Genomic DNA, 57,671 nt, shown 5'->3' with positions numbered 1-57,671 from the left:
TACAATAAAAGGTACTTAACGTCGTCTTCGGATAAGTAAAATTCAAACGGTCGTTGGTTTTCAAAGCACGTTCTAAGCAGCTATGGCGGGTGGCTGTAACTTGTTTTTGCCCAAAAGCTTCTCAGGTTGAAGTTTTACCCTTATGTGTAGCCAGCTCACTTTTAACCTTTCACATCCTACTTACTGACTTTGCCACTAAAAAATGTATTCATCTACTTATTGGTGTTTTAAAAAACTTCCCATGTAGAGGGTATAAAACCCAGTCTTTAACCGTCTAAACGGCTGTTTTTATAGTGATTATGTAGTTTTGATTTATGCAGCATTGTTTACATTGTTGCTGAAATGTACAGTAGTGGTGAAAGTGAAAATTTGGATTAATTTAAATATTAGAAAAGGGTTATTAACTTATGTCATGTAGTGATCTTAGTAGTATTCGTTTTGGTTCCGACAGTCGAAATGCGATTGAAGAAATAAGAGAATTGCAAGATATGGCCAAAGCACTTTCTGTTTTTATGGGCGCATCAGCAATGCTTGATATCTTCGGCGGTAACGGTGTAATAGGAGCGTCATACAAAATATACACAACTGATTTTGAATTGCTAGACCAAGCTATGAGAGTATCTAATCCTCTGCTTGTACGTCGGGTAGAAGACATTTCAGCAAGAATGTATATGAAACCATCGTTAACGTATCAAGAAAAAATGTTTTGGAGGTGTATGTATAATGCGATGCGCTAAGCTAACAGCTTGTTTAATGTTGACTGCTATGTCTTCTGGGACGTTTGCTGACGATCGACTAGATAAATATTACGCGAAAGTCCAAGAGTGCATAGATTTTGAAAAAGCCAAGCCTGATTTAACCACGCATTTGGTATCTCTCAAAGATATGGAATATCTACCTCTAATTCGTAGCTTGAGAATAGAATCTTGTTCAAAACCAGAAGAGCTGAACTACATTGGCAGCATAAATGAATCTGCCCCCAAAACAACGCTCTCTGTTTATAACGAAATGGATTCTTCGAAGCTGACAGAAGAAGAATTGATTTTTATAAAAGAACTCGATAAACGGCTTCAAAACTACAATCTCGAGACTGATTTATTACTCATATACGAAAAGTTGAAAGTAGATCAAAAATAGTGAAGTAATTAGAAGCATAATACAAGAGGTGGTTTTAACCACCTTTTCTTCATATGATATTAGGGAAGGAAATATAAACGCTAGATAAGAGGTAGATGGAAGTCCTATAAACAAGCTACCAATTCTAGTATTTGTTGGAAGATCCACAAAAAAGAATAAACCTATAGCGTACAAAAAGAAAATTACACTAATCAATATATTATCTATTTCTATTTCTATTTGTTTCCAGAACAAAAAAACTATTAAAAATGGTGAAAAAATGAGTTCCATTTATCTATCCCCCTTTTTATAAAATATTATTGTATCACTATTTAATTGCTAATTTAGCAAAACCGTTCCAGCACGATCTCAATTACCTCATCCCTTTTCTGAGGTTAACAGCTCCCGATTACATTCCACTGGTTTACTGTTTTTCGATTCGCTTTTTATGGTTAAAATGCCTTATGGTACAAACAAGAAAATTATCGATGCTTGCGGGCTTTGCCGCAGACATCCCCCATTTAAACGAAAAGACTGACTATGAATTTTGATATCAATGCACTGAAACACCACCAACTGGTCGAAGATGGTCAACTCGAAGGGTGTTACCTTCATCAGCCAGCACAGGGCAGCCAGCAAGACGATGACGCTGTTTTAGCAGAGCGCCAAGCGCTAGAAAAATTGGGGTATAAGGTAGTTCAGGTACAAGCCAAAGGTGGGGCAACAACCTTTGCTGAAGCGATGCAAAAGTTTGCGAAGAAAACCGGTCACCAGACCAAAGGGTAAGCGAATAGGTGTAAAGGGGCTTTCTATAACGGCTGATAGCCTTTGGATTTTAAAGCGAACACGTACATAAAGCTTTTTAACAACAGCCGCTTAACTCAAATTAAAACTTACCCCGTAAGCCACTAAACAGGGTTATTAGTACATCAGCTAAATCTCTGCTATAACTTTATTTATGTATGATGCAATAATCAACGAGAGCCATTGATATGTCTTGTTTTTGCCTTAATAAGACCAGGCCTATAACCGTGCCATTATTCACCTCATAAAACAGCCTAAAACCCGATTTTTTGAACTCTCTGATACTAGTGACTCCCAACCCTACAAGCTCAGAACATCTAGAGTACATGTTAGGGTTATGGCTCACATTTTCTTCAAAGGCATCTAAAAGACTCTCAATCCCTTCAATGACTGATTTTTCATCATTCCATTGAGTTAGGTGATCAATCGAATCATTTAGCGAATTTTCAAATGTTTCCGTGTATTGAATTTCTACTTTATGAGTCATATTTACCTTTGTTACTTACGGGCAGCTAATCGACTTCTTAAATCTCTAGACGAAGTTACACGATCTTGAACAACATCATTTTTTGCAAAGCTAACCAGTTTCATTAGCGCAATGGCATCTTGACGTTTTTTATGGTCTTCATACGACTCAACTACATACGTAGGTTTTCCATTTTGCGTGATCGTTAGTGGTTCACTTAAAGGCAAGTTAGCCGCATTTTTTTTTAAGAAACTGACGGTTTCTACATTTGCTGTGTCCATAATCACTCACCCTGTTTGTATTTGTTGCTTTAGTTAGTTGAATGTCATCACTCATTCAATAGCTATATTGTACTACCCGATCACTACTAGTTCAAATTTAGACTTTATTTAAACTGCTCTGCACAACCAAGACTGGACGCTTACCAAAACGAGTTTCGTATTTCATGCAATGCTTAATCAAAGTTGGCTTTTTGTAAGATCTCAATGAACGTCTTGATCTTGAGGTCTTCCGCTCCCTGTTTCGCGTAGAGGCCAACGTTTCCTAGCTTAGAGTCATCAATCAGTAAGGTTTCGAAGCCTTTGTCTTTCATCCAGTCACACATTTTATGACTGTATGGCATGACAGCATCAGACATTCTTAGCATATCTAAGCTCGCAAAAAGAGAGTCAACGTCATAGACATCTCGCCCAACCACCTCGGTATCGCGCCCACCAGGCTGTGAATTTACGTGGTCAGACAGTACAGAGTTATGTCTAGAGTGATCGGGGGTCACTTGGAGTATTGGAAACGCCAACATCTCACGCCTTAACAAGATCGGGTCTAAGTGCTTCTTCGCTAGCAATGGATGTTTAGCTCGAACAAACACCGCTTCTTTGTCTTGAAAGAGTGGGTAAAACGTTACTTTGCATCGCTCATGCAGCCCATAGATTTCATGGCCAACAAACAAGTCGATATCGCCTTGAACCAAGTGGTGCATCAAAGACAAGTTGTTACCGAACTCTAAATGTAGCGAGCCCATTTGTTCTTGTTGCTTGTATTCCTCAACCGCCTTGCACACAAATTGTTCCCACCAAGCTTCCCCAGTGCCGAGCTTCAATTTACCGGATTGGCGCTGCTGCATGTCGGTAAAGCGGTGCATTAACGACAGATGCTTTTCTTGCTGCTCTTGTGCAAACTCCCGAAACAACAACCCGTACTCGGTAAGCTCAACGCCTTTTGACTTGCGAATAAAAATAGCCACACCAACATCACTCTCTAATTTCTTGATCGCAGCGGTCAAGGAGGGCTGGCTAATATTCAGCTTTTCCGCGGCACCTTTAATGCTGCCTGTATGCGCAACCATCAGAAAATATCGGTATAGCTTGTTCATAGGATTCTCTTAGTTTGCATTCGATCACAAAATGCGAGGTTAGAAATTCAACAAATTAAACCACTGAACACAGCGCGCAGCGGATAGAGCTCATGATATAGGATTTTTCTATAGAGAGCATTAGTAATGCTATTTCCCACTGAAAGGTGAAATCACTATAGTAAAGTCAATTAACTTATTAAGTGGACATTGAGATGGAACAGAAATGGTGGCATGACGCAGTGGTCTACCAAATTTACCCGCGTAGCTTTTTAGACTCGAATAATGACGGTATCGGTGACCTAAATGGAATCATCAGCAAACTCGACTACCTCAAAGAACTGGGCATTAATGTCATTTGGCTCTCTCCTGTTTATCAATCTCCAATGGACGATAACGGCTACGACATCTCCGACTACCAAGCGATAGCTGAAGAGTTTGGCACGATGGAAGAGATGAAACGCCTGATGGATGAAGCGAAGAAACGTGACATTAAGATTGTTATGGATTTAGTGGTAAATCATACGTCAGATGAGCACCGTTGGTTCGAGCAAGCACGCTCTTCAAAAGACAATCCGTATCGAGACTATTACATTTGGCGCGATGCAAAACCAGATGGCAGTGCACCAGATGACCAAGGTTCTATCTTTGGCGGAAGCGCTTGGCAGTGGGATGAACTCACACAACAATATTACTTCCATCTATTCTCGAAACGTCAGCCCGATTTGAACTGGGAAAACCTGAAGGTTCAAGAAGAAGTTCATACTATGATGAACTGGTGGATTGACCTTGGCATCGGCGGCTTCCGCTTAGATGTGATTGATCTTATTGGTAAAGAGATCGATAAAGGCATCACTGGGAACGGACCAAGGCTGCACAAGCTATTACAACAAATGAATCAGGCGACCTTTGGTAACAAGGATTTGTTAACCGTAGGAGAAACTTGGGGCGCAACACCAGAAATAGCCAAGCTATACAGCGGACAAGATAGAAATGAACTTTCTATGGTATTCCAATTTGAACACATTACCCTGACATGGGAGAAAGGTGACAAATGGAACCCTATTCCGCTTGATCTTCGAGAGTTCAAAAATGTGCTGACCAAGTGGCAGCTTGAGCTGGCTGATGGTGGCTGGAATTCCCTATTCTGGAATAACCACGATTTACCGCGTTTGGTTTCAAAATACGGTGATGACAAACATTTCCGAGTTGAGTCAGCAAAAATGCTGGCGACGTGTTTGCACTTCTTAAAAGGCACACCTTACATTTATCAGGGTGAAGAGATTGGCATGACCAATGTCGCTTTTGACAATCTAGACCAATATAAAGATATTGAAACGCACAATTTCTATAAAGTAAAAACGGAATCGGGTGTCACTCATGAACACATGATGGACGCCATTCACGAGAACAGCCGTGACAACGCTAGAACACCCATGCACTGGAACAAGCAACCTAATGCAGGCTTCTCTGGCGGAACACCTTGGATTGAGCTGAATCCAAACTACCCAGAGATCAACGTCGAAAGTGCGTTGGCTGATCCAAGTTCCATATTTTATCACTACAAGACATTGATAGAGTTACGAAAAGCTCACCCTGCGATTGTCTACGGTTCATTCATTCCTGTTTTTGAAGAACACGACAAAGTTTTCGCCTACGTACGTGAGTTGGATGGTGAGCAGCTATTTGTCGTATGTAACTTCTCTGGAGAAGCATTAACGCTTGACGTCCCTGAGCAATATCGCACTCAAACAGCAACTTGCCTAATCCAAAACTATGGTGAGGTTTCGAGCCTCGACGCGCAACTCAACTTAGCCCCTTATGAAGCATTCGCTTTAAAGCTGTAAAGCTATGAGGCATTCGCTGTAAAGCTGTAGCTATGGCGCTATGAAGCTATAGCACCATAAGAGCTAATCCCCGAACAAAGGCAAGGTAACCCCTTGCCTTTTTCGTTGTTCTTTAGCGCGTAAACTTAACTGTCAAAGCCGCATATTTAGCCGACACATCCGTATATTGGACCCGACATCGCATAAGCCAATATACGCAACACTCTTCTTAGCAAGCGATAACCAAATCACCATCAATTTGTTTGAGCCCGTCTTCACATTTCTTTTCACGTTCAACATCACAAAAGCTGCTCGCTGCCACCAAAATACTAGGCCCACCATAATGATATAGATTTTTACTATATCTCCCACCTGTTTACCTATTTCTCAAGAAGAGAGGAAATCGCTAAAATCACTCTCAGATAATAAGAACTGATAGAAGTGATTATCGTTATGGATAACCTTCTGAATATGGAATGAAACTATGAAACCTCTATTGAAAACACTGTCTATTTGTACCCTTGCTGCTCTTTTCAATGCACCGGCTTTTGCTATGGAAGAAGGTGAAATAACAATCTGGATCAACGGCGATAAAAGTTATGCCGGTCTTGCTGAAATCGGTAAACAATTCGAAGAAGATACCGGTGTAAAAATTAACGTTCAGTACCCAGACTCACTGGAAGCTAAATTCCAACAACACGCAGCAACTGGCGGTGGCCCTGACATCATTTTCTGGGCACATGACCGTTTTGGTGGCTACGCAGAATCAGGGCTACTTCACGAACTTAACCCAAGTAAAGAATTCAAAGAAAAGCTTGTCGACTTCAGTTGGGATGCGGTGACGGTCAACGGTAAAGTTGTAGGCTACCCTTTAGCAATCGAAGCACCTTCTCTAATCTACAACAAAGACCTACTTCCAAACCCACCAAAAACATGGGAAGAGCTTGCGGACATTCAGAAAGAAATGGCTAAGCAAAACAAAAAAGCCATCATGTGGGATGTGAAAAATGCGTACTTCACATGGCCGATGATCTCTGCCGGTGGTGCCTTCGCGTTTGAAAAAACAGCAACAGGCTATGACGCTAAAAGCACAGGTGTTAACAATGCAGCGGGTGTTCGCGGCCTTCAATTCTTAGTTGATATGGTAAACCAAGGGGTAGTTAACCCGAATATGGATTACTCAGTAGCAGAAGCAGAGTTCACCAATGGCAATGTGGCAATGACCATTAATGGCCCTTGGTCTTGGGGTAACTTAGACAAGCTTGGTGTTAATTATGGCGTTGCTGAACTACCGACATTAAATGGCGGTAAAGGTAACCCATTTGTTGGAATCCTAAGTGCGGGTATCAATGCTGCGAGTCCAAATACTGATCTTGCTGTCGAGTTCTTAGAAAACTACCTATTCCAAGACAACGCTCTGAAAACCATGAATGATGACAAGCCTCTTGGCGCGGTGACACTAAAATCATTCCAAAAAATTCTTGAGAGCGATGATCGCATCAAATCAACCATGACGAATGCTGAAAACGGCGAAATCATGCCAAACATCCCGCAAATGACGGCTTACTGGTTCGCTGAAGGTGCAGCTATCGATAACGCGATGCAGGGTAAGCAAACCGTTAGAGAAGCGCTAGACACAGCAGCAAAACAAATCACCAAATAACCTTTCCTCATATTAATATCCTATTATCCTTTGGCACAGCGCATGCTGTGCCTTTTTGTTTTGGAAATCAAATCGCTATGCAAATCCCTACTCTTTACCTAAAAGGTACGTTCAATGGTTGGGGGTTAGACACCCCATTGTTCAAAGAGCAAGACGGCTCCTATCGAGCAAACCTATGCTTATCTACCGACCTTTATCGCTTCAAAATTTCGGATTCAGATGGCACCAAGCAATGGACGCTTTCAGGGCATGAAAGTGAAGCCACACTCTGCGAATTAGAACAAGCGATGCCTCTTATCAACACACAAGGTATTGGCAATGATCTGCTGCTCTCTCCCGCTGTCGCTGGTCAATACTCCTTGAAGGTGCAATTTAGCTCTTCGACGCCAACGATCACCGTAACCAAGGGGGAATACAATAATCTATCAACACCTCAACGCGAGCCTGTTAACACACATCTGATAGAGGTAGCGGACTCGCAGCCTAGCTGGCAACACCCTGAATTTGCAATGTCACATGACCAACTATTCCAGCAGCTCACCATCTCAGAGACACAGTCATTCCCGTTTGTGTTCGGGGATAATGTCGATGGTTACTATCATGGAGAAACCTATAGCTATGTAAACGGTGGGAAATATCGTCACCACCAAGGTTGGATACTGGGCACCTTCGCCAGCTATATCGACGGCAAGTTCAATAACAAGTTAGAGGCTGAGCGTGCTAGCCTGACGCCTTATGGTATTGAACATCATTATGAGAATAGTCGAGAGTCGCTGCGCCTGATTCAAGGTTCCAGACTCGTATCGCTTACGGTATCGTCCAACAAACCGAGCGCTTTGAGCCTAATTCCAGAACTCAACATACCGACGAGTCACTCTCAAGTTCATACTTCAGACTCAAATATCGTCATAGAACTCAGCCCCCAAGTTTGCCCAGACGGCTGCCCAAGGTTTGTCGCTATCGCGAGTAACCATGCTGTACATGCGCGAGAGATCTCGCTAGACGCTCACCCTGAACTTCGCGACCTAGTTCAGCTCTCAGAGAGCAACGCAAAACTCATGCTCACGACGTCAGATAACCAAACTGAACTTGTCGTCTACCTCGGCTTTGCTGAAACCCTCAAAGCCGCTAGTTCATTGGTTAATCAAGCGGTCAAAAATAACGAACACGTTCTTCACCAACAGCGGATTTATGAGTTCTTAACCAATAATTATTTGTGGACCAACGACCTTGAATACAACCAAGCCGTCATGTGGTCGCGCCTTGCAAGCCGAACCTTTGTGAGTCATGAGTTCGGCACGGGCATTTGGGCTGGATTACCTTGGTTCAAGGACTGTTGGGGCCGCGACACCTTTATCGCGCTGTCTGGTACAAGCCTGGTAAATGGTTTATTCAATGAAGCAAAAGAGATCATTGAAAACTTTGCGTCCATGCAGATGCTCGACGAAAATTCCACAAATTACGGCCGAATCCCGAATCGAGTGACGAGTAAAACGAACATCATTTATAACACCACCGATGGCACTCCTTGGATGATTCGTGAAGCCCTTGAGTACATCAACTACTCTGGCGATGTGGCGTTCGCTAAGGCCATTTACCCTACTCTCAAGCGTTTCATCACGGGTGTCGAAAAACACTACTTGAATGAAGATAGCTTGAATAAAGATGGCTTGAACGAAGATTATTCGAATAAAGATAGCCTGATGGCACATCGCCACCCTGATACGTGGATGGATGCAAAAATTGATGGGATGACACCTTGGTCTCCTCGCGGGCCTAAAGCCAATGACATCCAAGCTTTGTGGTTTGAAAGCTTAAACTGCGCTATTCAACTCGCTATTCTGGTGGGCGACTCTGAATCAGAAAAGAGCTGGACAATCCAAGCCGGAAAAGTGAAAGAAAGTTTCGCCACCAAGTTTTGGGATGATAAAAACCATCGCCTAGCCGATCATTTATCACAAGATGATGTGCCTGATTATAGCGTACGCCCAAATCAGTTGATGACGATTTCAATTCCTCAGAAAAGCCAGCTTAATCAAAATGAAAGAGAGCAATACATCGTCAAGAACGCGGTAGAAACGCTATTGTTCCCATGGGGGATCTGCTCCTTACAACAAGAGCATGTCGATTTTCATCCTTATCACGACAATCAAGCCATGTACCACAAGGACGCGGCTTATCACAACGGGACGATCTGGGGGTGGAATGCGGGCTTTACCATTACGGCGCTCAATAAGTTTAAGCAGCAAGATCTCAGTTACCAACTATCCAAAAACTTGGCAAAACAGATCCTTACACAAGGCTGTAGAGGGACAATGAGTGAGAATTTAGACGCTTTCCAAGATAGTGACCGCGACCTTGTAGAATCAGGGACGTTCGCTCAAGCCTGGTCTGTTTCAGAATACGCTCGTAACGCGCAACAGGACTATTGGGGATATTGCCCACGCTTATTGGACAATCAGATACTCCTAACACCAAACTTCCCAAGCTGTTGGAGCGAATTAGTGGCTTCGTTGCCTTTTGGTCAAGGAAACCAGCTACGACTGTCATTTGAATCCAAAAATGGGATTTCTCATTACAAGATTCAGTCAAATCTAGAAGATACGGTAAGTCCCGAAATCACATTGGTGCTTACGCTAGACATAAACCATGAGTCTGTTGCCGTAATCTCGACACCATTAACACAATCGTTGGAGATCATGATCGACAGTCACCAACAACAGGTCACGGTCAACGACAAACAAGCGCAGTTTGAGATTCAACCAAAGCCAAATAACGCCATCTTACGCGATTTACAATTTGCCAAGCCCGACTTTGCAAGGCAACACAACAGTTTGATGAGCAAGGACTACTTGTTGAACAAGCGCAATAAGCAAAAATTGTCAGCAGCCAAGGACTAGCTTTGCTGATACTAAGCCTATCGCTTTATAGACGTATAAAGTGATACGGCTATAAAGCGATAAAAAAGCAGGCCTAATACACCGTTTACGAAGACAAAACGGAGTTAGGCCTTCTTTTATTGTCTAAAAATAAAGTCGATAAAATCCGGGAATCGCAACGACCAAGCCAGTTCATTGTGTTGATGACCTTGTCCTTCTTGATAAAACAGCGTCACGTTCGGCTTTTGAGTGAGTAACGTGTTCATTGCCCTTGAACCACTCAGATAAACGTCAGCAAAATCTACGCTTGCCTCTTCACGCGCTTCATTCGTTCCCATATCCATATATATTTTCGTTGGAGACAGAAAGTTAAACTCTTTCATATACTCAAAGTATGAGGGTTTATTGAACCAAAACGCCGGAGAGAAAACCCCAAGCACGCCAAAGGTATTCTGGTACAGTGAGCCACCATATAAGCTAATTAGCCCGCCCATTGAACTGCCAGCAAGGTACGTAAACTCTCGATGCGGCTTTGTTCTGTATGTTTGGTCTATATAAGGCTTCAATGTATGACAGATAAACGCCATATATTCGTCCCCTTCGCCACCAAATTTAAGCAGTTCATCACCAACACCCAGCTCTTTTATCTCTTGGTTAGCGCGCCAAGGCGAATACTCATTATAACGCTCCATGCCATTAAGCTCATGACTGCTGTCGATGGCGACAACAATTAACCCTGATAACTTACCGAGCCTTTGCATCTCATCGAGTGTCGTTTGTGCATCCCAACACATCCCATACGTCGCTGTAGACTTCTCAAAGACATTCTGCCCATCATGCATGTATAAGACAGGATAAGCGTGTTCTGCTTGGTGATACCCCGCAGGAAGGTAAATGCGGAGCGTTCGAGTTCGATTCAACTGTGGAATAAAGAACTCATCGATAATTATCAATTCAGATTGCATAACGACCTCTAAACTTGAAGTGTCTATAAATTCAGATACAAAAAACGCCCCTTTAAAGGAGCGTTCTATCTTTATCTCTATCTTTATCTAAGCGACTAAGATACTGGGCTGCTAAGCCATTAAGCCTACTAATCTATTAAGTTATTAAGCTAACAAGCTAACAAGCTAACAAGCTAACAAAGCTATTTTGCGTTGACGGCTCGCACAAAAGCTTCTTGTGCACCTTCAACATTCAGCGCCTTCGCTTCATCTAACAAACCTAAAGCTTTCGGTATATCACCTGACTTCACCGCATTTTGTATAGCAGACAAATAGAAGTCTTTTGTCTCTTGCTGCACACGTATCTGTGTGTCTGCTTTCTTCGGTACAACAGCTGTTGCAGTCGCTGCCATAGCGGCAGGGGCAGCAACGACTGGCGCTACGGCAGGTTTAGCACGGTAAGGGCGAAGTTTTAAAGTTTTAATTTCTAACTCTAAACGACCACCTAATTGATTGGTGTATACCGGATCGGTGACCATAGGCATCACCTCACCAAATTCTTTTGCTCGCAACTTTGCTGGGTGATCAACTTTCACCTTATTGCCAAGCTCATCAGCAGGCGTGTAGATAATAATATAAGGTGTCTTACTCGCATCAATACGCAAGCGCTCGATGTAACTCGTGCGAGTAAAAGCGTCGGATGCCTGAACCTTAAAGTCTTCAAACTTCAATGTTTGCACTGGCTTAAAGTTTTCATCTAGAAGCATGGCTTCTGGAGCAAAAACTGAATCATCGATCATCAAGCTCGATAGCTTAACGACCATCTCCCCTGAGCGCTCGCTGAACTTGAACGCTGCAAAGTGGCTATTACCTGTTGTAAATGTACCGACAGGTGAGCCCAAGTCGATATCAAACTTTAAATCTTCATTGTCATTCAATTGTGCGTATGGGTACTGCGAAAAATCGCTGCAGCATACTTCTGCATTAGTGGGTGCATCGAGTTTAGTTTGAACCTGAGCATCGGAAGCACAACCGCTTAGCAAGGCACCTAGTACCACGGCTAACATAGAGCTTTTATTTGTCATTGTAATCTCTCTCACTATTGGTTGTTGTTGGGGGAAACGGAAAAAGGCAGCCAATGGCTGCCTTATACTTTAAACGGTTTAGAACCAAATTTCAGTGTGTACACCGAATACAAATTCGTCTTTACCGTTATCGATACCAATTTGTTTAGCACTTGCTTCATCATCAGCTTTAATGTAGCTAATGTAAGGCTTAACTTGTGGACGACCGAAGAAGTCAGAGTTCGCTGTAAATGCAGTTGCAATTTCTAGGTTAAGAATATCGCTCTCTACAGCATCACCAGTGCGATTCCAGTAACCTTCATCACCTTCTTCATGTGCATAAGAAGCCGTAGCTTCTAAGCGAATGTTGTCGTTCAGTTTGTAAGAAGGACGAGCAGCAACCATGTAACGAGTCAAACCGTCAGCACCAAACAATTGGTCAAGAGCTGTAAAGTACACGGCTTCCGTACCTAACTGCCATTTTTCAGAGATGTTAAGCACACCGTAAGAAGTTAAGAATAGAGACTCAGCTTTATCATTGCCGCCAGACCAACCACCGAAGTTAACACCACGGTTTTGCATTACACCAGAACCATAAGCAATGACATTTTGAGTCCAACCGTCTAGGCCATAGTAGCTTGTGTTTAGTGTCACAGAAGCACCGAAACCATCTTGATCTTCACCATTATTAATGTGTTTCTGACCATATTTAAAGTCAAAGTCTAGGCTGCCGATACCCGCATCTACGCCGTAGTAGTACAAATCGATAGAAGAGAGAGTTTCTCTTTCTTTTGCACCGTTTTTATTAACTTTACATTTATTAGGATCTGTCGATGTAGTACCATCTTTTTGCTTACAGTCTATCGCGTAAGAATCTGCAGCACCCGCATCAGGATCAGCCATTACATAAGCGATACCAGCAGTATGTCCTGCAAGCTTAGTTTGAATACCTGCACCAATACCAGATGATTGTTTCCAGAACTCACCAGATAAAAGACCTGCTGCACGGTTTAGGTAACGTTGACCACCCCAAATAGAAGTGTCTTCACCTAAAATGCCGCCGAGCTCAACAAAAGCTTCTTTTACTTCAAACTGAGAATCATCATTCTTCTTTTGTCCGCCTTCAGAAGAATAAGCGTATGAGTTACCGTTACCATATTCAGTACGAAGAACGTAGTCGGCCCACACACCATTTTGGTACTCAGAGTGCTTCTTAATTACAAATTCAACTTGGTTAGTACTCTTACCGTGAGTACCCGCTGTTTTGTAATCTGGCTTACCGAATTCAGTGTCTACTGTTTTACCGTCGACAACACGAACGTTAGAAGACATGTAACCGTGAACTTCCCAGCCGTCAGTGATAACGTCAGTAGGGTTTTTCACCTCTACTTCCATTGCAGAGTCACCACTTGTTACATCAAGTGCAACGTCATTTTCTGCGAACGCTGAACCAGCGACAAGTGCAGAAGCCACTGCAGCAGCAATCAAACTTACTTTTTTCATTCTTAACTCCATTAAGGACGATTTATTTTAGGTTTTATATTTTTGCTCTCTTGCGACAACCAAAGGCAGTAATGGCGGGCGTAAGATAGAGAGGTTTAGGGTTTCCCCTGATTCGTTTCAACGGAGCCAATATTAAGAGGGGATGACAAGTTTGACTTCCTCCACCCCGAACTAAATTAAGGGGGATGAGAAGGGAGTAGAATTTATACGGAATGGTGTTTTAAGGGGTTGGATCACTTAATTTAGGAGGAGTAGACAGCACACAGATCTAATTATTCAACATAAGTGAGATCTACTTCAAATATATAATTTGAACTTCATCGATGAATTATTTTTCAACAAAATTTATTCTCTGAAGTTGCTTGACCTTACTGGGACAAAGCCTTTTACTAATAGTTCACTGATGTTGATAAACGAACAAGAAATCAAGCAATGACTAGAACGCTCGCTCGCCCTTATCCACTAGGCGCTACGCTAGGTAACACTGGCTGCAACTTCTCAATTTATTCTCCTGACTGTAAATCCCTCTCTCTCGCTCTTTTTGACGAGAACGATGAGTTCACCACTTATAAATTGGAAAATGAATACGCTGATATCAGATATGTATTTATTGAAAGTATTAGAGCAGGACAAAAATACGGTTTCATTGCAGAAACAGACAACGGACCTATCCTACTTTCAGACCCGTACGCTAAAGCAATAAGCGAACCGCTCGATTATGCAACGCCCTATACCAATGAAAAGAGCTTTTCGATGGCGAAATGTATCGTTGTCGATGACTCGTTCGATTGGCAAGGTGTGGAAAAGCCGCGTATTAGCCGCGAAGAGACCGTTCTTTTTGAAACCCATGTAAAAGGCCTATCTCAACTTCATCCTGAAGTAGCGACCAACACTAAAGGCCGCTACTTGGGGTTAGTTAGCCCGGAAATGCTGGCATTCTACAAACAGCAAAATATCAATTCTCTACAACTTTTACCTATTGCTGCGTGTATGCATGAACCCCACCTATTGGATATGGGGAAAGTAAACTATTGGGGTTACAACCCATATCTGTTTATGGTGCCAGACCCACGCTATGCAGAAAAAGACGCAGTTACTGAGCTCAAAACCGCGATTCGTGAACTGCACCGCAATGGTATCGAGGTCATCCTTGACGTCGTATACAACCACACAGCTGAAGGTGGTGAAGGGGGTACAACCTTCAACCTAAAAGCACTGGATAGCCACTACTACATTAAGCATGGCTGTCATTACGCGAACTTCACCGGTTGTGGCAATACGGTCGACCTCACCCACCAACCAGCACTGAACTTAGTAATGGATACACTGCGCTACTGGGTTAGTGAGTTCCAAGTCGACGGCTTCCGTTTTGATTTGGCAGCAACACTGGGGCGCGAAGGCGATAACTACAATCCTGAGGCTGCTTTCTTCAAAACCGTTGCCCAAGACCCGGTACTGAAAGAAACCAAGTTAATTGCAGAACCATGGGACATCGGGCCAAATGGCTACCAAGTTGGTAATTTTCCTTTGGGGTGGAATGAGTGTAACGACAAGCTGCGAGATATCACTCGTAGCTTCTGGCGTGGTGATCAAGGCTACTTGAAAGAGTTTGCGACTCGCTTAATGGGCTCTCGTGACATCTACAGTGCTGCGCACTGGCCGTACAAATTAACCGTCAACTACATCACTTATCATGACGGTTTCACCATGCAAGATCTTGTTTCTTATAAACATAAGCACAATGAAGAAAATGGTGAGAGCAACCGCGATGGACACGGTGATAATCGCTCTGAAAACTATGGAGTTGAAGGCAACACAGAAAACCTGTTAGTTATCGCAACCCGTGAAAAGCAAAAGCGTAACTTCATGGCAAGCCTGCTGTTTGCATTCGGTATTCCGCATATTTTGACGGCCGATGTGTTATCTCATACTCAAAAGGGTAACAACAACGCGTACTGCCAAGACGGCGTCACCAGCTGGCTTAACTGGGAAAGCTCGGAGCGTAAAACCTACTTCAAGGCTTGGTTATCTGAGATGATCTCCGCACGTCAGCAATACATGGTGCCGTTTATCAAAGCATTCAGTGGTGAAAAACGTAACTCTAACCGTATATTCTGGAGCCGTGTTGATGGCACAATCATGGAACATGATGATTGGAACCGTTTAAGCTCTGTAGCCTTACATTTAGGCATCGGCAAAGATGGCGACGAGTTGATTTATCTGATCAACCAAACCAACGCACCTGCTCGATTTTCTTTACCGAGCGACCGTAAGCAAGACTGGGTAACCATCTGTGATACCAACTTGCGAAACGTGAAACCGGGTCACGCCGAAGGTGAAATGCTGTTATCTCCCGTTTCAATGGCAATTTTACACTATTCGCCAAACAAGACTGATTCGGTTGAGGGTAAAGCTAAACCTGCTTAATAAAACGCCAGAAATCAAAGAAGCCGGTTCATTTTTATGACTGGCTTTTTTATTAGCTGAACGTCACAAACTCAATTTTTTATATGGAACATTTTGCATTGATGTGATTACGAAAACTGTTTAGTATGGCCGTACTATAAAAATGAATCTATAACGTCTTTGGATATCATGGCTTTACCTAAAACATTAATTCGGCTTTTTAAACCATACATTATTTTATTAACTGGAGGGATGCTCTATCTTGCTGCAGCTCAACTTGAAAAAGTAGAAACGACGGCAAAAAAACAATCACTATCAAATATTCGTATCGCTAGTTCCATCATCAATTCCAACATCGAAGCCACATTCGGCAAACTCTATTTTTTGGAAACCAGTTTAAGCTTATCTACATCAAGCGCAGTCGGTGAACAAAAGTTCAGGGATATCAGTGACAATATTCTTAAAAGAACACCTAACTTCTCCGATATTGTTCAATACCAGCCTCAATCCCAACAATATATCTCAACTCGTGGTCTGCCTCTTTCTCATGAGCAGATAGATGCCATCCAATGGAATCCGGTAGATAGTGTTGTAGAAGGTTTTTACATCTCTTCTATCTATCAAAAACCCGATGGTCGTTGGGTTTTCGCAATCAAACACACGGCGAAAAAGTTGAACAAAGAAATATGGATTGAGTTTGACCTTTTGCATACCACGCAAGGCCTGAGAGACTTAAAGACATTAGACCGTGGCTATATGTTTGTGGTTGATCGAGCAACCGAACGATTGGTTTTCCATCCTGATCCGAAACGCATTGGTTCCAAATCCATCAGCTATCATGCAGGAATAAGCCATCAGCTCTCACAAGGTGAGACCGTCGGACAACACGAATACTACTATCAAGATAATTTCAAAATAACGGTATTTGATGCTGACAACAGCTTAAACTGGGTATTCGTCTCGGGCACTGATCGTCACGACATACTCACCAGCTCACACCAATTTACGCTAACTGGCGTGGTACTCGGGTCACTGCTTCTATTATGGATTGGCGCGCACTACCTGGCTCATCGCTTGAACATATCGTTGTCTCAACTGAATAAAGTTGATGATCTCGCCAGCTTTAAACGAGAGTTAAAAGCTATATTCAATAGCTTTACCTATCAAAAAGGCATTCAATTCTGCCTTTATCAAGCAGAGAGCCATTCATTCAGTACCATCGATTATCATGGAAACAAATCAACGGTACATTCTGACAAAGCCCTTGCTGAGCGATTTGCTCCCGAGACCATGGTTTATCGAAGCAGTAAATACGCGGATCCATTGGCTCGTAAACTCAAAATACTCCAACGCCACTACTGTATCCCTTTGCACTTTCGTAACCAGCTAATCGCGATAATTTACGTCAATGCTCCCCTGCCGGTCAGCCAAAGTATTTTACGTATGATCAAAGATTACACGGAAGTCTCGTTGTCTAACTTACTGCTCCACCATCAATTGAGCAGTAAAGATCCCATGACTCAACTAGACAACAAAAGTAGCTTTAACATCGCGATCGACAATTACGCGTGCGAACCCGATACCTATGTCGCTCTACTCGATATCGATAACTTTGACCACGTAAATCGAGCTTACGGTGAAGCGATTGGCGACAAGATGATAAAGCTTGCCGCAGAAACGATGCGTTCTTCCTTTCCTAAGCCAAAAGGGCTTTGCCTTGCTCGAGTTGGGGACAAGGAGTTCGCCGTTTTATTCAAAGCGAATGATGCGAAGGATGCCAAGCACCAATTGGAACAATGTCGAGTCAGCATCGCCGAGAAAACCATAGTCACTCCGGATATCACATTGTCACTCAGTATCAGCGTCGGGTTTTCGCAAATAGACGGAGAAACAGACTCTGCTTTAGCCCTTGCCGAACAAGCAAAGCTTATCGCACTACAACTTGGAAAGAATCGAGTTGAAGGTCACATTAGAAGCGTAGCCAAAGCGTCGTAGACATTAGCTAACACGCTCGAATCACACTGATTGGTACGATACCGATAACCAAAAAGCACCTAGGATTAATCCCCTAGGTGCTTTTGTTTTTATGGAAAGTCATTACAATGCGCCTTCACTCGACAATATTCCCCTTTCTAACGACACGAACCTTATGAAGCTAAGTAACCGACTGCAAACTCTCCACTCCCTTGTCAGCAATGACTACCAACACATTTGGGACTGTTGTTGTGATCATGGCTTCTTGGGTGTTCAATTGTTGTCGGATAACAAAGCACCGCAGATTCATTTTGTCGATATTGTTCCTTCTCTGATGAATGAACTGGAAGGCAAGCTAACGCGTTACTTTCCCCAAGATAATTCAGACCAACAAGCGGTTATCAGCCAATGGCAAGTCTACTGCATGGATGTCGCAGCGATTCCATTGGAAAAGCACACTGGCAAACATCTGGTCATTATTGCGGGTGTGGGAGGCGATCTAACACAAAAGCTCGTCGACGATATTCATTGCAAGCATCCAGACAAAGCGATCGATTTTTTGCTTTGCCCGGTTCATCAGCTGTTCGAGCTAAGAAGCCATTTAAAAGCGCTCAAATTCGGTCTTATTGATGAAGTGCTGATTGAAGAGAACCGCCGTTACTACGAAATCTTATTGGTCAGCAATAACTCAGGCGAAGCTGAACAGAGCCGATCGGTTAGTGAAATATCAAACGTGGGTGACAAGATCTGGTTACCGAGTTGTGATGAACAAATGAAGGTATCTCAGCAGTACAAAGCCAAAACACTGCAGCACTACTTACGTATTCATCAAGGCCAAGAGAAGCAAGGTAAGCCTAGTGAAGTGAAGCACATCATTTATGCGTACCAAGCCATTTAACAGTAGTAAGCACTAACAATATCGCTTACCTGTGGTAAACCTAAATCAATAAAAAAGCCGATAGTTCAATGAGCTATCGGCTTTTTTTAATGTTGTCGCTTAGGTTTGAGCTTACTGTTCTTGTTTCTTATGAGCCGCATCTGGCTCATCAGTCGTTTCAACCTCAGAGGGGGTATCAACCCCATAAACCGTATCAAGATAAGCATCTTTCTCTTTCCACGTACTATTCAACCAACTGTGGAAACGACGTTTAAACGCTTTATCTTCAAAATAATTACCATTCACGTTCTCATCCATTGGGTGCAGTTTAATACGCACCACCACCTTGGTCATTTTACCCTTCAGCATGTCTTCAAATGGAGAAGCCTGATTTTCTGGGTAAGCTAAAGTCACATCCACAATACCATCCAAGATTGGGCCCATTGCCGATAGAGCAAACGCCACACCACCGGTTTTTGGCTTGAGTAGATGTCGATACGGTGTTTTCGCCGTCGCCAGTTTCTCGTGGTTTGCACGAGTCCCTTCCACAAAATTCACCAGGGTTGTCGGTGCCCATTTGAACTTAGTACATGCCTTATTAATTGCATCGAAATCATCATTGCGACGCTCAGGGTTACGAATCAAAAACTCACGTGAGTGTCTTCGCATGAATGGCATATCCAAGCCCCAACAGGCCAAGCCCACAAAAGGTACGTACAGCAATTCATGCTTAAGGAAGAACTTGGTCATTGGCATCTTGTCTTTCAAGATCGAAGACAAGATCACGATATCCGCCCAGCTCAGGTGATTCGACATCATCAAGTACCACTGTTTAGTTGAGATGTCTTCCCCGCCCTCAACTTGCCACTCGATATCGTTATTCACATTCAACATCCAAAGATTGAGCGAAGCCCAACACCAAAATGTGAAATTCGCTAAACGAGTACATGACTTTTGAACAATAGAGATTGGAAGAATCAGTTTGATGAGGCCAAAGAAGCTCACGGTAAACGCAGTCATTGCGGTATTGATGGTCACGAACAACACGTTCAAGGCCATACGAAGATTATCAAGCATAAAACACGGCTATATTGAGATCGAAAGCCGCCATTATACTCATCTATAAAATATTCTCTTTAGTTATTAGACCAACAACTCGGGGATCGAACCACTCTCGCGCCATGAATAAATTCTCAGATCTCCCTTCCCCTCCGAACAAGGCACCACACACCGGAAAATTCAACATTCAACATTCAACATTCAACATTCAACACCCGAAAGTAAGATCCATTCGATATTGATGAACTTATAAGCAAACTACTTCGTACTGCGATTTTCAGTGTTCAATAAGTGAAGATAAAAGACCAAATAACCATAGTAATTACAATGACTAATGGTGATAGACAAGAGAAATAAACTCTAGCACACTGAACAAAGCTGTTAATTTTAACCCCTTATCAAATAAACATAATTGGGGTATTCATTTTTTAGGTAAGAGAGGAAGCCATGCTCAACATTGCTTTTTTTAGCTCAAAATCATACGACGAAAAATCATTCAACTTAGCGAAAGGCGAACTCAACGCCGAGTTCCATTTTCACGATTTTCGACTCACGACAACAACAGCAAAAATGGCGCACGACAACGAAGTCGTTTGTGCGTTTGTAAACGATGACCTATCGCGAGATGTGCTAGAGATTCTAGCAAAAGGCGGCACCAAACTGATTGCGATGCGTTGTGCAGGCTTTGATAAAGTCGACCTAGACGCAGCCAAAGAGTTTGGCCTGCAAGTGGTTCGCGTTCCTGCTTATTCACCAGAATCAGTAGCAGAGCACACTGTCGGCATGATGATGTGTTTGAACCGTAAACTACACAAGGCATACCAACGTACTCGTGATGCGAACTTCTCCCTAGAAGGCTTGGTAGGCTTTAACTTCCACGGTAAAACCGTTGGCGTGATTGGTTCAGGTAAGATTGGATTAGCAACGATGCGCATTCTGAAAGGTTTGGGCATGAACATCTTATGCTACGACCCATATCCAAACCCATTAGCCGTTGAACTGGGTGCTAAATACGTGGAATTGGATGAGCTTTATCAAGAGTCTGACGTAATTTCTCTGCACTGCCCAATGAGTAAAGAGAACTACCATCTGTTGGATGCGACTGCATTTGAGAAAATGAAAGATGGCGTGATGATCGTCAATACCAGCCGCGGTGAGTTGCTTGATTCGACAGCCGCAATTGAAGCGTTGAAACAGAGCAAGATTGGCGCGCTTGGCCTTGATGTTTACGACAACGAGAAAGAGCTGTTCTTCCAAGATAAATCTAACGATGTGATTGTCGATGACGTATTCCGTCGTCTATCCGCTTGCCACAATGTGCTGTTCACAGGTCACCAAGCTTTCTTGACCAAAGATGCACTGTTCAACATTGCCAATACAACCCTAACCAGCGTTGACGCTTTCTTTACAGGTAACACCAGCGGCAACGAACTCGTCGAATAACAAGCTAGGTTAATAACGGTTCGGGATTACTTTAATTGCAGACTGTTTTCTAAAATATAAAGCCACGCGAGTTCTGGATGAACAGCGTGGCTTTTTGGTTTATGCCTGTATCGTAAACAAAACTAGATGCAGAAGTGGCAATCCTCGATACCTAACCCGTATGCACCTTTTTTGATAGCCAGATGCTCTTCCCCTGCCTTCACACCCATCTCATAACCTGCATCCAAGATGCTTTGATCCATAGTCAGTCGCTTAACCGCGAACGTTTCCGGTGGCGCTATCACCTTGATGGTCGCATCTTTTGGTGGATTACGAATAAACTCCAAAGATTGGTTGTAGTTTTCAGCTCGCACCGCCATCGACTCTGCAATATTAGGGAATTTCTTTAGTAGCTTTTTCAGCATCCACTGATACTTCTGGGGTTTCATTCGGTAGCTTAATGGGTGAGATAGAATCACCGTAATGTCTCGCGCACCCCGACGGTATGCTTCGCGAACCGGAATCGAATCCGCAACACCACCATCGGTATAACAGCCACCCGAAAAGCACGGTATTTCACGGTAAGCGATAGGTAAAGCTGTTGTCGCTTCCACCACGTTGGAAAGATTTTCTGGCTTGATATGATAGTAGTCCGCACTGCCAGTATCGACGTTAGTCACAGCAGCAATCAGTGGGATACTTGAAAACATCTCACCGCAATCGAGTGGATAGCGTTGATTTGATTCATTCCATAACCACTTCACGTCTACCAAATTGCCGCCTTTGGCAAAGCGAGCAGGGTTAAAGAAGGTTTTGTCGGTCGCCATCGTGGTAATCACGTTGTAGCTGCGTTTTGGTGCTTGAGATAAGTAACCAACCAAATTGGACACACCCGCAGATACACCGATGGCAAAGTCATAAGGACGGAAGTCGTCTTGCATAAAGGCGTCTAACACTCCGGCAGCGAAGATGCCTCTCATTGCTCCACCTTCAACGATTAATGCGCTGTTACTCATCTCAAACTCTTCTACTTTATAAACTGATAGTCGTAGAATAATTCGATCACTCTTACAAAGATAATGGGCTGAGTTTATTAATTTGATAGGCAAAAGCTATCATTAAATATCAACTAAGATTCAATAGCTTATTAAGCCATAGGATCAAAAAAGGCCGTGAGTGCATCACTCAACGGCCTATTGATTAACCAATTATATTATCGATTACGAATTAAACTCGCTTACATCGATTTCAAGTAGCTTACCAATGCCTTCTCCGTAAGCAGGGTCGGCTTTGTAACAGTGTCTTAGGTGACGCAGTTGAATCTCTTTAGGCACACCGCCTAGGTTACGAGCTGTGTTATCAAACAGAATCGCTTGTTTTTCTGGTGTCATCAGACGGAATAGGTCACCCGGTTGCGAGAAACAATCTTCATCTTCGCGGTGATCCCAATGCGCTGCAGCACCATCTAGGTTCAATGCTGGCTCTGCAAAGTCTGGCTGCTCTGCCCATTGGCCTTCGTTGTTTGGCTCATAGCCAAGTGTGCTACCAAAGTTACCATCAACACGCATCGCACCATCACGGTGGTAGCTGTGGACAGGACAACGAGGTGCGTTCACTGGGATATGCTGATGGTTAACACCTAAACGGTAGCGCTGTGCATCACCGTAAGCAAACAGACGGCCTTGTAACATTTTGTCTGGTGAGAAGCTGATACCCGGAACCACGTTTGCCGGGTTGAATGCAGACTGCTCTACTTCAGCGAAGAAGTTTTGTGGGTTACGGTTCAGCTCGAATTCACCCACTTCAATCAATGGATAATCTGCGTGTGGCCAGATCTTAGTAAGATCGAACGGGTTGTATGGCACTTTCGCCACGTCCGCTTCTGGCATAACTTGTACTTTCAACGTCCATTTCGGGAAGTCTTGGTTGTCGATGCTGTCTAGCAGATCACGTTGGTGACTTTCGCGATCATCGCCGATCACTTGTGCCGCTTCTGCATCCGACAAGTTCTTAATACCTTGCTGAGATTTGAAGTGAAACTTAACCCAGAAACGTTCGTTGTCTGCGTTAATAAAGCTGAATGTGTGGCTACCAAAACCGTGCATATGACGGTAAGTTGCTGGGATACCACGATCACTCATCACGATGGTGATTTGGTGAAGCGCTTCAGGTAGCGAGGTCCAGAAATCCCAGTTGTTCTTCGCGCTGCGCATGTTGGTGCGCGGGTCGCGTTTCACCGCATGGTTTAGATCTGGGAATTTAAGAGGGTCACGTAAGAAGAACACGGGCGTGTTGTTACCTACCATGTCCCAGTTACCTTCTTCGGTATAAAACTTCAATGCAAAACCACGAATATCACGCTCTGCATCAGCCGCGCCACGCTCGCCCGCTACTGTCGTAAAACGTGCAAACAAGTCGGTTTTCTTACCCACTTCAGAGAACAGTTTTGCCTTGGTGTATTTTGTGATGTCGTGTGTAACGGTAAACGTCCCGTAAGCACCCGAACCTTTCGCGTGCATACGACGCTCTGGAATGACTTCACGGTCAAAATGCGCCATTTTCTCTAAAAACCAAACATCTTGAAGCAGTTGAGGACCGCGTTTGCCCGCAGTTTGAACATTCTGGTTATGAGCGACAGGACAACCCGCAGCTGTGGTCAGTTTTTTACTCATGGTCTATTCCTTAGGGTTAAAGATGTCACATCGTTGCCACATCTTAGATTTAAGAGGGTTCACTATTTAAAAACCACTAAATTACTATGGATAAAGAATAGACCTGAGTTGAAGTAAAATATAATCGTTTATATTTATCGTTGCTATCTATAAAACCTATCGACCCATGATGTTAAGTAACCAATTGTCAAAGCTAACTTTATTTCAAGATCGCATGACCTAGTTTCAGAGTCGCAGCGATATTTCTCGCCGTTCTGGTAAGGTTTAATTCGGCTTCTAGCAGAACTTGGTTAAATGACTGAGGAGAACGAACCGTACCAAACAAGCTGTTCATTTCATCATAAAGTGCTTCTACTTCTGCTCCCAGTGAGCCAGCAATGCCTATGGTCGGAATGCCTTGTAAGCTCGCACGTTTAGCAATGCCATAAGGCGTTTTCCCTTGCAGAGTTTGGTTGTCCATTTGCCCTTCACCTGTAATCACCAAGTCGGCACCTTTCAATAGATCATCAGCTTGCAAAACATCGAGAACCATCTCAATGCCGGGTTTAATTTGGATATTGAATACCAAACCAAGCCCCATCGGCGTGCCACCAGCCGCGCCATAACCCGTGCGCTTGTGAACCGGCTCATCGCCACCGACATAACCTTGCGTTTCTGCAACTTGAGCAAAATTCTCAAGCGCCTTATCAAGCATTAATACTTGTTCTGGGTTTGCCCCTTTTTGTGGGCCGAATATATGGCTGGCACCGTTTTCACCAAACAGCGGATTATCGACATCACAGGCCAAAATCAAATCGACATCAGCGCAGCGAAAATCTACGCCAGTAAGATCAATAGATGCTAAATCCGCTAATGCAGCGCCACCTCGGCTGAGTTCTTGCACATTATCATCTTGCCCTTTGCTATCTAACAAGCGCCCACCCAAAGCTTGAACAATACCCGCGCCACCATCGTTGGTCGCACTGCCACCTAATCCAAGAATGATCGTTTGAGCACCCTGCTCTATCGCTTCTAAAATCAACTGCCCTGTACCGAAAGACGAAGCTACCAAAGGATCACGCTGCTCTGGCGTCAGCAAGTCCAAACCAGATGCGGCAGCAATTTCAATCAATGCCGTTTTGTTGGGGTTGCGATCGGATGGTTCAAGCATCGCCCATTCAGCATTAACCAATGCGCCCAATGGCCCTTCCACTTGATGTGTTCGCTTTTGTCCTGCTAAACCTTGTAGCAATACATCTACTGTGCCTTCGCCACCATCAGCCAAAGGTAAAGTCACATAGTCAGCGTCGGGGAAGATTTCACGAAATCCCTTTTCAATACACGCCGCCACCGATACAGCAGATAGTGATTCTTTAAACGAGTCTGGTGCAATAACAATTTTCATACTGAGAGATCCAAAAGAATATTAGTTTTGATGAGTGCCCGACCCCAAAATGCCCCTATTGAAGATCAGCAAGCTAATCACTTAATAGAGGCAGTATATAAAGGAATTAGGAGACACATCTCGTTGCAGAGATTAAACCACCCAGTTTGTGAGAGAGATCGACTACTTACATATTGGAATCATAGTTTGAGAACATCGACCGAAACTTTAGACTTGGTAGAGTAGAGTTAAATAAATCGATAATGATATAGTCCACGAAAATCAAATACCTTGGACATGACCATGCATTCTAGCGACATCATCAAATTGGCAAATTTAGGCGTTAATATCGAAATTTCAAAAGACTCTTCGTTGCATCCTTCTGATGCGTTAGAAGTGGTAAAGATTGTTGCTGAAATCGGTAGCCAAATCGTCATCAAGAAAAAATACCACACGGACTACCTGATTCAAATGGCTGAAGTGGGTCGTGATCATGTGACGATCGCTGTTTAAACGCAGCCACTATTTCGAAATCGACAGAACTTCAGCTTCAAAAGTGTAGAGCGACATTTTCTCTTTTCGTTAGGAGCATGGAGAACGCAAAGAGAAACTGGTTAATCGTTACTAGGTATGAACTAACGGTCGAATTATTTAGGCACACCCGGATACGCGGTGAAATACGGTGAATTAACTTCGCGATTCAGCACTTCGAACTTACTCAAAGAATTCAAGTAATCGGTGTCCATGATCTCCACAGCGAGCATTACGCCCGATCTTTCAGCCAACTGCGCCGAAAGCTTCATTCCTTCAATGAACCTCTGGTGAGTGACTTTATCAGCAGGCTCGTAGTAAACGTCATAACCAGCGAGTTGAATGGTGCGAATACCCAATTTGTCAGCCAACGAGATCGCTTTCTCCATATGGATAACCGCTTGCTTACGAATCGCCGGATCTGCTGAACCAAATGGGAACTTGCGATGCGCGCTTAAACACATGGATTGCAGAGGTACACCATGCTTTTCACACTGGCGACGTAGGGCATACACTTCCTCGTCATTCCAATCTAAACGGCTGCGGCGCTCGTCTGATTCATCGACCGATATCTCAAGAAAATCAAAGCCGAGCTCTTTGGTTGTTGCCAGCTTGTCTTCCCAGCTAAGTTCGTTAGGTAGGGCCTTTTCATAAAGCCCTACACGGTGGCGTAACAAGTTTTGATACATAACGCCTCCTAGTTCCAGTAGCGATCGATCTGAGCCTTTAGCGCTTCTGCTGTCTCTTTACCTTTGTCGCCTGCAAGTGCACGGCCTGCGATAAAGGTTTTCGCTTTAATGCCTTCAAATAGGTAAAGGTCTTCAGGCACGATGCCACCCGTGATAGAAAGCTCGATGCCCATTTCAGACAAGGCACGCATCTTCACAAGATCTTCTTCTGTCCAGCCTACACCGGCTAATTCAGCGTCACGAGAACGGTGGTAAATCGCTTGTGAAATACCTAGGTCGACCCAAGATTGAGCGTCGTCCATTGTCAAGTTACCGTAGATTTCGATTTGGATTTCACCGTTAAATTCATCAGCGACTTTCTTACATGCACCAATGGTTGCGATGTGTGCAGCAGCAGAAACGGTAATCCAATCAGCGCCCGCTTCAAATGCCATACGAGCCAAAATAGCACCGCCATCGGTGGTTTTCATGTCGCATACAAGGATATGGTCTGGGTGATTCTTACGAAGCGTAGAAACCGCCGTCATGCCTTCTGCGAAAGCCAAAATAGTGCCCACTTCAATCACATCAACGAAGCTTTCAACGTTGTTTGCCACTTCAATGGCTGCAGGAAGATTTGTTTGGTCTAGGGCGATCTGAATCATTGGTTTAGTCATGTTGTTATCCTTTAATTTGTTCACGTATTAGACGGGCTAAGCCATCATGGTTGTTATCTGTTGAGCACACGCATTGAACGTGTGACTTGACGATGTCATCAGCATTGAGCATCGCTACGCCTAATCCGGCGTACTTGAGCATGGATATATCGTTATGGTTATCACCGACGGCAATTACGTCATCTGCTTGATAACCGAGCTCTGCAATGTATTCAGCAAGGCGTAGGCCCTTACTGTTACCTTTCGCAGCAAAGTCGATTCGGTTTGACCAAGAACGTTCACCGTTGAAGTTCTCTTCTATCCATGGGTGTTGCATTAAACGGTCTACTGAGTCTTGGCTACCTTCCACCACAAACTTCCAAACGTGTTCGGCTTGCTGAGCCGTTTCAATGAATGATTCCACTTGGTAAATTTGAGGGCGATGTTGCTCTGGTGCCGTTTCTGCCCAACTTTCCAATGCCAACATGTAGGCAAATGGGTTGTAGTGTGAGTACGTCATGGCATGCGTGATGTACATGACCATTTTGAGCTGAAACTCTTCTGCCATATCGATGAAGGTCAGTGCTTTGTCTTTATCTATCGCGTTTTGAGTCAGTACCGTTTCAGTTTGATAGTCGTAAACATAAGTGCCGTTACAGCAGATGATTGGCGTATCTAACCCCAATTCGTAGTAATAAGGTCGTGCTGCTGTGTGGTGTCGACCAGTCACAATCACGACATGACAACTTTGTTTGGCTTCTTGGATCGCCTTTTTCAGTTCTGGATGAATCGTGTGATCATCCTTTAACACGGTTCCATCGAGATCTAACGCCAGCACTTTATACATAGAGTCCTCTCACTTATTCCCTGAAGTCGGGCCTATTCAATATTGAAACTACTTAGAGTCGAAGCTCGTTAAACGGCTTACTTAAACGAACAACCGATTTACTGTTGGCCGTAATAAGCATTTTCACCGTGCTTACGTAAGTAGTGTTTGTCGGATAGTTCTGGCTGAATTTTGATACCGCTATTCAAGGTGCGGGTTGCCAAGGCCATTGCAGAAACTTCTTCTAATACCACCGCGTTGTGAACCGCATCGTTGGCATCTTTGCCCCAAGAGAAAGGTGCATGTCCTGCAACAATCACGCTGGGAACGGCCATTGGATCGATTCGACGCTGCTTGAACTCTTCAATGATCACCAAGCCGGTATTTTTCTCGTACTCTTCAGCAATTTCAGAGTGAGACAATCGACGTGTACATGGGATGTCACCGTAGAAATAGTCAGCATGAGTAGTACCCAAGGCTGGAATATCGATACCAGCTTGTGCCCAAATTGTGGCACTGCGTGAATGAGTGTGAACAATGCCACTCACTTCCGGGAAAGCTTTATAAAGCTCTAAATGAGTTGCGGTATCACTTGAAGGATTAAGTTTCCCTTCAACAATGTTGCCTTCTAGATCGACGACCACCATATCTTCAGCTGTCATATCGCAGTATTCGACACCTGATGGCTTAATCGCTATCACGCCATTAGTACGGTCAAACTCAGAGACATTGCCCCAAGTGAATGTCACCAAACCATACTTCGGAAGCTGCAAATTGGCTTCTAAGACGCGTTGTTTCAATTGGCTATATATAGACATAGTTGTCTCCTTACGCTGCTTCCGCTTGCAGTAACGCAGCATCAATTAAACGCGCCACTTCTTCTGGGCTTTTGCATGCGCGAAGTTTTGAGAAATCTTCATCGAACTCAATCAAGTTCGCCACTTGCATGGTACCGTCGATGTGTTCTTCTGAATCTTTACCCGCTAGCGTGATCAGTACATCAACTGGCTCATCAACACCTTCAAACGTAATGGGCGTTTCAAGCACGGTTAACGCAAACCCGGTACGAATCACACCATCTTCAGGGCGGCAATGAGGCAGAGCGAACGCATCGTGAATACAGATATAAGGGCCTTCTTCACCAATCGCTTTGGTAATCGCGTCGTAGTAACGCTCTTCAGCAACACCGGCTTTAACCAATGCGTCAGTACCTAGCTTGATCGCCGCTTTCCAGTCAGTTGCTTTTGCGTTCAGTAGGATAGAGTTATTCTTGATAAGAGATTCTTTTAAGTTCATGTTATTGCTCACTTATATAATTGTTTTTATTGGCTCAGCAGTGCGATACCACTGAGCCGTTTATCATTATTTGTGGAAGTTGTTCTCGATGATGGAAACAAGCTCGTCGCCGAAAGTTTTCACCATAATCATGTTCTTAACCGCTAACTGTTGCTTACCTTCAGGCAGACCCGTGATCTTCGCTGCCAGAGCAACCGAAGTAACGATGATGTCGAATGAACCAAGGTGCGATTTGTAATCAGTGATAGCGCTGTTAAAGGTCGAACTAGGAATGCCTTTCTTGTCCAAGTACTCTTTGATTTTCTTAGAGCACATCATTGAAGAACCTTGCCCTGAACCACAGCACACTAAGACACGAACCGGTTTCTGTTCAGCTGCTGGTGAGACGCGAATTTCTGACGTTGTAGGACCTGATAGAGATTGATCAGTTGCTGTTGATTGTTGTGGTACTGCGACTTCAACCTCAATGCCCTCAGGTGTTACTGCGGTCATTGTTTCAGCGGCAGCTTCTGCGTCTTCTTCAGCTCGTAGTTGTTTAGAAGCGAAGTACATGTAGACACCAGCTACAGCAAGACGCGACATCGCTAAACTGGATGTTTACCTCAGGTAAAGGCTTAACCGATGCTGGCCTCTACAAAGCCGACATGTTAACTGCTGTAGCAGAGCAGCAAATGCTTGAACAGGTCGATAAACTCGTTGTTGTTGTCGACAGTTCAAAGGTTGGACAACGTACCGGAATGCTCTTTTGCAGCACCAAGCAAATAGACATCGTCATCACTGGTAAAGATGCCAACCCCGAAGTCGTCAAGCGGATTGAAGCTCAAGGGACGCAAGTCATCCTAGTTTAAATCGAAGGGCTAACTAGCCCACCAATAATAATAAATTTAGCTCAGTGCCTTAATCAAAATTAAGGCGCTCGGCTCCCTACATCCAAAATTAATCAAATTATTGAAATAAAAGGTATTATCATGAGCAACGTAAACGAAATCACTCGCGAGTCTTGGATCCTAAATACATTCCCAGAGTGGGGCACATGGTTAAATGAAGAGATCGAGCAAACCGTCGTGCAACCGAATACATTTTCTATGTGGTGGCTTGGCTGTACAGGTATTTGGCTAAAATCAGAAGGTGGTGCAAACCTATCAATGGACTTCTGGTGTGGTACTGGTAAAAAAACACAAGCTGTTCAAAAAATGAAAAACCAGCACCAAATGATGCGTATGGGCGGTGTTGAAGCACTTCAGCCAAACCTACGTACTGCAATCTTCCCATTGGACCCTTTCGCTATTAAAGAGATCGATGCAGTTATGGCATCTCATGATCACGGCGACCACATTGACATCAACGTTGCTGCAGCCGTTCTACAAAACTGTGGCGAGCACGTTAAATTCATTGGTCCTAAAGCGTGTGTTGATTTATGGATGAAATGGGGTGTGCCAGAAGATCGTTGTGTTATCGCGAAAGTTGGCGACGAGATTAAGATCAAAGACGTCAATATTAAGGTTCTTGATGCATTCGACCGTACTGCTCTAGTGACACTTCCTGAAGGCACTTCTTCTTTAGACACTGATATCTTAGGTGGCATGGACGATCGTGCAGTGAACTACCTAGTAGAAACGACAGGCGGTTCAGTTTACCACTCTGGTGATTCTCACTACTCAAACTACTACGCTAAGCACGGTAATGACCACAAGATCGACGTTGCACTGCTTTCTTACGGTGAAAACCCACGTGGCGTAACTGACAAAATGACGTCTTCAGACATTTTACGTGCCGCTGAATCTTTGGATTGTGAAGTCGTTGTTCCTTTCCACCACGATATCTGGGCTAACTTCCAAAACGACCCACGTGAAATCGAGATGCTGTGGAACATGAAGAAAGAACGTCTTCAATACGGCTTCGCACCTTTCTTCTGGCAAGTAGGTGGTAAATACACTTATCCAACAGATAAAGGTCGCATGCACTACCAACACTTCCGTGGCTTTGCTGACATATTCAAAAATGACCCAGAACTGCCATACCGCGCGTTCTTGTAATCATTAATATCCACTTTAGCTAGGGAGCGATTCGCTCCCTTTTTTCATCATCTAATAAGGATATTGATATGGTATTACGCGAATTTAAGAATCATTTCAAACGTGGCGATTTAGAATCAGCAATTGCCGTAAACTCTCCAAACAATGATGGCTATTACTTGATGGTTCTAAGCAGCAAGTGGGGAATAAATAGTTTCTTAGAGTCCGACCGAAAGCTGAAACCAAGGGTATTCAAGACCCAACAAGCTCTACTAAATGCGGCAAAATCAATTGGCTTCGGTCATCAATCAGTCGATATGCAAAACTTCTAGAGCCTTCGCCATCCTGCTCTATCAAATGACCCCCTTCGTCTATCTAAATAATTCTAATAAAGCAAGAACAGCCCTTCATAGCCACCTATATCTATTTGCGTGACATACTCTCCGATGTTGCCGTTTGCATCGACAGGCTTCATCGGCACGTCCAATACAATCATCAGCTTCTCTGCCTCATAAAAGCTCGAATTCTTACCGTGGAAATCCGTGCGATACAACACACGACCATTGCTGAACTCTCTCGCTAACACCATATCTTCAGGGCCACCAGCTGCCACCTGATTTTTAGATTGATACATAAAGTACGTGAACGTAGGTAGAACGTGAGTCATACCATTAGGCAGATCAGCATGCACCACTTCACTCATCGATGAATCACCAACGATGGTGTAGTCTGCGGGTTGAGGTGTCGTTGTCGACAGCATCAAAGGAATTGGCTCAAATCCCTGTAGGATCTGATGACTCGGCTCTCCCAAATCAACGGCTAATAACGAACTTGGTTGATAAGCGATATTTTTAGGGACACCACTTTGCCAGAAAGTGTCAGCGGTCGTAGTGTCAGCAGTCGTGTTACCACTTCCATAGACGTAACCATTGCTCCACTGATTAAAATAGCTATGTTGAGCGTGTCGATTAAGGTGATAAATAGCTAAGGTCGAGTATTGGTCTTTCTTCCAATTATCTTCACTATTTCCAAGATACTGGACTCGCCCGTAACGCGTTGTCGCCTGAAAAATAACTCTTTGTCCGTTATAGGCGAGCGCAGAATTATCCCAGAACTTAGAGATCCCCGAGTAACCACTAAACCCAGTAGACGGAAAAATGTAGTGCTCTCTCAGATACAAAGACCCGGCCTCGCTAAGATGAGACTGTCCATTTCGCCCTAGCAAGTTCGCAGTTCCGATGTTCAACCCAATCGACGCATCACTTTCTAAAGCAGATAGATTTTTTAGAAACGCTGAAAATTGTTGCTTGTAGAGATCATCCGCTTGATTCGAACCCGCAACAGCTCCTAACTCTTGAACATGTCCGCCAGAGTGAACATAGAACTGGTTCGAACCAATAAGCTTATTTGTGTCGTCGTTGTACGCACCATTCAAACCTTGGCTTGTCCAACTTTGCTTATAGTACCAATGAATGGCTGATAAATAATCCGCGTTTGCGACGTTCGTTAACGACCAAGATGAATTCGCGCTCCACATTCGACCAAATGGCACCACTCTTGATTCCCAACGAAAACGCGCTGTTGCGTTCTCATTGGTTCGATTTCGATACTCGCTTGGCGACAAGTAGTTATCACCATCTAGGTCTGCAGACACATCAAAACCGCGGATTTTTCGCCATTGGCTGATAGCATTGCCGTCCGGAGTTGTGGTCGGAGCATCGGTTAATTTAACGGTTGGAAAACTGTTTTCAAGTGTTACTTCTTTTAAACGCGGCCTGTCGTCTGCGTTCTCACTTTGCCAACGAACTCTCACAACGTATAAACGACCACCATCCCTCAAAAAGGTTGAACCAAAATACTGGCCGCCACCATAACTCGCCCCACTGCCATCATGAGTTGTGGCTCTTACCCAGTTATCCGGAAGGTTCCAAATAACCGATTGGTTTTTGGTCATATTGAGCGTTTGGTCTTTCTTTACATCGAGCCTTTCCCACTGTGAAACCCTTCCGTGAGAGTCAATCGCTGTTGGGTATTCAATCCAGAATTCGCCGCTGCCAGCAAACTGTGAGAACTTAAAGGTCAGCCTTTCGAACTGTTCAGCATGATAGACATACAAAGCCCCGCCCTGTTCGAAATTCTCAAACACATCAGCATCCCAAGGAGGCTCTTGATGCAGCCAAAAGCCCGCATGATCTTCACTTGCTGTATAGCCCAAGATCATAGGCTTTCCACTTAAGAGAGTATTTTCACCGTGGGTGTTATCAACTTCTGCGAGCACTGTATCTTCAGAAAAATGGAGAAAGAAGTCTTCAAAATTAACGCCATGTAATTCTGCGTTATTACGAAGTTCGTTCTCCAACCAACCAGAATTGAGCTCCAATTTTTGGTTATACATATACCCAATTGTCGTAGCTCGCTTATTGTCGGTTTTATCTGCATAAGAACCAAATACGAGGTCACTGTTCGCAATTTCCCAATCAATGACAGCATTCGCAGACATTGGGGAGCCCGAAAAATCAGCGCCGGATTCATGTTGCCCTGGCAGTACAATCGCTGTACCAACAGCAAAAGAATAGCCGGTGATTAAATATGAAAGAATGAGTGCGAGCAGCCCAGAAATGTAGGTTTTCATGATTCAAACTTCCTAATCGATCCTATTGCCACTCAAAATACCTCATTTAAAATCAATACATTACGCGTCAACTTAGGGAGCAATGCACGAAAAAAGTATCGTCTAGAAAAGTTCATAGTTCAAGTATTAAGCCACCCGGTTCGACGAGCATTTAAGTGTGCCATCGAATACCCGAATGAAGACGACCTGAAACTACCGCCAGCTTAAGGGGGAAATGACGGCTTCAACTCTAAGGCTACTTGAGTTCGGGACGAAATGATTATGTTGGTCGTTATAAAAACCAAATGAGCGCGGATTAGGCTTACTGTGTCAGTATAAAATCGATAAAAACCACCTACGGATGTAAGTGGTTTTCAACGGAATAAATAGAAGGGATATATTTAGGTGCTTGAGTCGCTTTAGCTAGATTTTGTCTACCTTAACAACCTCATCGTTAAATTTAATGTATTCCACATTGGAAATCTTGTCCGTTCCAATCGATTTACCAGAAATTTGTGTCACACCACCAGCCAGCTTTTCAATCGAATAATCGTTTTTGTTACCATTAATCTTCAATACATCGGTACCATCAGAACCATCGAAAGTGTTGTTAGCAGAATTCCCCTCAAAATAATTATTCTGTGAATTACCAAGTATATCTAAAGCCTCAGAACCTACGATTTTCAAATTTTTAATATATTGAGATTTAAAGGTGTACTTTTCTTTATCATCAGAAGAAATTTGGATCTTAAATGTATTATTTAACGACGGATTCGCTTTTAAATACGTATTGACCTTTGCACTATCAATCCTTGCCGTATATTGATGATATTCAGGCAAAAATTCTTTGACGATAGCAAAACCAGTACTATCACTAGGCAAAGTTTCTCGGGTAACGTAACGGTAGTTATCCATTCCTCCAAACTCAGTTTTAAACCCACCGTACAATCCGTAATACGTGTCGACTAGTGCAGCAAAATACTCATGAGAAAAAGTTTGCCCCATCTTATATTGTTCAGGCATTCCTAGATCTTTACCTATATCATCACCGCCCCAGTCGCCATCCCATTGCTCTTCACGTTTTTCATCGAGAGTCGCACCACTTGCTTGTGGGCTCCAGATAGAACTACGAGCTACATAATCTTTGCTAGGATCTTTATCCTCGTAAACATATAGGCCTTTTACGCTGTCATACCGATAATCTTTGAAGATACTCAAGCTATGTTCAGTTATTCTCTTTTGCAGTCCGCCTTTACTACCATCTCCGGTTAAAGGTGCAATTCCTTGAGCTTGAGTTATATGAAGAATTTCCTCTATTGAAGCATCTCTTGTACTAGCAGGACCAGCGAAATACTCAGGCTCACCAACGTATATCGTTTCGTTATAACCAAGCGCTTGGCTATGTACAAACCAACCATATTTTTTGAATAAATCATTATCTAAAGCTATCAACTTTAGATAGTTGTCAGCCGTAGCAGAAGCAAGTTTAGGCTCACGCGCTTTCAACAACCTCAGTAGCTCTTGCTGAAGATTACCAATATCACCTTCTGACGATGCCATAAGAAGCATACCCTGACGCTGACTTATCGATTTAAAGACATCAAGCTTACTCAGTTCTGTATTCGCTCCATTTTCGGACAAAAGAGAAGTCCACACACCAATGGCTTGACGCAAATCCTCATCACTACCTTTTGTCGCAAGAATGGTAATACTAATACTTGAATCTGAGCGTAACGGTATTTTAATAAAGTAATCAAAACCTGCATCTTTCGCTATCTGGTAGTTACTTGGGAATACCGTATTAAAAGCACTATCGACATTGTAATTGGTAATCAAACTCGATTCATTTGGCAAGGTAAACCCTGGGGTTGGCTTAGGTGTCGCTGTGGCAGTGATCTTGCTATCGCTACCACATGCTGAAAGCAAAGGTAAAATTGCGAGGATTGTTATAGTAATTTTATTTTTGTTCATTTAAACACCTTTGAAGCTCAAGTGCACCTACACACATATTTCAATAACTGGCTGTATTTATTACCAATTAATCATAGAAATACTTCCACTTCAATTAGCGATCGTTATATACGTGACACCCATTCATTAAAATAAACTAAATAGCCACCCAGCCATTACATTACATTACATTACCTAAGCACTCAGTTCATTGATCCCCCAAACCTATTTACAACCTTTTGTTCCACTTCCCTTGGTGGTCACGGTCGCAATTCTCTTGTGTATCGAAACTCACGTGCTTATCGATATTCTTCAATGTAATCCCAACTTGACTGAACGCCTTTTGGATGGTCATTGAGACTTCCTGTTGGCCTCCTCCCTCTAGGAAGTTAGCTCTATCTTGATTGGTGTCGAATACGCAGACGATTTTTAAACTCTGCGGAAAAGAAGAGAAATTGACCGTATGAGTCACCCAAAGAAAACCATCGTAGCCTTTCAACGTATCTTCACACACGTCGGTTAACACGTCTCTGATCTGATTTTCGATCTTCTTATCTGATTTACGCATGAAGTAAGCATCCTATTTAACACCTTAAAAAATAAGGTTTTTCAGTCAATATTGTCTTAACCGACATTGGACACTGTGGCCGTTTTAAATGCAAAGTATTTATTGGAAAGCATCGAAGGTGAAGTATTGGATGGATGTTATATTGGGCAACAACGAACTATCTAAGTAACGGCCATGATTCCAAGCAACGACAGAATCACTATGTGAAAAAGTGCCTCTAAATAGCAAAGATCATTAGACTGTTTGCCAATGACTCATCAAACGCTTGCCAAGATCAGAAGGTGTGGTGTTATGGACGACCATCTCATCACATTGATTGAACACCATGAAATGTTTTAGCTCATCACATAAGGCATGAACAAATGATTCATGTTTTTTGATTCGCTCTTCCATAACCAAGTTGCGAATATTGAGTAAGCGACTCTTTCTATCAACCTTACAATCCATTCGTGCCACCAGCTCTCCTTGCCACAAAATCGGCAAACTAAAATAACCAAACTGGCGCTTGGCTTCTGGAACATAGCACTCAAGAAGGTAGTCAAAGTTGAACAATGATTGCATTCGCTTACGTTGAATCAGCAAATTATCAAATGGCGAGAGTATCTTAAGCTTGGTTCTAGAAAGAGGCTGATTCAACAGTTCAAAAGCATCCGGCAGCACATAATAATCAAAGCCTTGAACACTCACTTTCATCACTCGTTTATCTTCAAGCATCTGCTGGAGTGTTTTCTGAATCAGTGGTTTGGTGTTCTTAAGGAGATAGCTCATTTCCGATGCAATGCCCACACCGTTCGCTTCTAAATAACGCGTGATCAGATGGTCGATATACTCTTGTTCCGTTGGTTCAGAGGTATCAATGCCACTCGGCAAAACTCGCTCGGTTAGGTCATACACCTTATGAAAGTTCACTCGGCTCGGCACCATTAAGTCACCTTGCATAAACAAAGTCTCTAGCGCCTGTTTGGCCGGTTTTCCGCCCCACCCGCCGGGGTTGGGTCTATCCCCTTCAAAGTCTTTCGCCATTAATGGCCCTTCGCTCTCAATACGTTTGAGAACATGCGCCATCAGTGCATCATCCTTTTTATACCAATGCTTAAGCTTACCGCTCGCAAACCCGTTCTTTCGATGCAAGCTGAAACGGTAGTCGCGTATGGGTAAATACGCGGCGGCGTGCGACCAATACTCAAACACTTCTCGACGCTCTAACAGCTTATCCAGATGAGTCAGTTGGTAGTCTTGATTGCGATTCCAAAGCGTATGATGGTGGGCTCGCTGAATTACGGAAATGGTATCAATTTGCACATAGCCAAGGTTTTCAATTGCAGACAGCGTATTCGCCAAAGCGCCGCCATTACGTTGCTTTTTAAGTGGTAGCTTCTTAGGTGGCAATTTTTGCGAAAGCAATACCATTTTTTGTGCTTGAGCGAGTGAAAGTGATTCCATGAAATTCAGACTCTAATTGATACCAATGATCGGCTTATGATTCGGCCATAAGCTCTTGAAGGATTTGTTTATACGTTTCTACGGTCTGTGCGCCTGTCACTGCACTCTTGCGGTTGAATACCACAGTAGGAACTGCTGAGATGCCCATGCGCTGCCATTCAAACTCTTGCGCTTCAATTTGCTTCAAGTTCTCGGTGTTCTTTAGGCGCTTCAGTGCCTTCGTTGAATCTAAGCCAACCGCTTCAAGTTCTTGTGCAATCACTTCAAGATCAGACAGATCTTTTTGCTCTGAGAAATGCGCCGTAAAGAAGCGTAGCTTTAACTCAGTCTGTTTGCCGTGCGAGAGAGCAAAATCAAGCAGCACATGTAGGTGACGTGAATTCACCATTCTCATGCTGTCATAGAAATTGAAATCGAACCCAACTGCTTGGCCACGAGCAGCCAGTTGCTCACGGGAGCTTTGGCTCTCTTCCGCGCTAGAGCCGTATTTTCTCATGATATGGTTACGCAGGTTTTCACCTTCTTGCGGCATATCAGGGTTAAGCTCAAATGGCTGCCATTCAAGTTCAATTTGCTCCGCCAAGCCAAGTTCCGTAATGGCTTGCTCTAAGTTTTTGTAGCCGACCACGCACCATGGGCACATTACGTCAGAAATAATATCGAGTTGAAGTTTGTTGCTCATCGTCATTCCAAATGCTCATTGATAAGGCATGTCTGCAGTAAAAGCAGGCATCCAATTTATCTTCAGACTACAACAACCTGAACAATCGTTCAAATTTAACTAAATTCAACATTAACGAACAAAAAAGCCAACTCATGTTCACGAGTTGGCTTTGATAAAAATCGAATCGAGCTTAAGAGCGTTACGCTAGCAGCTTCTCAAGTACTTGGAATACACCCGCGTCAACGTTACTCGGCGCGCCAAAACGTGCGATCTCTTTCAGCTTAGGGTGTGCGTTTTCCATTGCGTAAGAGTGATAGCTCTCTTTGAGCATTTCGTAGTCATTCAGGTAATCACCAAAACTCATGGTCTGCTCGTAAGTGAAACCTAATGTGTTTTGTAGATGCTTAATCGCCGCACCTTTTGACGCTTCAGCGTTCATCACATCCAACCAAATTTTTGCACTCACAACCACTTGGTAGTTCTCACCGAATTTGGCATCAATAGTTGGGTTCACTTTCTCTTGTGAACCATCGAAGTGACAGATAGCCACCTTGATGAAATCGTCTTCTACCGCCAGTAAGTCTTCCACTTGCTCTCGGCGATGGTAGTACTTCGAGATCTCCGCCAGAGCACGCTCATCTTTGGTTTCGATGTACGCTGATTTATTACCACAAAGCACAACGTGTGCACCTTCAATCGCACGCGCTTCTTTAATGATCTCTTTGATGGCATCAGTATCAAGCAAGCAGCTGTAGAGCTCTTGGCCTTTATGCATCACCAATGTGCCGTTTTCAGCAACAAACATCATGCGATCTTTTAGCGGAGCAAAGGTTTCCATCAGGCTGTAATACTGACGACCCGATGCCGCAGCAAAAATGATGTCTTGAGCTTCTAGTCGCTCATAAAGATTGAAGAATTCTGGGTCTAACTTTCCGTGTTCATTAAGAAGAGTGCCGTCCATATCAGCAGCGATAAATTTGATGTTCTGTTGTGGCATTTCAGGGCTTACCTATGAGTAAAGATTAAAGTGCAAATTATGATTTTTCGTTATCTTGTGTAACGGTTCTGCGTTCAATTATATCGCTAGAATAGCCAATGAGTGCAATGCTTTTCGGTCGATTTCTTTGTTTAAATCTAAGATCTTATTTATGCGCAATAAGAAGGTAAAAACAGATAAAAATCGAATATCGAGCTTAACTAAAAACACTGTTCTGAGATGCCAATTTAAGCCGACTTTTAAATTTCGCATTGACCAATAAAAGAAATAGGCCTACCATTAATCGTCTTTTAACGATTATGGAAAGCGAAACATCAATATGAACGAAACTTGCTCTACAACTGGTGGCTGTGCTCTGCCAATCGGACATAGTGATGTCGAAGCTGAAAAGCAAATGGCAACTCTAGCGAAAGCGCTCGCTCACCCGGCAAGAGTTCGTATATTGAGTATCCTTTCAACATTAGAAAAATCGGGCGGCTGCTTAAACAGTGATCTGGTAAGTGAATTGGGTTTGGCCCAATCAACAGTATCAGAGCACCTAAGAATCTTAAAAACCTCAGGCTTCATCACTGCTGAGTCGATACCACCTAAGATGTGCTATCGCATTAACCGAGATAATATTCAGCAATTTGAATCGCTTATCGACACCATTTTAAAATAGATTAACCACGCTTAGTTTGTCGAACACAATAAACTAAGCGTATGTTTTTTTCTTTAAACATCGCATTTCGACGATTAACGATACCAACAAAAGAGATAATATAATGAAACCAAAATTAGGTTTTCTCGATCGCTACTTAACGCTGTGGATCTTCATCGCCATGGGCATTGGTGTACTACTTGGCACCTTGTTCCCACAAATTGAACAGTGGAACGAATCCATGTCTGTTGGCACAACCAATATTCCACTGGCAATTGGCCTTATATTAATGATGTATCCACCTTTGGCTAAGGTTAACTACAACCTATTAGGCACTGTGGTCAAAGATAAGAAAGCCATCAAGCTGTCTCTGATCATGAACTGGGTTGTCGGTCCTATTCTAATGTTCGTGTTGGCACTGACTTTCTTGGGTGATCACCCTGGTTACATGGTGGGGGTGATTCTGATTGGTCTTGCTCGTTGTGTGGCGATGGTTCTGGTTTGGAATGATATCGGCGGCGGTAACAAAGAGTACGGCGCAGCTTTAGTTGCTTTGAACAGCGCATTCCAAGTCGTGACTTACAGCTTTATGGCGTGGTTATTCATCAGCGTTCTACCGCCTGTATTTGGTTATGAAGGCATGATGGTTGATATCTCAATGATCGATATTGCACACAGTGTACTTATCTATTTAGGTATCCCATTCCTAGCAGGCTTCTTAAGCCGTAAGATCCTAGTGTCGATGAAAGGCGAGCAGTGGTACAACGATGTGTTTATTCCACGCATCTCACCAATCACACTGATTGCACTACTGGCAACGATCGTTCTGATGTTCAGCCTAAAAGGCGAAATGATTGTTGAACTGCCAATGGACGTATTGTTGATTGCTGTTCCACTGACTATCTACTTCACAGCAATGTTCTTCATCAGCTTCTTCATTGGCAAGAAGATGGGCATTGAGTACGACAAGAACGCGTCAATCGCATTCACAGCGACAGGCAACAACTTCGAGCTAGCGATTGCAGTCGCTATCTCAGTATTCGGTATTAACTCAGACCAAGCGTTTGCAGGCGTTATCGGCCCACTGATTGAAGTACCCGTGCTGATTTACCTAGTGAACGTTGCGCTTAAAATGAAAGACAAGTACTACAACGGTCTGACGGTTAAATCTAGCGTATAACATCTACATTTAGAGCTAACAAAAAGCAGCATAACTTTGAACAGAAAGGCTCACTCGTTAAACGGTGAGCCTTTTTTTTGTTCAATCTCGGCCAATATTAAGTTTCGTCCAGCTTACGTTTCGTCTAATAGGCCTTTCAGGGCTTGTTCAAGCCAAAGTAGTGCAGGACCTTTTGAGCGTGTTTTAGACAGAACAAGATCAACGGGCGGCGACCATGTTTTGTGATCGAATGAGACATTAATCTCCACTAAACGCTGTTTATTCAGCTCCTCTTCGACAAGGTGCTTAGGTAAATATGCCCATCCAATATCACTGCCGAGGACCATCTCTTTGATCACAATAAAGCTGTTTGACCACCATACCTTTCCGGCAATTAGCGGAAACTGATCCATCACCTTGCCTTTGTCTCCCCTCAACATTAATTGACGATGCGGGAGTAAATCAGAAAGCTTCGCGACACTCGTTTGTGCAAGCGAGTGACTAGGATGACACACGGTAATAAACGGCAAGTGGCCGATAAAGCAAGGCTCAGAGCCGACGTCCAAAGCTGAGTTGGTAAACATCAATCCAATGTCGGCTCTCTCTTCGATAATCAACGGGTTGACCTCTGTTGTAGTACACGCAACCAGTTCAACTTCAGTCGCAGGGAATCGTTTACTGAATTCACTAAGGATCTTAGATAGGTTCGGGAGCAATAATGAATCATCTAATGCAATTTTGATGAGCCCTTCTTCACCGCTACCCATCGCATTAACCGTTACGTTCAGATCTTCAACCTGAAGTACGATCGCTTTCACTTGTTTAAATAACTGCTCACCCGCTTTGGTTAGTGAAGGCTTTCGAGTTGAACGGTCGAAAAGCTCAACATTAAAATCTATTTCAAGATTACTGATGCCTTGGCTCACCGCCGACTGTACCTTACCCAAATGACGAGCACTGGCAGAAAATGACCCTAATTCAACGGCATACACAAACATCTTCAGCTGTTCTATGTTGTACATTCGGTATCTCCCAAGACTTACTATCACTACATGTGATGTTAACTATCTTTATATTATCACTTAATAAGATATTATCTAGCCAAGTCATTAGCCCATAGAGGCTAGAAAACATAAAGAGAGTAAAAAGATGTCACATAAAGAACGCATGTTGCACATGGTGCTATTTGAATTAGTTGCTTTGGTTTTGATGGCAGGGCTTGCAACCTATATTACAGGAAACGGCGCAGGTGAAATGGCAGGCCTAGCACTCGCTATGTCACTAATAGCAATGGGTTGGAACTACGTCTACAACTACGGTTACGACAAGATTTACGGCAATGACCGCAGTAAACGAACCAAGAAAACACGTATTCTGCACGGCTTAGGTTTCGAACTGGGTTTGATGCTGGTGACGTTCCCGCTACTGATGTGGGTACTTCAACTCGATTTTTGGACGGTATTAGTGATGGATATCGGGATTGTTATCTTCTTCGTACTTTACGCGATTGCGTTCAACTGGGCGTATGACTCGATTCGAGCTCAGTTGGTTGCGAAAGGAAAAGTTGCAGCTCTGGTTTAGAGCTATAAGTTCTTAACTTATAACAAGAACAAACACCTAAATTGAAACTGCCAAACGACAACTTAGTTGGCAGTTTATTCATTTATGCATATAAGCTCATTTGTTAACGCCCTTGTTACATAGCAAAAACATCACACAGCCCTCCCTAATTAAGTCTAATTATCCACCACTCACGAAGTAGCGTCACAAATCCAAACAGAAACTCCTCGTACCAGTTGCGCATTCATTTACATATAGGTAGTTTGAGCGGCTTCGCAACCTATCAATTCGAGCAAAGACGTTCATGCGAGCATCTTTTTCGAGCAAAAGTGTTCGGATTAACATTTCAAGTGACTTTAATTAACAATTTTATGCTCAAACGCTCACTTTTGATGTTCGTTTATTTTCGAGTTCGCAAATATATGCACAATACACGTGCTAGATAAGCAAACTAACAAGGACTCGAACATGACAACAAACAAACACCCTTCTTTATTTGGGCAATGCTTGGCTGAATTTATCGGTACAGGATTACTCATATTCTTTGGCGTTGGCTGTGTGGCAGCACTGGTATTAACCGGTGCAACATTCGGACAATGGGAAATCAGCATCATCTGGGGCTTCGGTGTTGCGATTGCAATTTACTGTACTGCCGGCGTTTCAGGCGCACACATCAACCCAGCCGTAACGATTGCACTGGCCATGTTCCATGGCTTTGATAAAGCGAAAGTGGTGCCTTACATCATTTCGCAACTGCTTGGCGCATTCTGCTCTGCTGCGCTGGTATACAGCCTGTACAGCAACCTATTTACTGATTACGAAATCGCACATAACTTTGTTCGTAGCAGCCAAGACGCACTATCAACAGCAGGTATTTTCTCAACATACCCACATGCTTCACTCTCTTTCTTAGGCGCTTTTGCTGTGGAATTCGTGATTACCACTGTGTTGATGTTTGCCATTTTGGCGCTAGGTGATGAGAACAACGGCGCATCTCGCGGTGCAATGAACCCTCTATTGATCGGTATTCTTATTGCGGTAATTGGTGGTTCTTTAGGTCCACTGACTGGCTTTGCAATGAACCCTGCTCGTGACTTCGGGCCAAAACTTTTTGCTTACTTTGCAGGTTGGGATTTCGCACTAAGCGGTGCTCGTGATATTCCTTACTTCATCGTTCCAATTCTTGCTCCAATTGCTGGTGCGTGTTTTGGTGGTTGGTTGTACCCACGTGTTATTGGTGCTTACCTACCAGTAGAAGGCCAAGGCTGCACAATTCCAAACCAATGTGAAACAGAAGAAGAAGCTGAACAAGCTCAAGCTTAATTCCTAAGCGACCCTACATTTACTAAAATATAAATAACAAAAGAAAAAGGATTCTTACCATGACCGAGCAAAAATACATTGTTGCCCTAGACCAAGGCACCACAAGCTCTCGCGCTGTAATCCTCGACCACGATGCAAACATCGTAAGCTCTTCTCAACGAGAATTTACTCAAATCTACCCGAAAGCGGGCTGGGTTGAGCATGATCCAATGGAAATCTGGGCGACTCAAAGCTCTACATTGGTTGAAGCTCTTGCTAAAGCAGGCATTCGCAGCGATGAGCTAGCGGGCATTGGTATCACTAACCAACGTGAAACCACCATTGTTTGGAACAAAGAGACAGGCAAGCCTGTTTATAACGCAATTGTATGGCAGTGTCGTCGTACAGCAGATATCTGTGAAGACCTAAAAGCACGAGGCCTAGAAGACTACGTACGTGACAATACAGGTTTAGTCCTTGACCCGTATTTCTCAGGTACCAAAGTAAAATGGATTCTAGATAACGTAGAAGGCGCTCGCGAAGATGCTGAAGCTGGCAAACTACTGTTCGGTACGGTTGATACTTGGTTAGTTTGGAAAATGACTCAAGGACGTGTACACGTTACTGATTACACCAACGCGTCACGTACTATGTTGTTCAACATCAACGACCTATGCTGGGATAAGAAGCTACTTGATGAAATGGGCATTCCAGCAATCATGATGCCTGAAGTGAAACGCTCTTCTGAGGTTTACGGTCAAACGAACCTGGGTGGTAAAGGCGGTACTCGTATCCCTATCGCTGGTATTGCAGGTGACCAACAAGCTGCACTTTACGGTCAAATGTGTGTAGAAGCAGGCCAAGCGAAGAATACTTACGGCACAGGTTGTTTCCTTCTAATGAACACTGGGCAAGAGAAAGTAACGTCTAAAAACGGTCTACTAACAACACTGGCATGTGGTCCTAAAGGTGAGCCTGCATACGCACTTGAAGGTGCAGTATTCATGGGTGGCGCATCAATCCAATGGCTACGTGATGAAATGAAGCTGCTGGCTGGCGCAGAAGACTCTGAGTACTTCGCAACCAAAGTAGACTCTTCAAACGGCGTTTACGTAGTCCCTGCGTTTACTGGTTTAGGCGCTCCATACTGGGATGCTTACGCTCGCGGTACGATTGTCGGCCTGACTCGTGGTGTTAACTCTAACCACATCATCCGTGCAACGCTGGAAGGTATTGCTTACCAAACGCGTGACGTACTAGATGCGATGCAAGCTGACTCAGGCATCAAGCTAGCGAACCTACGTGTTGATGGCGGCGCAGTAGCGAACAACTTCCTAATGCAGTTCCAATCAGACGTGCTGGATACTGAAGTTCACCGCCCTGAAGTAACAGAAGTAACCGCTCTGGGTGCCGCTTACCTTGCTGGCCTAGCGGTTGGTTTCTGGGACAGCATTGATGAGCTTCAAGACAAAGCCGTTCTTGACAGCACGTTCATGCCACACCACGACGAAGAGAAGCGTAACCGCCGTTACAAAGGTTGGAAACGTGCTATCAAGTGTGCACAGGTTTGGTCTGAACTGCACGATGACGACGAAGAGTAATCTGAGCGTGAGTTAACAGAGGAGCACGAATAATCCCTTATTAATCGATTCGATTGTTCGAACCTCAGCAAACGAAACTAAAAAGAGCACTATTTTGTGCTCTTTTTTGCGTTTCAGGCTCAAATTCCATGTTTTGACCAGCGTTTTTGCGGTTTAGACATGATTCCTTACCATCATTACTTCTCTCTTTTCATCAATTCGAGCACAATAGCGTGAGTTTATATTTTCGATTTTGACGCGCTAGAGCCCTTTGCGCGCAGGGAGTGGTAAGTTAAGTGAAGCAGATACCAAGACACCAGCAGATTGTAGATCTGGTAAAAACACAAGGATATGTGAGTACCGAAGAGCTCGTTGAAAAGTTCGATGTTAGCCCACAAACCATCAGACGAGACCTCAATGAACTTGCCGATAGCAACAAAATCCGTCGCTATCACGGTGGTGCAACCATTCCTTTAAGCTCGGAAAATACCTCTTATAACACGCGTAAAGCGCTTAACTTCAACGAAAAAGACGTGATCGCCGACGAACTGGTTAAACATATCCCAGATGGTGCAACCCTGTTTGTTGATATAGGCACTACACCAGAATCGGTCGCCCGCGCACTCAACAAAAATCACAAACAATTGAGAGTCGTGACCAACAACATCAATGTTGCGAGCATCCTTCTACCGAACCCAGAGATCAAGGTTATCTTGGCGGGCGGTGAAGTACGTAACCGCGATGGTGGCATTGTCGGTGAAGCGACACTCGATTTCGTGAAGCAGTTCCGCCTTGATTTCGGTATCTTGGGGATAAGTGGCATCGACTTTGATGGCTCATTGCTCGATTTTGACTATCACGAAGTTCGTGTGAAACAAGCCATCATCGAAAACAGTCGCAGCATCTTCTTAGCCGTCGACCACACTAAGTTTGGCCGTAATGCGATGGTTAAGCTTGGTAATATCTCTCAAGCGCACATGGTATTTACCAACAAGCAGCCACCGGAAGAGATTCTCAACATCCTTAAAGATTCAGACATTCCGTTAGAAGTGATCGATACCGCTCGTCCTATGAGCGAATAAATCAAAACAACAGCTCAGTGACGGCACTTTCTTAAATGAATTTCGATTCTTTATAGAAAAGTTAAAAAAGTAAAACTTGCTCGCTTCCACTGTCGCTTCTATGCTCGAATTAGACTTATTTGAACCTCTGCTTTCATAAGCAGAGGTTTTTTTATGCGTAAATCACAGAAAACGCGCATAAACGAAAATAATAAATGACCGCAAACGAAAGTTCATATAGGATTCAATTATGTTCTAAAATGCTCGTTCGCTCAGAAAGAGGTCAAAATCATGAGTGCTCAACAAAATAATTCAAACAACAGTACATCTTCCACTTTAGACTTGATCGTGATTGGCGGCGGCATCAATGGTGCTGGCATTGCGGCAGATGCAGCAGGTCGTGGTTTAAACGTAGGCTTATACGAAGCAAATGATTTTGCCTCTGCGACGTCTTCTGCCAGCTCAAAACTTATCCATGGCGGCCTACGCTACCTTGAACATTACGAATTTCGTTTGGTTTCGGAAGCACTCGCTGAACGTGAAGTATTGTTAAGAAAAGCGCCTCACGTTGCTCAGCCAATGCGTTTCCGTTTACCTCATCGACCATTTTTACGCCCAGCTTGGATGATCCGCTGTGGCCTATTCCTTTACGATAACTTGGGTAAGCGCACTACTCTTCCTGGAAGTAAGACAGTCAACCTAGCAAAATCAGGGCTACTGAAACCAGAAATGAAGACAGGCTTCGAATACTCAGATTGCTGGGTGGATGATGCGCGTATGGTATTGCTCAACGTGTTGGCAGCAAAAGCAAACAACGCAGAAGTACGTAACTACTGCCGTGTTGAAAAAGCGCACCGTGAAGGTGGTATTTGGCATGTAACAATCCTTGATGTCATGACAAACCAACGCTTTGAACGCAAAGCAAAAGCGCTTGTTAACGCTGCAGGCCCTTGGGTTAAACAGTTCTTTGATGATGGCCTAGAGCAGGCTTCGCCTCGTAATATTCGTCTGATCAAAGGCTCACACATTGTTGTGCCACGCATTCATGACGAACCACAAGCGTACATTCTGCAAAACAAAGACAATCGTATTGTGTTCATGATCCCTTACCTAGATAAATTCTCGATCATCGGCACTACCGACCTTGAATACAAAGGCGACCCACGTAACGTCGCAATTGATGATGTCGAAGTGGATTACTTGATTGATATCGTTAACCAACACTTTGTTAATCAGCTTAGTCGTGAAGACGTGGTTTGGACATACAGTGGCGTAAGACCGCTTTGTGACGACGAATCTGATTCACCACAAGCGATCACTCGTGACTACACGTTGGAATTGGACGCAGAGCTGGATCAAGCACCTTTGCTTTCGGTTTTCGGTGGCAAGTTAACCACTTATCGAAAACTCGGCGAAGCGGCACTTAAGAAGCTTGAGCCACACCTAACCAACATGGGGGCACCATGGACAGCTAACGACACGCTTCCAGGTGGTAACTTTAGTTGTAGCAGAGAGCAGCTTGCGAAGATGATCCACACTAAATACCCTTGGGCATCTGAAGCGCTATTACTTCGTTACGTGACTCAATTCGGTACTTACACGTGGAAGCTACTGGAAGGCGCAACTAGCGAAGCTGACCTTGGTATCCAATTCTCAAACGAAGCGCATGGCGTTTATCAAGTTGAGATCGATTACTTGATCAATGAAGAGATGGCGATGACTGACGAAGACATCTTGTGGCGCAGAACCAAGCTTGGTCTGTACATGAGTGAATCAGAGCAGCATGCAGTAACTGATTACCTGAAAGAGAAACTACAAAGCAAGGTAGTGAGCTTTTCTCAAGTAGGCTAACCCCACCAGCCTAAGCATGGCTCAAGAACACACTTAACAACGAAGCTTAGCGTCCCCCGCGCTAAGCTTTTTTATACCCACCTTATTTACAAAACCATAGTGCTAATTGAGTTTTCCTATATCTACGGTTTATTGTATCCAAATATTCTTATGCGTTGAAATAGAGACTGGAACGCAGAAACGAAAAAAACTCCCTAAGGAGTTTTTTTCGTCTCAATCTGCAATTCGCTAACTAACTATTTAATTTAGCTATTCAGCAAAATAACCCGCTAGCTAGGCAATTAAGCGAGCATACAGTGAATCTTTAAGCTCAGAACGATCATGTTTCAATTGGTGCATCGAGCCGTCATCAATGGGTGAATCTTTCAGCTCTAGTTTACGAATCTCTTTATCAAGGTTGTCGTATGTCTTCATATCTTCTGCAAAGCCATCGTCAGTTTTAGCAAGCTCAGCAATTTTGTCTTTCATTTCAGGAAATTCGTGAACAAGAGAGTGATTTTCACCTAGCATAGAAACCTCTTAAGTTGAGTAAAGTGATTGGTAGTACACATTCACTATTTACCTTAGCAAGGGACTCAAATAACAAATGAGATCCAGTACACAGCCTAGAATATAGACAATTCAGATTCACAAATTTACAACACGAGTCGGTTGGGGTACGTTGTTTTACATAGAAGAAAGCCGGACCTACCGCTAAAGCCTTGCTTAATGAAAAAAGTATCGCTTCATTAGTCAACGAACCTATGTTTACAAAAAGCAGAACTTCAATTTCTCAAAGTTCAGCTTTCTAAGTTCGTTATTGTTTACGCTCTGCGCTTTTTCACTCATTGGCGATTTAAATGCTCACTTAATCGAGCCTTTTTCAACCTTAGTAAACGGTGTCGATTTCCACTTGTCTGTTATGACCTCTTCACCGGGCGTGTACATGCGTAACACTGAATACCATTGGTGATCGGGGATAGGTAAGAAGTTAGGCTCATCTTCATGCCCTTTTACATCACTACTCATGTAAATGGTGTAGCTGCCATCAGCATTGGGCGTTAACGTTCTGTCTCCACGAGAATGACGATTTAAGTCATTTTGCTCCATCAATCGGGTTTCACCACTGTAGGCAGTGTATGACCAAAAACCACCCTCCTCTAGCGGTGGCGCATCGAAGGTCACAGTGTAATCATATTTTCCGCCATCGAGCGCACCACCTTCACTATCAAAGAAGTCACCGCTATACATAGTGTGCTTTGCAGGCAGCCCCCATTGGCCCATTAACGTACCGTAGGCGTGTTGAAAGCTTGGAACCTTGGTCATTTCATCACGAGTACCTAATACGTCACGTGAATCATCAAAGCCCGCATTAATGATTCGTTCTAGCCCTTCTTTTTGGCCAGACTCGATCATACGAAGCTGCTCTACCGTAAATGGATGATTGGCTTTGCCTAAATCAGAGTCACCTAAACCAAGTTGCTTAAATTGCTCAAGAAGCTTTTGGTCATGTACCTTCATCGTTCCTTCAGACAAGATAAAATTGGTTCGTTCGACCCAATTAGAGTCTTCAGGATCAGGATACTCGCGAACAACGGGCTCTGGACCTTTCTGACCTAAGTATTCCGACAACGTCCTAATGTTCCATTGATCCATTAGCTTTTGAGCGGTTGCAGAATCGTCACCGCCAAGATCCATGATTCGACCCATCATCTTGACTAGCGGGTGCTCGACATAGATGACTTGGTCGACACTCGCAGGGACTTCACCTTTCCACCCTTCAACTGCATACATGAAACTGCCACCTTTTGTGCCTCGCTGTGGAGAGCCAAAAGCCGAGTCAGTAAAGTGCTGCATATTCATGGTATGGAACAGCCAATATCGATTTTCATCATGGTCTGGAATCGTAATGATGACCGGCTCTGCTGCTAGGTCCATCCACCCCATCAAGTGTAACGTGTCATTGTTAATCGTCGGGTGCGCAGTGTAAGTGTCGTCAGCAAGTATGCGGATATTTTGAAATTGATTTAAAGGGTAGTTTTGCTCAACGACGGTTTTGTAAAAGTATTTGTAGGCTTCATCTATCGAGTACGCATACTCGTAGGCAAGTTGTGCCAATAGCTGATTGTCTTTTTTGAGCGACGCTAAGCTCGCCATTTCGACGGGTAAAGTCTCCGTTTTTATCCCAATAGCGGTGTTTGTCGCTATGGTTGTTTTTGTTGCAACGGTTGTTGCTAAAACTGCGCTCGTAGCATCCACTGATTGGCTCGCAAATACCGGAGACGGAAGTGCAACCATGAAAGCACAAGCCAGTGCTGTCGCAAGTCTATTTTTTTTCATCATTGGATATCCCAACTAAAAGGAGTGCGAAAGGTGTGCTTGTTACAGCACACCTGCATGAGTCGTATTTGGCGTTAGTCAGCAACCACTGATTTGTCTGCCATACCAATACCACCAGCCTTCTGTCTTGGTGGAAACGCTTCAAGAGACTTCTGATATTTCGCGGCTGCTTTGTGCAGTTTTGGTAATACCCAAGACTTCTCTTTCATCCATAAGAACCAACCTCGAGTATCAGGGCTGCGCTCGTAAGGGTCAGCCTTGATGTTAATCAGCATCCCTAGCGGCCACTCTTCAGGCGGCGCAATCCACTCCGTTTTGGTTTTTAGGTGCACTTTCCAGTCATCAACTCGGAACGCATTCAAATCTTGTTCGTTGTAGAAGAAGAACTCATGACGTTGACTCGGCTCGCCTTTGGTCAACATATCCAGCTGGTTATAACCATCCAAGTGGACTTGGTAACGCTCGCCGTTTAACTCTTTTCCATCAAGCAGCTCTTGCTTAATGTCGCCTTCACCCACTGCAGCCATAATGGTTGGCACCCAGTCTTCAGATGTCATGAAGCCATCGGTGTATTCACCTTGAGGGATTTTATCTGGCCAGCTGACCAGCATAGGCACACGGAAACCGCCATCCCATGTCGTGCCTTTTTGTCCTCTGAATGAGGCAGAGCCTGAATCAGGCCAGTGATCTAGGTTTACGCCGTTGTCAGAGGTGAAGAGAATGATGGTGTTGTCGATTTCGCCCAAGTCTTCAAGCTTATCGAGTAACACACCGATCTGGTCATCCAGTTCGATCAAGCCATCGTAGTAGGTGTTGATTTGGCTCGCGCCTTGATATTCCGGACGTACGTGCGTTTTTTGGTGCATACGAGTCGGGTTGTACCACATGAAGTAAGGTTGTTCGTCTTTCTCCGCTTCATGTCTATCAAGCCAATTTGTAGCAAACTCTAAAAATTCGCCATCAACGGTTTGCATGCGTTTAGCGCCTAAAGGACCTTTATCTTCAATCGTTTGCTTTCCAACCACACCAAACCTTGGGTCTTCTTGCATGTCCACACTCTCGGTAGCGATAGTGTGAAGAACGTTACGAGGGCGTCCTCTGAAGTTAGGGTCTGTTCGGAATTCAGGCTGTTCAGGCATCTCCATAACATTAAGGTGGTAAAGGAAACCGAAGAATTCATCAAAGCCGTGCACCGTTGGCAGGTGACTATTGTTATCGCCTAAGTGACTTTTACCGACATGCACGGTCGCATAGCCTTTGTCTTTCAACATTTCGGCTAGGGTTGGATCTTCTTTTTGAAGGCCAAGTGAAGAGCCCGGCTGACCGACAGACGTTAAGCCTGTTCTGAATGGATATTGACCCGTGATAAAGGCAGATCGCCCCGCAGTAGAACTGCCTTGTGCGTAGTAATCGCTGACCATCATGCCGCGTTCGGCAATTCGATCAATGTTCGGCGTATCCACCGCGCCTAAACCACGGTGGTAAGCAGACAGATCCGTTGGGCTCACATCATCGAGCATGATGGCAACCACGTTGGGTTGGCTCGCTGCGTGTACATTGACGCTCGCCAGTACCGAAAGCGCCAGAGCGGATTTAACAAAAGACTTATACATTTATAACCCTCATTCACTATGAGTAAATCGCTGAAGTCACAACGAAAATTGTGCATGTCTCAGCGAACCATTGTTGAGGTAAATGGTATAAGAAAGACGCCAAAAATGGCTTGATAGCCACTATTACGATTCTTAATAGTGGCCGTTAGAAAGGGGAGTTATTTAAAGGGAATAGTAGCGTGATGCTAGGATTGAATAATCGACGTGATTTCTTTTTGAAGCCAATCCGTGAACGGATTATTGCGGTTTGCTTGATGAGTAAACAGTGCCAATTCTCGACGATAGGTATCTTTCAATAGTTCCGGCGGTAAATCGATACAACGATAAGAGTGATCAAGCAAATAGCGGCATCTCGACGATGTTACATAGATGAAGTCGCTGTCCTTAACGACTTCTAGCATCAAATTCATATTGTTGCTTCTGAGCCCGATGTGTTTATCTAAGTCGTATTTTTTGATCAACATTTCCGTCTTGGTCGGCTGAATGTAACCAGGGATCATATTGATACAGAGTGGGTATTTCAGAATGTCCTCAAGGGAGTTGCCTTGAATTGGGTGGTCTGCTCTTAGCACCAACATGAACTTATCAAAGCCAACTGGGCGTTCAGTCAGGGTTTTATTGACGTCCATAGGAAGATAGCTCACTCCCCAACACATTCGGTTGGTCTCTAGAGACTGGACGCCATTATCTAACCAAGGTGAGCATTGGAACGTCACTTGCGGCGCTTCTTTGGTCAGCTTTTTGATTAGTGGCACACCCACTGGGATCAACAGCGGGGAAGGCAGCATGATTTGAACCTCCCCTCTTAAATCTTCCAAGCCCCACTCATCATTGGGTATGTAAAGGTTGTCTAGCTGTTCTAATAGTAGAGGCAAGGTTTCGATGAGCTTCAAGCATTTTGGGGTGGGTTCAAGCCTTGCTTTATCTCTAACAAACAACTCATCATCAAATTGTTCTCTGAGCTTACGAAGCATGACACTGATCGTCGGCTGACTTACGTTCAAGGTTTTGGCTGCACTCACCGTTTGACGAGTTTCATTAAGCACCAAAATGAGCCGCAGTAAGTTTAGGTCTTTGGTCATGCCCTACTCCAAATGATTTAGAAAAGTGGAAAGTACGCTGGCGAATACCCTTTTTTCATCGCTTCTACCATAGGCAATAATTTGGGTAATGCGTGACGAAAAAACATCTCATACCCTTGGCATAAATGATTCATCGGACTGCCATCTTCGATTGTTGCTATTCTGTTTTTAGGACAACCACCTTGGCAGAGTTCAACAAAGTCACAACGTCGACAAGTGCTGTTTAACTCTTCATATTTGTTGGTGCCAAACGCGATTTGTTCTGGTGAGCTCGCCATGGTTGCAAGCTTATCACTGTTCATGGTGCCCAGTTGATGATCTTGATACCCATAATGGTCACAACTGTAAACATTGCCGTCATGCTCAACCATTAATTGCTGTCCACAAGTCGCGCTGTGATGGCACATTTGGCTTTGGTAACCCATCAATACCATTAGACAGTTTTCAAAAAACTGGATATACACTTTACCGACATCATTGGCGCTCCATGCATCAAACAAATCACAAAGAAATTGCCCCCATTGCTCACCGGTTAACGACCAATCATGCCCTGTTCGCCTGTCCAACTCATGATCGATACAAGGCTGAAACTGCATGTAACCACTGCCATTTTCAACCAAAAACTGATAGATCGTTTTACCGTATTTGTAGGTTTTATTGTTCACGACCGTTAACGTATTAAAATCAACATTGTGCTTCTTTAGATAAGACATCCCACGCATTGTGCGTTCAAAAGACGACTCGCCATTTTTGTCGATCCGAGCGATGTCATTCAGGATATTGGGCCCGTCGATACTAATGCCCATCATGAAATTGTGTTTAGCAAAGAAACTCGCCCAACGATCGTTAATCATGGTTCCATTGGTCTGCATCGTATTCACGACGAGCTTGGTAGTCGCTTTGCTTGCCTGCGTTTTCATCGCAGCTTCATAGAAATCGAGCCCTCTTAACATAGGCTCGCCACCATGCCAGATAAAGTCCACTTGCTGATCTTTCATTGGCTGCGCGTCGATATGAGCACCGACAATTTTCTCCATCATGTCCAGAGACATTGAAGACCTCTTATCGACATCTTGTCTATTAAGATAATAGCAGTAGCTACAATCCAAATTACATTGAGCCCCTTCTGCTTTAATGAATAAGCTAAAAGGATAAGTAGATGTGTTCATATCGATTCCCGTACTTTTTTGCCAACATATCAACCGAAAATCAATCAAACAATAGCGCCTCACGCCCCCTACCTGCACACGTCGTAGAGTCGCTTCACCACCCTAAAATAATGTTAACTAAAACAAATACTTGAGTGGTAAAATTAGACTATTAACATCCTTAATATCGGCTATTACACTCCTTAATCTCACTTGCTCATATGATAAATGCCTAATTCTGTTCCTACGATCTAAGGTGTTCTATGAGAAAGCTCCTCTATAAGAAAAGTGTACTGACCAGTTTAGTGTGTTCTTTATCCAGTATTATCGCGATGCCATCCCTTGCCCAACAATCTATTAATCCTGAAGAAGAGCTCGCTTACAATCTAGGTGTTCAAGCATTTATCTATGGTACGGGTCCATTAACCGTGGCTGCGGTTAGGCAAACGACCACATCTGTTGATGCGCCGATGGACAACGCTATGGCACCATTGAATGAGATGGGTAAAACACGCGTTCTATCCGGACCTCAGGATAGGATTGTACCGACCGTCAACAACGATACGCTCTACTCACAAGCTCACTACGATCTGGATTTATCAGGTCCAATGGTGATTGATATTCCTCGCACCGATAACCGTTACTACATTGTTCAGCTATTGGATGCTTACTCAGATTCGATTGAAGATCTGCACGTGAAGAATGTAGGCGACCAAGGTTCAAAAGTGCTTTTGGTCAACAAAGGATGGGCTGGTGAAGTACCAGAGGGAATTGATCGTGTCGTAGAATCTCGCACTCCTATGGTTTGGTTGATTCAACGAACGGGCGTGTTTGGCGAGCAAGACCTCAATGACGCACTGGTTATTCACGATAAATTCCTCAGCTACCCACTCGATCAACTCGGCGCAGCGCATGACATCGTAGAGCTCAAAGCTTCGACAGGTCGTATCCCACCCATGGCGAGGCCTGAAGGGCTAGAGTGGTATTCGCTAATTGACCGTGAACTACGAAAAAACCCGATTCCAGAAGATGCTGCCATCGTTGATCAATTCCAACAAATTGGTATTGGAGGATCGACCCCCTTTAACCCTGAAGCGCTAACCTCAGCACAGAAAAAAGGGCTAATGCGCGCGATTGAGTCTTCACAACAGATCATTCAATACGCTGGTCGAAGCATCGGCGATGTCAATAATGGCTGGTCGATGATGTACGAGGGTGGCCGCTACGGAAATGATTACCTGAGCCGAGCGAGCATCAATATGCGTGCGGCTGGTTTGAATGTACCAGAGCGAGCACTCTACCCAAATCGATACACAGACTCGAATGGCGAGCAACTGTCGGGATCCAATCAATATCGAATGACCATGCCTGCCGATGCACCCGCTGACGCCTTTTGGTCTTTGACCATGTACGACGCTAAAAACCTGTTCATGGTTGAGAACTTCATTCAACGCTACTCCATTTCAACCAATCGTAAAGATGAGCTGAAATACGCAGAAGACGGCACCTTACCAATATGCATTCAATACGTAAAACCAACCGATCCGACGTGTAACTGGCTGCCTGCACCTCAAGATGATTTCTATCTTCACATGCGTCTGTATGAGCCGACTCAAGCCGTTCTCGACAATGAATATCCACTGCCACAAGTTGAAAAACTTTAGCCTCAATTAGCTCAGTTAAGCCAATTGCCACGGGGATTTAAGGTGCGCTCGTGGCAATGGCTTCTCTCTCGAAGAGCATGGCTCAAACTGTTAGAAACACGAATCAAATGACTAGAAACATAACTCATACCCTGAAAATGAGGTCATCTTCTTGAAAAGATCTTTCATCACACTGTCTCTGTTGGTAGCAGGGACAGTCAGCTCTCTCGCACATGCGGGAGGATTAAACCTATCTCAGATTGCGACAACCAAAAGCGTTGGCACAGCAGGTGTTGGAAACGTAACCGCGAACGACGCGTCAGCAGTGGTCACCAATGCTGCAGGGTTATCGGCCATTGAAGAAAGCGCTTGGATTCTCGGTGTTCAATACCTCGATGTTGAAACCACTTTTGTTCGTGATGACAACTCAGCTTCGACCACGGGAAGCAGCGCGGACGTTCTCCCTCATTTGTCTTACGCCTCAAGAGTCAATGACCAATGGGTTCTTGGTGCAGCATTGCACGCAGCTGGCGGCACTGGCGTTGAATACTCACACGGCGTTGGCGCGCACCCCGCTTTATTGATCAAAGAAAATAGCATTTCCGCACTCAACTTAACGTCGTCATTGTCGTATCAAGTTAATGAACAACTATCTCTTGGTGGTTCTTTGATATTGCAGCACGCAACGCTTGAAACTCAAGCTTTGAATGGTCGAGAACTCCAAGGAGATAGCCTTGATCTAGGGTTCGGCCTGAGTCTCAATCACCAAATAAGTGACAGCACACAATTGGGTATCAGTTATCAGGGCCAATTTAATCACGACCTTTCTCTTGATACCGCTAACGCTTTTGGAATTAGCTCTGAACTGACGTGGGTTCGAAGCTTAAACTTAGGGTTGAAGCATTCATTAAATGAAGATTTAAACCTTCTACTCAGCTCCAGCATGGAGACTTGGCAAGATTATGATGACAAATACTCAACCACCTATTCTCTTGGGGTTGGTGTGGAATACGCATATGAGGATTGGTTGCTGTACAGTGGTGTGAGCGGTGATACGAGCCCTGTAAGCAGTCAAAACAGAGATGTGTTACTCCCGCTC

General features: G+C 43.9%; 48 protein-coding genes and 3 pseudogenes (1 of these 51 cut by a window edge). 23 read left to right on the top strand and 28 right to left on the bottom strand.

What is annotated here, in order from left to right:
• Window positions 1-407 precede the first annotated feature (407 nt).
• The 3 genes from AB4407_RS01205 to AB4407_RS01195 all read left to right on the top strand — a co-directional run bounded on the left by AB4407_RS01205 (window position 408) and on the right by AB4407_RS01195 (window position 1,902).
• Window positions 408-737 (top strand): hypothetical protein, encoded by a 330-nt coding sequence (locus AB4407_RS01205; RefSeq protein WP_372117797.1) that lies wholly within the window; start codon window positions 408-410, stop codon window positions 735-737.
• 28 nt (window positions 738-765) lie between these two features.
• Window positions 766-1,137: a hypothetical protein gene (locus AB4407_RS01200; protein WP_372117794.1), complete on the top strand. Its 372-nt coding sequence runs from the start codon at window positions 766-768 to the stop codon at window positions 1,135-1,137.
• 519 nt (window positions 1,138-1,656) lie between these two features.
• On the top strand, window positions 1,657-1,902 hold the full coding sequence (locus tag AB4407_RS01195) for a hypothetical protein (RefSeq protein WP_065679239.1): 246 nt from the start codon (window positions 1,657-1,659) through the stop codon (window positions 1,900-1,902).
• Between the two features lie 166 nt (window positions 1,903-2,068).
• Here the strand turns inward: AB4407_RS01195 and AB4407_RS01190 are convergent, their stop codons facing one another.
• From AB4407_RS01190 to AB4407_RS01180, 3 genes are all read right to left on the bottom strand, one after another.
• Window positions 2,069-2,407: a type II toxin-antitoxin system RelE/ParE family toxin gene (locus AB4407_RS01190; protein WP_065679238.1), complete on the bottom strand. Its 339-nt coding sequence runs from the start codon at window positions 2,405-2,407 to the stop codon at window positions 2,069-2,071.
• A gap of 11 nt (window positions 2,408-2,418) precedes the next feature.
• Window positions 2,419-2,667, bottom strand: coding sequence for a prevent-host-death protein (locus AB4407_RS01185; RefSeq protein ID WP_009845862.1), 249 nt, complete (start codon window positions 2,665-2,667; stop codon window positions 2,419-2,421).
• A gap of 173 nt (window positions 2,668-2,840) precedes the next feature.
• Entirely contained in the window at window positions 2,841-3,758 is a 918-nt protein-coding gene (locus AB4407_RS01180; RefSeq protein WP_372117791.1) for a LysR family transcriptional regulator, read from the bottom strand.
• 194 nt (window positions 3,759-3,952) lie between these two features.
• Between AB4407_RS01180 and AB4407_RS01175 the strand changes: the two genes are divergently transcribed.
• From AB4407_RS01175 to AB4407_RS01165, 3 genes are all read left to right on the top strand, one after another.
• A complete protein-coding gene (locus AB4407_RS01175) occupies window positions 3,953-5,584 on the top strand; it encodes an alpha-glucosidase (RefSeq protein WP_372117788.1) in 1,632 nt (543 codons plus the stop codon).
• A gap of 463 nt (window positions 5,585-6,047) precedes the next feature.
• Window positions 6,048-7,226, top strand: coding sequence for a maltose/maltodextrin ABC transporter substrate-binding protein MalE (gene malE, locus AB4407_RS01170; RefSeq protein ID WP_372117785.1), 1,179 nt, complete (start codon window positions 6,048-6,050; stop codon window positions 7,224-7,226).
• 77 nt (window positions 7,227-7,303) lie between these two features.
• The gene (locus tag AB4407_RS01165; protein ID WP_408063683.1) at window positions 7,304-10,126 is read left to right on the top strand and encodes an amylo-alpha-1,6-glucosidase; all 2,823 of its coding nucleotides are present in this window, start codon (window positions 7,304-7,306) and stop codon (window positions 10,124-10,126) included.
• Window positions 10,127-10,242: 116 nt separating this feature from the next.
• Here AB4407_RS01165 and AB4407_RS01160 read toward each other — a convergent pair whose 3' ends face one another.
• From AB4407_RS01160 to AB4407_RS01150, 3 genes are all read right to left on the bottom strand, one after another.
• Window positions 10,243-11,070 carry an alpha/beta hydrolase gene (locus AB4407_RS01160; protein WP_372117782.1) on the bottom strand — a complete coding sequence of 276 codons (828 nt, stop codon included), beginning with the start codon at window positions 11,068-11,070 and terminating at the stop codon, window positions 10,243-10,245.
• Between the two features lie 182 nt (window positions 11,071-11,252).
• Window positions 11,253-12,134: a MalM family protein gene (locus AB4407_RS01155; protein WP_372117780.1), complete on the bottom strand. Its 882-nt coding sequence runs from the start codon at window positions 12,132-12,134 to the stop codon at window positions 11,253-11,255.
• A gap of 78 nt (window positions 12,135-12,212) precedes the next feature.
• On the bottom strand, window positions 12,213-13,616 hold the full coding sequence (locus AB4407_RS01150; protein WP_372117777.1) for a carbohydrate porin: 1,404 nt from the start codon (window positions 13,614-13,616) through the stop codon (window positions 12,213-12,215).
• Window positions 13,617-14,048: 432 nt separating this feature from the next.
• Between AB4407_RS01150 and glgX the strand changes: the two genes are divergently transcribed.
• From glgX to AB4407_RS01135, 3 genes are all read left to right on the top strand, one after another.
• Window positions 14,049-16,043 (top strand): glycogen debranching protein GlgX, encoded by a 1,995-nt coding sequence (glgX, locus tag AB4407_RS01145; protein WP_372117776.1) that lies wholly within the window; start codon window positions 14,049-14,051, stop codon window positions 16,041-16,043.
• A 231-nt stretch (window positions 16,044-16,274) separates the two neighbouring features.
• Window positions 16,275-18,017, top strand: coding sequence for a diguanylate cyclase domain-containing protein (locus AB4407_RS01140; protein ID WP_372117774.1), 1,743 nt, complete (start codon window positions 16,275-16,277; stop codon window positions 18,015-18,017).
• A gap of 154 nt (window positions 18,018-18,171) precedes the next feature.
• Window positions 18,172-18,894: a tRNA (adenine(22)-N(1))-methyltransferase TrmK gene (locus AB4407_RS01135; protein ID WP_372118030.1), complete on the top strand. Its 723-nt coding sequence runs from the start codon at window positions 18,172-18,174 to the stop codon at window positions 18,892-18,894.
• A 111-nt stretch (window positions 18,895-19,005) separates the two neighbouring features.
• Here AB4407_RS01135 and AB4407_RS01130 read toward each other — a convergent pair whose 3' ends face one another.
• The gene (locus AB4407_RS01130; RefSeq protein ID WP_372117771.1) at window positions 19,006-19,950 is read right to left on the bottom strand and encodes an acyltransferase; all 945 of its coding nucleotides are present in this window, start codon (window positions 19,948-19,950) and stop codon (window positions 19,006-19,008) included.
• A gap of 429 nt (window positions 19,951-20,379) precedes the next feature.
• On the opposite strand from AB4407_RS01130, the gene AB4407_RS01125 reads away from it, so the two are divergent.
• The gene (locus AB4407_RS01125; protein WP_372117768.1) at window positions 20,380-21,375 is read left to right on the top strand and encodes a 2-hydroxyacid dehydrogenase; all 996 of its coding nucleotides are present in this window, start codon (window positions 20,380-20,382) and stop codon (window positions 21,373-21,375) included.
• 122 nt (window positions 21,376-21,497) lie between these two features.
• Here AB4407_RS01125 and AB4407_RS01120 read toward each other — a convergent pair whose 3' ends face one another.
• From AB4407_RS01120 to AB4407_RS01110, 3 genes are all read right to left on the bottom strand, one after another.
• Entirely contained in the window at window positions 21,498-22,370 is an 873-nt protein-coding gene (locus tag AB4407_RS01120) for a patatin family protein (protein ID WP_372117766.1), read from the bottom strand.
• 204 nt (window positions 22,371-22,574) lie between these two features.
• Window positions 22,575-24,026, bottom strand: a complete 1,452-nt coding sequence (locus AB4407_RS01115) for a catalase (protein WP_372117763.1) — start codon at window positions 24,024-24,026, stop codon at window positions 22,575-22,577.
• Between the two features lie 199 nt (window positions 24,027-24,225).
• Entirely contained in the window at window positions 24,226-25,410 is a 1,185-nt protein-coding gene (locus tag AB4407_RS01110) for a glycerate kinase (protein ID WP_372117761.1), read from the bottom strand.
• A gap of 282 nt (window positions 25,411-25,692) precedes the next feature.
• Between AB4407_RS01110 and AB4407_RS01105 the strand changes: the two genes are divergently transcribed.
• A complete protein-coding gene (locus AB4407_RS01105; protein ID WP_009845895.1) occupies window positions 25,693-25,902 on the top strand; it encodes a hypothetical protein in 210 nt (69 codons plus the stop codon).
• Window positions 25,903-26,045: 143 nt separating this feature from the next.
• Here AB4407_RS01105 and AB4407_RS01100 read toward each other — a convergent pair.
• From AB4407_RS01100 to AB4407_RS01075, 6 genes and pseudogenes are all read right to left on the bottom strand, one after another.
• Window positions 26,046-26,609: pseudogene (locus tag AB4407_RS01100) on the bottom strand (L-ribulose-5-phosphate 3-epimerase); the annotation flags it as partial.
• 8 nt (window positions 26,610-26,617) lie between these two features.
• Entirely contained in the window at window positions 26,618-27,265 is a 648-nt protein-coding gene (locus AB4407_RS01095) for a 3-keto-L-gulonate-6-phosphate decarboxylase UlaD (protein WP_372117758.1), read from the bottom strand.
• 4 nt (window positions 27,266-27,269) lie between these two features.
• Entirely contained in the window at window positions 27,270-28,091 is an 822-nt protein-coding gene (locus AB4407_RS01090; RefSeq protein WP_009845898.1) for a pyridoxal phosphatase, read from the bottom strand.
• Window positions 28,092-28,189: 98 nt separating this feature from the next.
• A complete protein-coding gene (locus tag AB4407_RS01085) occupies window positions 28,190-28,882 on the bottom strand; it encodes an L-ribulose-5-phosphate 4-epimerase (protein WP_029222802.1) in 693 nt (230 codons plus the stop codon).
• A 16-nt stretch (window positions 28,883-28,898) separates the two neighbouring features.
• Window positions 28,899-29,366, bottom strand: a complete 468-nt coding sequence (locus AB4407_RS01080; protein WP_009845900.1) for a PTS sugar transporter subunit IIA — start codon at window positions 29,364-29,366, stop codon at window positions 28,899-28,901.
• A 66-nt stretch (window positions 29,367-29,432) separates the two neighbouring features.
• A pseudogene (locus AB4407_RS01075) lies at window positions 29,433-29,939 on the bottom strand (PTS ascorbate-specific subunit IIBC); the annotation flags it as partial.
• Between the two features lie 14 nt (window positions 29,940-29,953).
• On the opposite strand from AB4407_RS01075, the pseudogene AB4407_RS01070 reads away from it, so the two are divergent.
• The 3 genes and pseudogenes from AB4407_RS01070 to AB4407_RS01060 all read left to right on the top strand — a co-directional run.
• Window positions 29,954-30,214 (top strand): annotated as a pseudogene (locus AB4407_RS01070) (HTH-type transcriptional regulator UlaR); the annotation flags it as partial.
• A gap of 120 nt (window positions 30,215-30,334) precedes the next feature.
• Window positions 30,335-31,402: an L-ascorbate 6-phosphate lactonase gene (gene ulaG / locus AB4407_RS01065; RefSeq protein WP_372117755.1), complete on the top strand. Its 1,068-nt coding sequence runs from the start codon at window positions 30,335-30,337 to the stop codon at window positions 31,400-31,402.
• A gap of 68 nt (window positions 31,403-31,470) precedes the next feature.
• A complete protein-coding gene (locus AB4407_RS01060) occupies window positions 31,471-31,713 on the top strand; it encodes a hypothetical protein (protein WP_372117752.1) in 243 nt (80 codons plus the stop codon).
• Between the two features lie 53 nt (window positions 31,714-31,766).
• On the opposite strand, the gene AB4407_RS01055 is transcribed toward AB4407_RS01060, so the two are convergent.
• The 6 genes from AB4407_RS01055 to AB4407_RS01030 form a co-directional block, all read right to left on the bottom strand.
• On the bottom strand, window positions 31,767-34,013 hold the full coding sequence (locus AB4407_RS01055; RefSeq protein ID WP_372117749.1) for a hypothetical protein: 2,247 nt from the start codon (window positions 34,011-34,013) through the stop codon (window positions 31,767-31,769).
• Window positions 34,014-34,415: 402 nt separating this feature from the next.
• Window positions 34,416-35,963, bottom strand: coding sequence for a hypothetical protein (locus AB4407_RS01050; protein ID WP_372117747.1), 1,548 nt, complete (start codon window positions 35,961-35,963; stop codon window positions 34,416-34,418).
• Window positions 35,964-36,171: 208 nt separating this feature from the next.
• A complete protein-coding gene (locus AB4407_RS01045; protein WP_372117745.1) occupies window positions 36,172-36,510 on the bottom strand; it encodes a Fis family transcriptional regulator in 339 nt (112 codons plus the stop codon).
• 234 nt (window positions 36,511-36,744) lie between these two features.
• Entirely contained in the window at window positions 36,745-37,953 is a 1,209-nt protein-coding gene (locus tag AB4407_RS01040; protein ID WP_372117743.1) for a winged helix-turn-helix domain-containing protein, read from the bottom strand.
• A 34-nt stretch (window positions 37,954-37,987) separates the two neighbouring features.
• Window positions 37,988-38,635, bottom strand: a complete 648-nt coding sequence (locus AB4407_RS01035; RefSeq protein ID WP_372117740.1) for a DsbA family oxidoreductase — start codon at window positions 38,633-38,635, stop codon at window positions 37,988-37,990.
• A 181-nt stretch (window positions 38,636-38,816) separates the two neighbouring features.
• The gene (locus AB4407_RS01030) at window positions 38,817-39,614 is read right to left on the bottom strand and encodes a Cof-type HAD-IIB family hydrolase (RefSeq protein WP_372117737.1); all 798 of its coding nucleotides are present in this window, start codon (window positions 39,612-39,614) and stop codon (window positions 38,817-38,819) included.
• 319 nt (window positions 39,615-39,933) lie between these two features.
• On the opposite strand from AB4407_RS01030, the gene AB4407_RS01025 reads away from it, so the two are divergent.
• Both AB4407_RS01025 and arsB read left to right on the top strand, forming a co-directional pair.
• Window positions 39,934-40,275: an ArsR/SmtB family transcription factor gene (locus AB4407_RS01025; RefSeq protein ID WP_372117734.1), complete on the top strand. Its 342-nt coding sequence runs from the start codon at window positions 39,934-39,936 to the stop codon at window positions 40,273-40,275.
• 103 nt (window positions 40,276-40,378) lie between these two features.
• Window positions 40,379-41,434: an ACR3 family arsenite efflux transporter gene (arsB, locus tag AB4407_RS01020; protein WP_372117732.1), complete on the top strand. Its 1,056-nt coding sequence runs from the start codon at window positions 40,379-40,381 to the stop codon at window positions 41,432-41,434.
• Between the two features lie 113 nt (window positions 41,435-41,547).
• Here the strand turns inward: arsB and AB4407_RS01015 are convergent, their stop codons facing one another.
• A complete protein-coding gene (locus tag AB4407_RS01015; RefSeq protein WP_372117729.1) occupies window positions 41,548-42,435 on the bottom strand; it encodes a LysR family transcriptional regulator in 888 nt (295 codons plus the stop codon).
• Between the two features lie 127 nt (window positions 42,436-42,562).
• Here AB4407_RS01015 and AB4407_RS01010 point away from each other — a divergent pair, with 127 nt between their 5' ends.
• From AB4407_RS01010 to glpD, 5 genes are all read left to right on the top strand, one after another.
• Window positions 42,563-42,994, top strand: coding sequence for a PACE efflux transporter (locus AB4407_RS01010; protein WP_372117728.1), 432 nt, complete (start codon window positions 42,563-42,565; stop codon window positions 42,992-42,994).
• 447 nt (window positions 42,995-43,441) lie between these two features.
• Complete coding sequence (locus AB4407_RS01005) at window positions 43,442-44,296, top strand: MIP/aquaporin family protein (protein ID WP_372117725.1); 855 nt, start codon at window positions 43,442-43,444, stop codon at window positions 44,294-44,296.
• A gap of 59 nt (window positions 44,297-44,355) precedes the next feature.
• Window positions 44,356-45,876 carry a glycerol kinase GlpK gene (gene glpK / locus AB4407_RS01000; RefSeq protein WP_372117722.1) on the top strand — a complete coding sequence of 507 codons (1,521 nt, stop codon included), beginning with the start codon at window positions 44,356-44,358 and terminating at the stop codon, window positions 45,874-45,876.
• A gap of 275 nt (window positions 45,877-46,151) precedes the next feature.
• Window positions 46,152-46,937, top strand: a complete 786-nt coding sequence (locus tag AB4407_RS00995) for a DeoR/GlpR family transcriptional regulator (RefSeq protein WP_048609889.1) — start codon at window positions 46,152-46,154, stop codon at window positions 46,935-46,937.
• Window positions 46,938-47,207: 270 nt separating this feature from the next.
• Complete coding sequence (glpD, locus tag AB4407_RS00990) at window positions 47,208-48,767, top strand: glycerol-3-phosphate dehydrogenase (protein ID WP_372117720.1); 1,560 nt, start codon at window positions 47,208-47,210, stop codon at window positions 48,765-48,767.
• Window positions 48,768-49,040: 273 nt separating this feature from the next.
• On the opposite strand, the gene AB4407_RS00985 is transcribed toward glpD, so the two are convergent.
• The 5 genes from AB4407_RS00985 to AB4407_RS00965 all read right to left on the bottom strand — a co-directional run bounded on the left by AB4407_RS00985 (window position 49,041) and on the right by AB4407_RS00965 (window position 54,950).
• Window positions 49,041-49,277: a YdcH family protein gene (locus AB4407_RS00985; protein WP_372117717.1), complete on the bottom strand. Its 237-nt coding sequence runs from the start codon at window positions 49,275-49,277 to the stop codon at window positions 49,041-49,043.
• Window positions 49,278-49,610: 333 nt separating this feature from the next.
• On the bottom strand, window positions 49,611-51,089 hold the full coding sequence (locus AB4407_RS00980) for a DUF1254 domain-containing protein (protein ID WP_372117715.1): 1,479 nt from the start codon (window positions 51,087-51,089) through the stop codon (window positions 49,611-49,613).
• A 71-nt stretch (window positions 51,090-51,160) separates the two neighbouring features.
• A complete protein-coding gene (locus tag AB4407_RS00975) occupies window positions 51,161-52,699 on the bottom strand; it encodes a sulfatase-like hydrolase/transferase (RefSeq protein ID WP_372117713.1) in 1,539 nt (512 codons plus the stop codon).
• A gap of 185 nt (window positions 52,700-52,884) precedes the next feature.
• Window positions 52,885-53,781 carry a LysR family transcriptional regulator gene (locus AB4407_RS00970; protein WP_372117710.1) on the bottom strand — a complete coding sequence of 299 codons (897 nt, stop codon included), beginning with the start codon at window positions 53,779-53,781 and terminating at the stop codon, window positions 52,885-52,887.
• A 17-nt stretch (window positions 53,782-53,798) separates the two neighbouring features.
• Window positions 53,799-54,950, bottom strand: coding sequence for an anaerobic sulfatase maturase (locus tag AB4407_RS00965; protein ID WP_372117708.1), 1,152 nt, complete (start codon window positions 54,948-54,950; stop codon window positions 53,799-53,801).
• Window positions 54,951-55,192: 242 nt separating this feature from the next.
• Here AB4407_RS00965 and AB4407_RS00960 point away from each other — a divergent pair, with 242 nt between their 5' ends.
• Both AB4407_RS00960 and AB4407_RS00955 read left to right on the top strand, forming a co-directional pair.
• On the top strand, window positions 55,193-56,593 hold the full coding sequence (locus AB4407_RS00960) for a DUF1254 domain-containing protein (protein WP_372117705.1): 1,401 nt from the start codon (window positions 55,193-55,195) through the stop codon (window positions 56,591-56,593).
• A gap of 151 nt (window positions 56,594-56,744) precedes the next feature.
• Window positions 56,745-57,671 carry the 5' portion of an OmpP1/FadL family transporter gene (locus tag AB4407_RS00955; protein ID WP_372117702.1) on the top strand. 186 nt of this gene lie beyond the right edge of the window, so only the first 927 of its 1,113 coding nucleotides appear in the window; the start codon lies at window positions 56,745-56,747; the stop codon falls past the right edge of the window.

Origin of the sequence: Vibrio sp. 10N.261.46.E11 (assembly GCF_041472735.1) — a bacterium.
Taxonomy (GTDB): domain Bacteria; phylum Pseudomonadota; class Gammaproteobacteria; order Enterobacterales; family Vibrionaceae; genus Vibrio.
This window is presented reverse-complemented; position numbering and strand designations above follow the sequence as displayed.

Excerpts from the sequence above, each read along its gene's own strand:
- AB4407_RS01205 (WP_372117797.1), top strand. The coding sequence starts at position 408 with ATGTCATGTAGTGATCTTAGTAGTATTCGTTTTGGTTCCGACAGTCGA.
- AB4407_RS01200 (WP_372117794.1), top strand. The coding sequence starts at position 766 with ATGTCTTCTGGGACGTTTGCTGACGATCGACTAGATAAATATTACGCG.
- AB4407_RS01195 (WP_065679239.1), top strand. The coding sequence starts at position 1,657 with ATGAATTTTGATATCAATGCACTGAAACACCACCAACTGGTCGAAGAT.
- AB4407_RS01190 (WP_065679238.1), bottom strand. The coding sequence starts at position 2,407 with ATGACTCATAAAGTAGAAATTCAATACACGGAAACATTTGAAAATTCG.
- AB4407_RS01185 (WP_009845862.1), bottom strand. The coding sequence starts at position 2,667 with ATGGACACAGCAAATGTAGAAACCGTCAGTTTCTTAAAAAAAAATGCG.
- AB4407_RS01180 (WP_372117791.1), bottom strand. The coding sequence starts at position 3,758 with ATGAACAAGCTATACCGATATTTTCTGATGGTTGCGCATACAGGCAGC.
- AB4407_RS01175 (WP_372117788.1), top strand. The coding sequence starts at position 3,953 with ATGGAACAGAAATGGTGGCATGACGCAGTGGTCTACCAAATTTACCCG.
- malE (WP_372117785.1), top strand. The coding sequence starts at position 6,048 with ATGAAACCTCTATTGAAAACACTGTCTATTTGTACCCTTGCTGCTCTT.
- AB4407_RS01165 (WP_408063683.1), top strand. The coding sequence starts at position 7,304 with ATGCAAATCCCTACTCTTTACCTAAAAGGTACGTTCAATGGTTGGGGG.
- AB4407_RS01160 (WP_372117782.1), bottom strand. The coding sequence starts at position 11,070 with ATGCAATCTGAATTGATAATTATCGATGAGTTCTTTATTCCACAGTTG.
- AB4407_RS01155 (WP_372117780.1), bottom strand. The coding sequence starts at position 12,134 with ATGACAAATAAAAGCTCTATGTTAGCCGTGGTACTAGGTGCCTTGCTA.
- AB4407_RS01150 (WP_372117777.1), bottom strand. The coding sequence starts at position 13,616 with ATGAAAAAAGTAAGTTTGATTGCTGCTGCAGTGGCTTCTGCACTTGTC.
- glgX (WP_372117776.1), top strand. The coding sequence starts at position 14,049 with ATGACTAGAACGCTCGCTCGCCCTTATCCACTAGGCGCTACGCTAGGT.
- AB4407_RS01140 (WP_372117774.1), top strand. The coding sequence starts at position 16,275 with ATGCTCTATCTTGCTGCAGCTCAACTTGAAAAAGTAGAAACGACGGCA.
- AB4407_RS01135 (WP_372118030.1), top strand. The coding sequence starts at position 18,172 with ATGAAGCTAAGTAACCGACTGCAAACTCTCCACTCCCTTGTCAGCAAT.
- AB4407_RS01130 (WP_372117771.1), bottom strand. The coding sequence starts at position 19,950 with ATGCTTGATAATCTTCGTATGGCCTTGAACGTGTTGTTCGTGACCATC.
- AB4407_RS01125 (WP_372117768.1), top strand. The coding sequence starts at position 20,380 with ATGCTCAACATTGCTTTTTTTAGCTCAAAATCATACGACGAAAAATCA.
- AB4407_RS01120 (WP_372117766.1), bottom strand. The coding sequence starts at position 22,370 with ATGAGTAACAGCGCATTAATCGTTGAAGGTGGAGCAATGAGAGGCATC.
- AB4407_RS01115 (WP_372117763.1), bottom strand. The coding sequence starts at position 24,026 with ATGAGTAAAAAACTGACCACAGCTGCGGGTTGTCCTGTCGCTCATAAC.
- AB4407_RS01110 (WP_372117761.1), bottom strand. The coding sequence starts at position 25,410 with ATGAAAATTGTTATTGCACCAGACTCGTTTAAAGAATCACTATCTGCT.
- AB4407_RS01105 (WP_009845895.1), top strand. The coding sequence starts at position 25,693 with ATGCATTCTAGCGACATCATCAAATTGGCAAATTTAGGCGTTAATATC.
- AB4407_RS01095 (WP_372117758.1), bottom strand. The coding sequence starts at position 27,265 with ATGACTAAACCAATGATTCAGATCGCCCTAGACCAAACAAATCTTCCT.
- AB4407_RS01090 (WP_009845898.1), bottom strand. The coding sequence starts at position 28,091 with ATGTATAAAGTGCTGGCGTTAGATCTCGATGGAACCGTGTTAAAGGAT.
- AB4407_RS01080 (WP_009845900.1), bottom strand. The coding sequence starts at position 29,366 with ATGAACTTAAAAGAATCTCTTATCAAGAATAACTCTATCCTACTGAAC.
- ulaG (WP_372117755.1), top strand. The coding sequence starts at position 30,335 with ATGAGCAACGTAAACGAAATCACTCGCGAGTCTTGGATCCTAAATACA.
- AB4407_RS01060 (WP_372117752.1), top strand. The coding sequence starts at position 31,471 with ATGGTATTACGCGAATTTAAGAATCATTTCAAACGTGGCGATTTAGAA.
- AB4407_RS01055 (WP_372117749.1), bottom strand. The coding sequence starts at position 34,013 with ATGAAAACCTACATTTCTGGGCTGCTCGCACTCATTCTTTCATATTTA.
- AB4407_RS01050 (WP_372117747.1), bottom strand. The coding sequence starts at position 35,963 with ATGAACAAAAATAAAATTACTATAACAATCCTCGCAATTTTACCTTTG.
- AB4407_RS01045 (WP_372117745.1), bottom strand. The coding sequence starts at position 36,510 with ATGCGTAAATCAGATAAGAAGATCGAAAATCAGATCAGAGACGTGTTA.
- AB4407_RS01040 (WP_372117743.1), bottom strand. The coding sequence starts at position 37,953 with ATGGAATCACTTTCACTCGCTCAAGCACAAAAAATGGTATTGCTTTCG.
- AB4407_RS01035 (WP_372117740.1), bottom strand. The coding sequence starts at position 38,635 with ATGAGCAACAAACTTCAACTCGATATTATTTCTGACGTAATGTGCCCA.
- AB4407_RS01030 (WP_372117737.1), bottom strand. The coding sequence starts at position 39,614 with ATGCCACAACAGAACATCAAATTTATCGCTGCTGATATGGACGGCACT.
- AB4407_RS01025 (WP_372117734.1), top strand. The coding sequence starts at position 39,934 with ATGAACGAAACTTGCTCTACAACTGGTGGCTGTGCTCTGCCAATCGGA.
- arsB (WP_372117732.1), top strand. The coding sequence starts at position 40,379 with ATGAAACCAAAATTAGGTTTTCTCGATCGCTACTTAACGCTGTGGATC.
- AB4407_RS01015 (WP_372117729.1), bottom strand. The coding sequence starts at position 42,435 with ATGTACAACATAGAACAGCTGAAGATGTTTGTGTATGCCGTTGAATTA.
- AB4407_RS01010 (WP_372117728.1), top strand. The coding sequence starts at position 42,563 with ATGTCACATAAAGAACGCATGTTGCACATGGTGCTATTTGAATTAGTT.
- AB4407_RS01005 (WP_372117725.1), top strand. The coding sequence starts at position 43,442 with ATGACAACAAACAAACACCCTTCTTTATTTGGGCAATGCTTGGCTGAA.
- glpK (WP_372117722.1), top strand. The coding sequence starts at position 44,356 with ATGACCGAGCAAAAATACATTGTTGCCCTAGACCAAGGCACCACAAGC.
- glpD (WP_372117720.1), top strand. The coding sequence starts at position 47,208 with ATGAGTGCTCAACAAAATAATTCAAACAACAGTACATCTTCCACTTTA.
- AB4407_RS00985 (WP_372117717.1), bottom strand. The coding sequence starts at position 49,277 with ATGCTAGGTGAAAATCACTCTCTTGTTCACGAATTTCCTGAAATGAAA.
- AB4407_RS00980 (WP_372117715.1), bottom strand. The coding sequence starts at position 51,089 with ATGATGAAAAAAAATAGACTTGCGACAGCACTGGCTTGTGCTTTCATG.
- AB4407_RS00975 (WP_372117713.1), bottom strand. The coding sequence starts at position 52,699 with ATGTATAAGTCTTTTGTTAAATCCGCTCTGGCGCTTTCGGTACTGGCG.
- AB4407_RS00970 (WP_372117710.1), bottom strand. The coding sequence starts at position 53,781 with ATGACCAAAGACCTAAACTTACTGCGGCTCATTTTGGTGCTTAATGAA.
- AB4407_RS00965 (WP_372117708.1), bottom strand. The coding sequence starts at position 54,950 with ATGAACACATCTACTTATCCTTTTAGCTTATTCATTAAAGCAGAAGGG.
- AB4407_RS00960 (WP_372117705.1), top strand. The coding sequence starts at position 55,193 with ATGAGAAAGCTCCTCTATAAGAAAAGTGTACTGACCAGTTTAGTGTGT.